Raw genomic sequence first — 56,016 nt, 5'->3', positions numbered from 1 at the left:
AGACGGCCGTCACCTCAGCGCCCAGCAGCAGCGTCGAGCCGAGCACGCCGAGGCTGAAGGGATCGGTGAGGAAGTGCAGGTACTGGCCGAGCCCCCAATGGAGCCCGGCCGTGTCGTTGTGCAGCGAGAGCCAGAACAATTGCAGCAGCGGCGCGACGAAGAAGACCAGGAAGAACAGCGCCAGCGGCGCTGCCAATCCCATTCCGTAGGACGTCACGTCCCGTGCTGCCGGCGCTGCGCCCATGGCTTGAACCTCGAGGTTTTAGATCTTGATCTCGCGGTTGAAGCGTTCGATCCAGGCCGAGCGCTGCTCGTTGATCTTCTTCCAGTCCTGGAACACGAACTTCTTCTTCAGCTCGGCGGTGTCCTTGGCCAGAACGCGCGCGATCTCGCCGCCCATCATCACTTTGGAATTCGTCGGCACGATCAGGTAGGGCGGGTTCATCAGCGTGGTCTGCACCTCCGGCGTCAGGGCCGCCTCGATCAGCTTGAAGGCGAGCTCGCGGTTCGGTGAGTTCTTGACGATGTGAATCGTGGTCTTGAAGGCGATGGCGCCTTCCTTCGGCGCCACGAACTCGACCGGCACGCCACGCGCTTTCAGGATCTGGATGGCGTTGAAATTGCCGGGCGAGATGTCGATCTGGCCCTGCTGGAACAGGGTCGCGAGCGCGCCGGGATTGGCGGCGACCGCGGCGAGATTGGGCTTGAGCTCCTCCAGCGCCTTGAAGCCCGGGTCGACATTGGCCTCCGAGCCGCCGCGCATCTTGGCGATCTCGACCAGCCAGCCGGTGCCGAGTGTCGAGTTGAGGTTGGTGATGCCGACGCGGCCCTTGAATTCCGGCTTCCAGAGATCGGCCCATGACGTTGGCGGCGTCTTGACCGCTTCCGGATTGTAGGTGAGGCCGACGACCTGGAAGAACGGGGCGGGGCCCATCGGTTCCTGTGCCTCGGCGATCAGGTCCTTGTAGTAGGCGCTCTTCTCGACCGGATAAGGCTCGACCAGATCCTGGCCGACGGCGACGAGGGCAGGACCCGGGTCGTGCAGCATGACGTCGATCGGCGGATTTGCTTTCGCCGCGTTGACCTTGGCGATCTGGTCGACAGAGAGCATGGGATCGAGCACCATCGCGGCGTCCGCATTGGCTTTGCGGAACGCCGGCACCAGCACGGCCTTGTGCGCTTCCTCCCAGCTGCCGGTGAAGGTCGCAAACACCAGCGGACGCGCCTGGGCGTAGCTCAGGCCCGGAAACGCCTTCATGGCCCCGAGCGTGAGCGCCGTGGTCAGCAGGCTTCTGCGATTCATGATCATATCAAACTCCCCTCTGGACAAAGACTGGATCTAAAGCGTTGCGGGAAAGGCGTTGGCGAGCGATGGGGCGAGCGGTGCGAGGCGCACCGCAGCGCCGCTCTCCAGGGCGCGCGTCTCGCCGATGCGCGCCTGAGAAACCTTGACGCCGGAGCCGTCGGCGGTGGTGACCTCGTGCACGACGGTGGCGCCCAGCGGCAGCGACATGCCAACGACGCCGGCAAAGCCGGTCTCATCGCCGACGAATTGCAGGTGCTCGGGGCGGATGCAGACGGTGACGCGGCCGCCCTCGCTGAGCGCACCGCCTGCGGGACGCGCGATGATCTCCGCGCCGGCATCGAGGCGCACCTTTGCTGCCGTGCGGTCCGCTGAGACCACGATGCCGGGCATGCGGTTGGTGGAGCCAACGAAGGTGTTGACGAACAGCGTCTGCGGACGGTCATAGACGTCCGATGGCGAGCCGAACTGCTCCAGCTTGCCATGGCTCAGCACGGCGACACGATCGGCCATCGACAGCGCTTCTTCCTGGTCGTGCGTCACGATCAGCGTGGTGATGCCGGAAACGCGCTGCAGCCGCTTGACCTCGATCTGCATGTCCAGCCGCAAATTTTTGTCGAGCGCGGCGAAGGGCTCGTCGAGCAGCAGGATCGATGGCTTGATCGCGAGCGCGCGGGCGAGCGCAACGCGCTGCTGCTGGCCTCCGGAGAGCTGCCGCGGCAGCCGCTCGGCCATAGCAGGCAGCTGCACCAGCTCCAGCAGGCGCTGCGCTTCGCGCTGGCGCGTCGCCTTGGCGATGCCGCGGGCGGCGAGGCCGTAGGCGACGTTCTCGCTGATCGACAGGTGCGGAAACAGCGCGTAGTTCTGGAATACGATGCCGACGGCGCGCTTGTTCGGCGGCAGCGCATCGACGATGTCGTCGCCGATGATAATCCTCCCTTGCGTCTGCGCGATGAAGCCGGCGATGATGCGCAGCAGCGTTGTCTTGCCGCAGCCGGACGGACCCAGCAGCGCAATGATCTCGCCGCCCTTGATGTCGAGATTGATGTTCTCGACCGCAAGCGCGCCACTCGGATACCGGTGGGTGACCGCATCGACGACAAGCGATCGGCCGCTTGGCGCATCAACCATGGTGTTGCCTCCCGTTGCCCCAGAGGAGAAAGCAAGTCTCGTGCCCGCGACTGTCGCTTTTCGCGGAGCGTTTTGGCATGGTGACCCCATGACATCGGATCGATCGATATGCGACCTCACGGCGACAGAGCTCGCGCGCGCCATTGCAAGGCGCGAAGTGTCCTCCCGCCAGGCCGTCGAAGCGCATCTGGCGCGGATGGCGAGCCTCGACAGCCGATTGGCGGCATTCGTGACGGTGGATGCGGATGGTGCCCGCCGTGCAGCGCAGATGTGCGATGCCGTCTCTGCGCCGATGGGCCCGCTGCACGGCGTGCCCATTGCGGTCAAGGACCTCACTGACACTGCGGGACTTGCGACGACTTACGGATCCCTGCTGTTCGGCGATCACGTCCCGGCCGAGGATGATCTCGTCGTGGCGCGGCTGCGGCGTGCCGGCGCGGTCATTCTGGGCAAAACCAACACGCCGGAGTTCGGCTTCGGCGCGGTCTGCACCAACAGATTGCGCGGGCCGACACGCAACCCCTTCGATCCGGCGCTGACCTCCGGCGGTTCGTCCGGCGGCTCTGCCGTCGCGGTCGCATCCGGCATGGTGCCGCTGGCGCAGGGCACCGATTTCGGTGGCTCGGTGCGCACGCCCGCCAGCTTCTGTGGTGTCGCCTCGATCCGGCCGACACCCGGCCGCATCCCGTGGTCGCGCCGGCCGCTCGGCTGGGACATGCTGGCGACGCACGGCTTCCTCGCCCGCGGTGTCGATGATCTCGAACTCGCGTTGTCGGTCTGCGCCGGAGACGATGCGAATGATCCGCTCTCGCTCGGCAGTACCGATGATGATCGACCGGTCCCCGACCGTGCCCGGATTGCGGTCACGCCCGATTTCGGTGTGGCGCCCGTTGCGCGCGAGGCTCGTGCCCGCTTCGCTGCGGCCTGCCAGGCGTTCGCGCGTGTTGCCGATGTCGTGCCGTCCTCGCCGGATTGCGGCGGGGCGATCGAAGCCTTCCGCACCTTGCGCGCCGCGCACATCGCCAACGCTTACGGCGAGTTGCTGAGAACGCGGCGTGCGGAGCTCACGCCGACGGTGATCTGGAATATCGAAGCCGGTGCAAACCTGTCCGTGCAGGACTACCTCGACGCCGAGCGGCGCCGCACCGCGATCTACCGCAGCTTTCGCCAGCTGTTCACTCGCGCCGACTTCCTGGTCGCGCCGGCCGCGTCCATCTTGCCCTGGCCGAATGAAATCGCCGACGTCACGGCCATCGATGGGGCCGCGCTGGAGACGCCGATCGACTATCTCGCCGTGACCTTCATCGTGTCGCTGGTCGGCTTCCCGGTGCTGACGCTGCCGGTGCCGTGCGGGGAGAATGAGCTGCCCTTCGGCATCCAGATCATCGCGCCGCCGGGATGCGAATCCCGCTTGTTTGCCTTCGGCCGCGTGCTCGAGAACGAATTGGGTTTTTCGCATCCCCGGCCGCCTCTCTGATCAGCTGTCGCGATGCTCGAGCCGGGCGGCGAGCGCATCGGCAAGGCCGATGGTCGGCTTGGCGGCGGGGCGGCGGAAGGTGCCCGCAACGGCCTTGCGCAAACGCAGCGCATGCAGCGCCTCGGCTTGCTTCACTGAAGCTATGACCTGATCGACCACGGGGACAGGGATGCGGTCGGCGACGCGCTCGGCAAGACCCGAGAGCGGGGCGCCGGCAAAGATCAGCACATCGGCCTCGTCCTCGACGATGGCGCGCCGGGCGAGCTCGACCAGCATGTCCTCCTTCTCGGTGCCGACCTCGGAGATCGCCTGAAACGGCGTATCCAGCATGCGGATGCCGGCGCAGCGCTCCCACAGCCCGTGGGCGCGGACGCATTCCTCGTACCAGGGCCCCAGCGCCTGCGCGAAGGTAACGATGGCAAAGCGGCGTCCGGCCATGCACGCGGTCAGCATCGCGGCTTCCGCCATGCCGATCACGGGAATGTCGAAGGTCTCGCGCGCCGCGAACAGGCCGGGATCGCCGAAGGCCGCGATGATCGCGGCGTCGACCTTTTTGTGCTGCTCGGCAAGCATCTCCAGCGCGATGGCGCCGCCGATCTGCGCTTCGGTGCGCGTGGCGATATAGGGCACGCCGCGGGCCGCGGTGCAGGGGATCAGCTCGGTGCCTTTTGAGGCGGCGCGCCGCCCGACGCCCAGCATCAGCTGCGTGACCTCGGTGCTGGTATTTGGGTTGAGCAGGAGCAGCTTCATGATCACGCCGCCGGCCGCTTGGCCTGAGAGGCGGCGAGGACTTCCAGCAGCGCCGTGCCGGTCCGCGCGACGTGCGCGCCGAGCAGCCGGCCGGCCGCTTCGCCGTCGCGCGCTTCGAGCGCAGCCAGGATGTCGGCGTGCTCGTCGACCGAATTGCTCCAGCGCCTGTCGGCGCCGAGCGCGAGATAACGCGCGCGTTCGGCACGCGAGATCAGCGTCTCGTGCGCCTCGCGCAGCGGCGTATTGCGCGCCATGCGGACGATGGTGTTGTGGATTTCGCCGTTGATGGCGAAATAATCGTCGAGCTTGCCGCTGCGGTGATGACCCTCCATCCGGGTCTGCAGCGTGCGCAGGCGGGCGAGATCGCGTTCGGTGGCACGCTCCGCGGCGAGCTCGGCGGCGAGCCGCTCGATGCCGGCGAGCGCCTCGAACAATTCCGAGATGCCGTCGACCGCGATATCGGCAATGCGCGGGCTGCGGTTCGGACGCAGCTCGATCAAGCCCTCCGCCGCCAGCACCTTCATCGCCTCGCGCAAGGGCGTGCGCGACACGCCGAGCTCCCTCGACAGCTTGGTCTCCTGAGTCTGCGAGCCCGGCGGCAGCTCGCCGCGAATGATCATCGTCCGCATCCGCGCGGCGGCGCGCTCATGCAGGCCCATCCGCTTGAGCTTGGGCGACTTTCGCGCCGGGTTCGTTTCGGATTTTTGCTGCACGCGAGGCTTCCTGCTTGCAACTCATCCTAGCCATACCGAGCCGAACGCGATGCTCAAATAGGCGACGTATGTGGCGTAAAACAAATGCATATCGAACAAATTGTATGCAGTATGCAAATTGCGGGTTGCGCACAGCGCCGGGGATGCCGATGATCGTTTCGAGGGAGCGTTTGATGCTCCCTGCGGCAACGGAGCGACTGTGATCGATGTCAGCCATGCGCAAGCGCCTCGGCATGATCACGCCGTCCTCCAACTCGGTGCTCGAGCCCGTCACCAGCGCCATGCTGGCGGGCACCCCCGGCGTCACCGCGCATTTCTCTCGCTTCCGCGTCACCCAGATCGCGCTCGATGCCGCCGCGCTGAGCCAGTTCGATGCCTCGGTGATGTTGCCGGCGGCAGATCTGCTGGCCGATGCCAAGGTCGACGCGATCGCCTGGAACGGAACGTCCGCAAGCTGGCTCGGCATCGGCCGCGACCGCAGCCTGTGCGAGGCGATCACGGCCCGCACAAATGTGCCGGCAACGACATCGACCCTGGCCTGCATCGATGCCGCCTGCGCGCTCGGCGCCAGGCGCGTCGGCCTGGTCTCGCCCTATACCGACGACGTGCAGCGGCGCATTGCCGACGTCTGGGCTGAGGAGGGGATCGCCCCGCATGCCGAGCGGCATCTCGGCTTGCGCGACAACTTTTCCTTTGGCGAAGTCGCGCCGTCGACGATCACGGATATGATCCGCGCCGTGGCGGCGGAGGGGACTGACGCGATCGTCATCCTCTGCACCAATCTCGATGGTGCGGCGCTTGCGGCCACGCTGGAGCGGGAGCTGGATATCGCCGTGCTCGATTCGGTCGCGGTGACGCTGTGGCGGACCCTCTGCCTCGCCGGCGGCGATGTGACGGCCCTTGCGCAATGGGGACGGATCTTCCAGACAATGCCAAATATCAGGTGACGGAGACATCAGTGACGCAGCTCGACCTCGCCATCCGCGGCGGCACCATCGTGACGGCCAGCGACGAGTTTCGCGCCGATATCGGAATTCGCGACGGCCGCATCGTCAGCATCGCCGATAGCATCGCGGGCGCAGCGCGCGAGATCGATGCGTCGGGCCTATTGGCGCTGCCGGGCGGCATCGACAGCCACGTCCATATTTCCCAGCCCTCGGGCCCCGACGTGGTGATGGCCGACGATTTTGCCTCGGCGACGCGCGCAGCCGCAGCCGGCGGCAACACCATGGTGCTGCCCTTTGCGCTGCAGGAGAAAGGCACCTCGCTGCGCAGCTGTGTCGAGAACTATCGCAAGCTCGCCGAAGGTGAGTGCTACATCGATACGGCCTTCCATCTCATCATCTCCGATCCGACTGCCGTGGTGCTCGGGCAGGAGCTGCCGGCGCTGGTCAAGGACGGCTACACCTCGTTCAAGGTGTTCATGACCTATGACGACCTCGTGCTCAGCGACAAGCAGCTGCTCGAAGTGTTCGAGGTCGCGCGCCGCGAGGAGGCGCTGGTCATGGTCCATTGCGAGGGCTACGACGCCATCCGTTTCCTGACCAGCAAGCTGGAGCGCGAAGGTCATATCGCGCCGTATTATCACGGCACCTCGCGGCCGCAGGCGGTCGAGCGCGAGGCGACGCACCGGGCCATCAGCCATGCCGAGGTGATCGGCGTTCCCATCATGATCGTGCACGTCTCCGGACGCGAGTCGATGGAGCAGGTACGCTGGGCGCAGCAGCGCGGTCTGCCCGTTCATGCCGAGACCTGCCCGCAATACATCACGCTGACGGCCGACGACATGAAGGGCCTCAACATGGACATTACGGGCGCGAAATACGTCTGCTCGCCGCCGCCGCGCGATGTCGAGAGCCAGAAGGCGATCTGGGAGGGCATTACGTCGGGCGTGTTCCAGACCTTCTCGTCCGATCACTGCCCGTTCCGCTACGATGATCCCAAGGGCAAGCTGACGCCGAACGCCCGTACCTCGTTCCGCTGGGTGCCGAACGGCATCCCCGGCGTCGAGACGCGGCTGCCGATCCTGTTCTCCGAAGGCGTCTCGAAGGGCCGCATCACCCTGCAGAAGTTCGTCGAGCTGACCGCGACCAACCACGCCCGCATCTACGGTCTCTATCCCCGGAAGGGTTCGATCGGCGTCGGCTTCGATGCCGACATCGTTCTCTGGGATCCCAAGTTGAAGAAGCCGATCCGGCAGGCCGATCTGCATCACGGCGCGGATTACACGCCCTGGGAAGGTTTCGAGGTTACGGGATGGCCGGTGACGACGATCGCGAGGGGAGAGGTGGTCTGCAGCGAGGGCCGGATCGTCGGCGCCAAAGGCGCAGGCCAGGTGCTGAGCCGGGGCAAGTCGAGCCTGATCTGATCCGGCTCGACACGCCGCCATCGCGCTTCAGAAGGTCGCGGCCATTGCAGCGAGACGTTGATGGGCCCGTTCGCGGGCGGCATCGATCGGCGCTTGCGGTCCCGTGGTTGGACCGATCAGGACGAAGCGGACATTGCTGATCCCGATGAAGCGCAGGATCTCCCGTAAGTAGGGCGTTGCCATGTCGATGCGGCCGCGGTTCATGCCGGTGGCAAAATCGCTGCCGCTGGCGATGATCACCAGCGTCGGCCGGTCCTTGAGCAGCGGTAGATATCCCTGCGACGGATCGAACCGGAAGGTGAGGCCGGGCTGGACAATGATGTCGAACCACTGCTTGAGCTTGTAGGGAAGGCCGAAGTTCCACATCGGGGTCGAGATCAGCACGCGATCGGCGAGCGAGAAGCGCAACGCCATTCGCTCGGCCTCGGCAAAGCTGTCGCGCTGCGCATCGGTGAAGACCTGAGCCTTCATGCGCGCGTATTTGGCCTCGACGATCGGACCTGTGAATTCCGGCATCCGTTCACGCCAGATGTCCACGACATCAATGTCCCAATCCGGCCGGGCCTGGCGGAAGCCATCGAGAAAGACCCGCGCGCCGGCCGTCGATTCGGCCTCGGCGCGCGGCGAGCAGGACAAGTGCAGGAGCTTTGCCACAGCTCATCCCAGCGCTCGGATCACGGCGTCGGCTCTGGTCACGACCGCGACGTTCTGCATGGCAAAGTTGATCGAGGCGTTGTGCCAGTCGGCATTCATGGTCGAGCAGCAATCCTCGGGCACGATCATGAAATAGCCCTTGTCGGCGCCGGTCCGCGCCGTGTGCTCGATCGACATGTTGGTCCAGGCGCCGGTATTGATGATCATGTCGCGACCGGTCGCTTTCAGGATCGTCTCCAGCCGCGTGCCTTCCCAGGCGCTCATCCGCATCTTCTCGACGACGAAATCGCCGGGCCGGGGCTCGAGGCCTGAAACGGGAGCCGCGCCCCAGCTTCCGCGCACCATCGCCTTGCTGTCGACGAGACCTTCGAACAGCGGAGCGTTCAGTGTGACGCCGGGCGCGCCGGGCTCGACCACGAACCAGACATGGATGATGGTGACGCCGCGGGCGCGTGCGGCTTCCGCCAGGCGCCGCACATTCTCCACGACATGCTGCTGCTTGGCATGACCCGGCGCGCCCGACTCGGCGAAAGCCCCGCCGTCCATGATGACGTCGTTCTGGAGATCCTGGATGATCATGGCGCAGCGTTGCGGATCGAGCCGCATCTCGCCCTCGCTCAGAATAGGCGCGGCTGGCGATGAGCTCGGGCTTGCTCCGCCGCCAGCGCGCCTGCCGCTCATATAGGGCTCATGGCGCGGGCCGACCCGGGTCGGGATCGCATACACCGAATGCGTCGAGGTGAGATAGAGCGTGCGGAAATCCGGCCCGCCCCAGGCGAGGTTGGCGACCAGTTCGGGCACGCGGACCTTGCCGAGCAGTTCGCCGCGCGGCGAATAGACCCAGACGCCGCCGGGGGCGGTGACCCAGACATTGCCGTGCTGATCGCATTTCATGCCGTCGGGCAAGCCAGGCTCGAGCTCGGACTTGATGCCGCTGGCGAACACGCGCGCATTGGACAGCGAGCCGTCGCTGTTGACGTCGAACACGCGGATCAGCGCTTGCACCGTGTCGTTGACATAAAGCAGCCTCTCGTCCGGCGAGAAGCATAGCCCGTTCGGCTGGTCGAACAGGCTGCGCTCGACCACGAGCTTCGGCTCGCCGCCCGGCACCACGCGATAGACGCCCTGGAAGCCGAGCTGGCGCGGCCGTTCGACGCCATAGACCGGCATGCGGCCATACCATGGATCGGAGAAATAGATCGCGCCGGATGAGTGCACGCAGACGTCGTTCGGGCTGTTGAGCTCCTGGCCGCCGAAATGCGAGGCCAGCACCTCGCGCCGTCCGTCCGGGCGTTCGCGGATCAGCGACGAGGTCGCGTGCTCGCAGACGATCAAATTGAGCTCGGCGTCATAGGTCATGCCGTTGCATTTGTTCGACGGGCGTTTGACCTCGACGACCCCGCGCCGCGCATCCCAGCGCCGCCGCACGTCGGCCGGCATGTCCGAGAACAGCAGATAATGATCGACCGGATGCCAGATCGGCCCTTCCGTGAAGTCGAAGCCGGTGCCGATCTGTGCGACCGGCGCATAGGGGTCGATCAGGGTTTCGAACTCGCTTCGCAACGTCACATGCGTCATCGGTCGATCCTCGACAACGTCAAGCCGGGAACCAGTTGCGCTCGGGCAGCGACTGCACGATCGGGCCAGGGACTTGATCGTGCAGACGCCCCACGACATTGCCGCCTTCGATCTTGGCGGGACGGTCGTGGACCGGGAGCAGGTAGCGCGAGCTGCTCAGCAGCTTTTTGATCGCCGCCTTTTCCGCGCGCTTGGTGGTGCCATGGTTGCCGGTGGTACGCGGCTCCCAATCGTGGATCTCATGGAAGGGCGTGACGATCTGGTCGTTGAAGTCGTAGATCACGTCGCCGCAGATGGTGGCGATGCCGTCGGCGGTCTCGACGATGATGTTCATCGAGCCCTCGGTGTGCGCGTTGGCGGCATCGCAATAGACGCCGGGCATCAGCTCGATCGGCCCGGTGATCTCGAGGTCCAGGAAGCGCAGCGCGCTCTTGGTATGCAGCCGGTCGATCAGGTGCTTGATGTCTGGCGCGGGATATTGCGGATGCATCAGGCCGGAGACGGAATATTCGAGCTCCTTGCGGTTGAGCACGACGGTCGTGTTCATCGGAAACAGGTCATCCTTGCCGGCATGGTCGATATGCAAATGCGTGTGGCAGACGAAGCGAACGTCGCCCATGCGAACGCCGTGGCGCGCGAGCTGGTTCTCGATCATGTTCTCATGATACTGGAGCCCGCGCATGCCCAGCGTCTCCATGATCTGGTTGGAGCGATAGCCGGTGTCGACGACAACAGGATATTTGCCGCCGAGGATCAAAAAGCCGAGCGTGAGGACGCGGCGGGTGCGGCCGCAGTCGCGGCCGAGCACCAGGAAGCTCGATTCCAGCTCGATATCGCCGTAGTCCAGGATCTTGATCTCCAGCGCCATTCGTTTCCCTCCCGTCTCGTTTCTTGTCTGTCAAAGCCGATAGACGCGCGTCGCCGTCGTCCTGAAGATCGCATCCTGCTGCTCCGCACTGAACGGGGCGGCGGCGGCGCGAAAGGCTGCGACGAGCTCGCGATAACTGGTCCACAATTTCTCGATCGGAAAATTGGAGCCGAACAGGCAGCGCTCGGCGCCGAAGATCGCGACGGTATCGGTGAGCACGGCGGCGATATGCGCGGGATCGTTGCGATGGATGAAGGTGCCGAGCCCGGACAGTTTCGAGACCACGTTCGGACAACTCGCGAGCCGGGCCATCCCGGCGCGCCAGGCTGCCCGTCCAGCCGGCGAGAGATCCTCGAGCATGCCGGCATGCTGGAGGATGAAGGTCACGCCGGGACAGGATTCGGCCAGCTGCGCAGCATCCGGCATCTGCGGCGTGAACACCTGCAAATCGAAGCTCCAGCCGTAATCGGAAAGACGTGCGACATTGCGACGGATCGTCGGGTCGGTGCAGAGATCCGGACGCGCTGCGAAGCGATAGAGCGGGTTCTCGTGCCAATGCAGCTGCATGCGCACCCCGCGCAGCAGAGGATAGCGCTTGAGGCGGTCGAGCTGCGGGCGGACGTCCTCGGCCGCAAAATTGGCGTAGGCAACGATGGCGTGCGGCCAGCCATGTTCGTCGGAGGTACGCTGTACCCACGCTGCTTCCTCCTCAAAATGCTCGGGCGCCCAATTGGTCTGCACATAGACGGAACGGGTGACGTCGCTGTCCTTGAGATCGTCGAGATATTCCTGGATCGGATAATCGCGCCGGATCGGCTCGTACGGTCCGAAGATGCGGGGCTGCATGGGGCCGGTCAGCCAGGGCAGGTCGGCCTGCCGCCAGATGTGATGATGGCCGTCGACAATATCGTTCACGCAGCTCTCCTTCCCAGTGCCAGGACGTGGGCGACGATCGATGCGCTCGACCCGCCGTCCACGAGATCGTCGACGAAGCGTTCGATCGCGACCAGCGCTTCTGTCTGCGGACGGAACGCGGGGCCTGTCGCGAGCGGCGTCAGCCAGCTCAGGCGCCAGGCCCGCCGCGATAGTTTCGCGACAGCGTCGCGAAGGACGTCCGGCTCTCCACGCTCGAGCCCGTCGGAGATGATGATCACAGCGGCGCCGCGGGCGTAGCCGCCGAACCGCGGGACCGCCAGGAACGCTTGCAGCGCGTCGCCGATCCGGGTGCCGCCGTCCCAGTCGCTGACCAGATGTGCCGCGGCGCTCAGCGCCAGCTCGCGCCGTTTCAGACGCAGTGCACGCGTGACACGGGTCAGCCGCGTGCCGAAGGTGAAGACCTCGACATTGGGCGCGGCCTGCACCAGCGCATGCGCAAGCTTCATATTCTCCTCGGTGCGGCTTTTCATCGAGCCGGAGACGTCGATCAGCAGCAACACCTTGCGCGGCCGTTGCCGCCGCTTCATGTGGCCGAGCCGCAGGATCTCGCCGTCGCTGCGGACAGAGTCGCGTAAGGTGCGGCGGAGGTCGGCAAAGGGGCCGCGGCGCGCCCGCATGCGGCGGTGCCCGCGCCGCCGCGGCAGGCGCCGCGGGGCCTCGCGCGCCAGCCGTCGGAGCGCATCGGTCGTGGAGAGCTGCGCGAAGCGGCGCTCGACCAGCGCCTCGGTGCGCGATGCAGTCAGGCCGGACTCGTTGGCCTCGTCGGAGAGCAGGGGCTCCTCGTCGCCGCGACCTTCCTCCTGCAGACGGACGGTCTCGTCGTCCTCGCCGTCTGCGGCATGCTCGATCGCCTCGCTGCCGCGGAAATGCAGGTCGAACAGCCGATCGAAGGTGGCGCGGCGCTCGGGCGGAGGGGCGAGGGTGGCGAGCGCAGATTGCTTGATGTCCTCAAGCTTGCGCGGTCCGAGCAGCGCAATCGCGGCGAGGAACGCGGTGGTCTGCTCCGGCGCGACGGCGAAGCCGTTGGCGCGCAGCAGGGCGACGAAGGAAACAAAGGTGCGGGCAGCGCGCGGGAGCTGCGGCTCGATGCTCATGCGGTCGCCTCCGCGAGCATGGCATCGAGCCGCGGCGCGATGAAGTGCAGGTCCTCTTCGTCCTTCAGCGCGACGCCGATCGAGCGTTTGAAGGCATCAGGCCAGCGCGCGCCGCCCTTGTTGAGGAGGGTCGCGGCCTCGGCCCAGTCGACGGCTTCGGCGATCCCGGGGGCCTTGCTCAGCGGTTCACGCCGCAATCTCTCGACGGCCGCGACGACGGCGCGGGCCGTGGTTTCGGCGACGCTGGAGGCGCGCATCATGATGATGCGTGCCTCGCGCTCCGCCGTCGGATAATCGATCCAGTGATAGACGCAGCGGCGGCGCAAGGCTTCGTGCAGATCGCGGGTCCGGTTCGAGGTGAGCACGACCACCGGCCGCTCGGCCGCGCGGACCGTGCCGCGCTCGGGAATCGAGATCTGGAAGTCGGAGAGGAATTCGAGCAGGAAGGCCTCGAACTCCTGGTCGGCGCGGTCGATTTCATCGATCAGGAGCACGGTGGAATCAGGTGCGCGCAGCGCCGCCAGCATCGGCCGCTCGATCAAGAACGTCTCGCCATAGATGTCGATGCTCTCGTCGCCGGCCTGACGGATCGCCAGCATCTGGCGTGGATAGTTCCACTCATAGAGCGCGGCAGAGGCGTCGATGCCCTCGTAGCATTGCAGGCGGATCAGGCGGCGGCCGAGCACGGCGGCGATGGCTTTGGCCGCCTCCGTCTTGCCGACGCCGGGCGCGCCTTCGAGCAGCAGCGGCTTGCCGAGCGCGAGGCCGAGATAGGCGGCGGTCGCGAGCCCTTCGTCGGCGAGATAATAGGCCGCCCGCAGCGCCCGCTCCAGCGCCTCCGGGCTGTCGATGCCGACGATGTTGCTGCGAACCGCCACGGCCGATCCTCTAACGCCGCGCCTGCGGCCGCGCGCCGCCCTGCGCCTTGATCGCCCGCAGCACCTTTTCCGGCGTGATCGGCAGGTCGTCGATGCGAACGCCCACCGCGTTGAAGATCGCATTCGCCACCGCGGGCAGCACCGGATTGGCGCACATCTCGCCAGGGCCTTTTCCCCCGAACGGACCGTCAGGGGCGGGGCGCTCCAGCACGGCGATATCATGCGGACAGATGTCGCCGGGACCGGGCATCAGATATTCGACGAAGTCGCGGGGCCCGTGGACAGGATCGGGATAGTACGGCTCCGGCGTCTCGTAGAGGGCGTGGCTGACGCCCATCCAGGCGCCGCCGACCAGCTGCTGCTCGACGAGGCGCGGGTTGAGCGCACGGCCGAGCTCGTAAGCCGAGTCCATCCGGACCATCGCGACCTCGCCGGTCTCATCGTCCACCTCGACCTCCGCGACCAGGCAGGCGTGTGCGTAGCAGGTCGCCGGCGACATCTCGCCGGTTTCAGGATCGACATCCGACAGCGGCACGAGAAAGATGCCGCGGCCCGAGATGGTCTTGCCCTGCTTGAACTGCGCGGCAATGGCCACGTCCTTTGTCGAGATCGAGCGGTGCGGGGCGCCCTTGACGTGGATGTTGCCGCGACCGTCGGTTTCGAGATCGGCGGCGTTGACCTCGAGCTCCTCGGCGGCGGCCTCCATCATCACGCCGCGCGCCTCGCGGGCTGCGGCCATCACGGCATTGCCGACGCGATGGGTGCCGCGCGAGGCGAACGAGCCCATGCAGTGCGGGCCGGTATCGGAATCCGCGGTGTCGACATAGACGTCCTCGACCGGCACGCCAAGCGTCTCCGCGCAGATCTGCCGCGTCACAGATTTCATGCCCTGGCCAAGGTCGATCGACGACAGCGCCACGGTGAACTTGCCGCTCGGGTTGGAATGCACCAGCGCCTGGCTCGGATCGCCGCCGAGATTCATGCCGATGGGGTAGTTGATCGACGCCATGCCGCGTCCACGATGCCGGGTCATCTCAGCGTCTCCTGGTGCCGAACACGGAGGAGAATCGGGTCGCGCCGTGCGATGGCGCGGCCGGGCGGGGCGGGGGAGGTGGCGGCGCCGGCGGAGGTGGTTCGCGCGGCGGCTCTCTTGTCGCCGTCACCGGCGCGCGGTCGTAGGTCGTGCGCTGCTGCGCCGGCGCAGCGGGCCGGCTGCGCGAATCCGTCGGTGTTGGCGGGATCACGGCGCGGCTGCCGCCGCCGTCCTTGCGCGAGGAGGCGCGCCTGAACTCGTCGCGGATCGGCCATTTGGCCTTCTCGGCGGCAACCTGGACGCACTCGATCAGCGCGGTGTTCTTGGCCTCGCGCCGGTGCGCCTTCATGTCGCCGTCGCGATAGGCGTTCAGGATCCGGAACTCCATCGGGTCCATGCCGACGAGGTTTGCGAGCTTGTCCATCTGGCATTCGATGGCAAAGTCCATCGCAGTGACGCCGAAGCCGCGCATGGCGGTCGCCGGCGTGCGGTTCGTGAAGACGCAATAGACGTCGCCATAGACATTCGGGATAGTGTAGGGACCCGGCAGATGCGCGGCGCATTTCACCGCGGCATAGCTCGACAGCCGCGTATAGGCGCCGCTGTCGAAATAGGCGCGGATCTTGCGCGCGACGATGCGGCCGTCGCGCATCACGCCGTCCTTGATGTAGATGCGCTCGGCGCCGCGCGGCGGGCCGTATTGCATCTCCTCCTCGCGGCCGAACACGTAGCGGACGGGGCGCCCCGTCAACATGGCGCCGAGGATCGCGAGCGGCTCGGTCAAGGTGTCGACCTTGCCGCCAAAGCCGCCGCCGACGGTGCCGCCGATGAAGTGGAAGGTGTTGGAGGGCACGTCGAGGATCTTGGCGCAGGTGTCGACCGAGAAGAACAGTGCCTGCGTCGAGGTATAGACGACGTAGCGGCCGTTGGTATCGGGCGCGGCGATCGCGCCGTTGGTCTCGGTCGGCGCGTGCTCGATCGGCGACATCTGGTAGCGCTGCTCGAGCACGTGGTCGGCGGTTGCGAGCGCGGCATCGGCATCGCCAAAGCGCAGGCGCTGGTGGTCGTAGACGTCATGATAGATGAAGGCGTTCTTCGGATAGGTCTCGTTGACGACGGGCGCACCCGGCTTCAGCGCATCCTCGACGTCGAACACGGCCGGCAGCGGCTCGTAATCGATCCTGACTTTTGCGATCGCCTCGAACGCCTCGCGCTCGCTGTCGGCGACGATAGCGAGGATCGGTTCGCCCTTGTAGCGGACCTTGTCGACCGCCAGCGACGGCTCGTCGTCCTTGCCGAAGTTGATCAGGCTGAGCAGCGTGTTGAGGTTGCGTGGCACGTCCGCGCCACGGATGATCCGGCGCACGCCGGCCGAGCGCTCGGCCTCGGTGGTATCGATGCGGCGCAGCCTTGCATGGGCCTGGGTCGAACGAACGACCTTCAGGTGCAGCATGCCCTGCAGCTTGTGGTCGTTGAAATAGCTGGACGTGCCCGTGATGTGGCCGAGCATGTCCTGCCGCTGCGTACCCTTGCCGATTTCCTTCAAATTATCGTCACGCTCGTCGGCGAAGATGTCCTTGCGCAGTTCCAGCATGGTCTGACCTCAGGCGCTGGCCCGGCCGCCTGCGGCGGCGAGGATGGCATTGATGATGGGCTCGTAGCCGGTGCAACGGCAGATATTGCCGGAGATCGCCTCGATGACGTCGGCCCGACTCGGGGCGGGATTGCGGTCGAGCAGCGCCTTTGCAGCCATCAGCATGCCCGGCGTGCAATAGCCGCACTGGGCGGCGAAATTGTCGGCAAAGGCGCGCTGCAGCGGATGCAGGTTCGGGCCTTGCTTCATGCCGTCGAGCGTCTCGACCGAGCGGCCCGCGACGGTCTCGGCGAGCGTCAGGCAGGAGAGGTGAAGCTCGCCATCGATCAGCACGCTGCATGTGCCGCAGCCACCCTGGCCGCAGCCGAATTTCGGCGTCATGTCGCCGATCAGCTCGCGCAGCGCGACGAGCAGGTTGGTGCCGCCGTCGACGAAGATTGCGACGTCGCGGCCGTTGTGGCGAAACTGCAGGGGGATTTTTGTCATGGCGAGCTATTCCTGTCCCGACAGCAGGCGCCGCAAATGCACACCGACGATCTCGCGGCGATACCAGGCGCTGCCGAGCGCGTTGTCTGAGGGCGATGTTCCTTCTGTGGCGGCAGAGGCCGCAGCAGCGATGGTCGCCGCATCCAGCGAGCGGCCCTCCAGCGCGCGCTCGGCGGCGCGAGCGCGGATCTGGGTCGGCGCCATCGAGCCCAGCGCAATCCGCGCACCCGCGATCCGTCCGCCGCTGACCGGCAGATGCGCGGCGAGCGTGATCACCGAGCCGCCCTTCGGCTTGATGCGCGCGATCTTGCGATAACGAAACGCCTCGCTGCTGGCCGGCCGCGTGCACGACACCGACAGCACCAACGTCCCGGCCTGGCGCTCACGCCCCTGCAGAAACTCCTCGATCGGAATATCGCGCGAGCCGAAGCCGCCTTGAACCGCAATGGTGGCGTCGAGCGCCAGCAGCGCCACGGTGAAATCGCCGTAAGGGTTCGGCGCGAACAGATTGCCGCCGACGGTGCCCATGTTGCGCACGGCGGGACCGCCGATCGAGCGGGCAGGGGCATGCAGGAAGGCGAGGTCGCGCTCGGCTAGCACGCGCGCGAAGGTGACGCCGGCGCCCAAGGTGATGCGCGGACCGGAGGCGTCGATCCGGGTCAGCGCCTGGTCCTGAGCCCGCACGATCGTCGAGATCGAGACGTCGCCTTCGTTCAGCGCGCGCATCACCAGCGTGCCGCCGCCGAGATAGCGCGCGCTCCGGTCCGACGACAGCGCGCCAGCCGCCTCGCTCGCATTCGTAAAGGTCTTTACCGTCACGGCCATGGCTTAAGCGGCCTCCTTCAGATGGCGGCGGATCGCTTCGAATCCGGCCTGATAGATGTCTTCGGCCACCATGTGGCTGACGCGGTCCTTGTCCTCCGGCTTCGTCGTGAACCGCGACTCCCAGTGCCAGAAGGTGCGGTCGCCGTCGGTGACCGGCAGCAGCCGGACATGGGCGACGTAGTTGAACATCGGGACCGGCGTATCGAGCAGGCAATAGCTGAAGGTCTGCTCGAGGTCGGACAGCGCCAGCAGCTGCTCGCGCAGCTCCGAGCCGTCCTTCAGCTTGAACCGCCTGACGCAGCCGATCTTGTCGGCGGTCTGCGCGCGTTCGATGGAGGAGGTCGCAACTGCCGGGTGCCAGCGGTCGTGCCCGTTGAAATCGCGCAGCACGTCCCACACCGCGTCCGTCGGTGCGTTCAGGATCGTGCTCTTGACGATATGCGGCACGGCTAGCCTCCGAACACGCGCTTCAGGGCGTCGAAGCCGCCCTGGAACACGCCGCCGCCGATGTTGTTGACGAGCTCGGTCTCCCGTTCCGGCGCGCAGTCGAATTCCGCGGTCCATTCCATGAACGTCTGGTCGCCGTCGGTGACGGGCGTCAGGCGCAGGGTGGCGACGTAGTTCTCGACGCCCATCGGCGATTCCAGGATCGAGTAGGTGCAGAACATGTCGTAATCGGAGAGGCCGAGCAGCTTCTCGCGGATGCGGTCGCCATTGCGCAGGCGGAAATCCCTGACACAGCCGATCTTGTCGGAGGGCTCGCCGCCCTCGATCCGGCTTTCGGCGATGGCCGGATGCCAGTTCGGCAGGCCATTGAAATCGCGCACCCGCGCCCAGACGCGGTCGTTGCGGGCGTTGACGACGGTGGAGACGTAGACGCGGGCCATCGCTCAAACCTCAGCTCTTCTTCCGCGGCCCGCGCTCGGCCGGCGGCTCGCCGCCCTCGGTCGCAGGCGGAGCGGCCGCCGGCTTGTCGCCGCCGCCACCACCTCCGCCGCCACCCTTGCGCGCGGCCTCCTTGATGCCCTGCATGTCGCGGGCCTCGCGGATCAGCCCCGGCATCTTGGCCAGGCTGCCGCCTTCGACGCCGATGTCCGACAGTATCGAGTCGATCAGCGGCGCCTGGACTCGGTAGCGTAGCGCCGAGTCGATCACCTCGTCGGTGGCGCTGCGGCCGCCATTGCCGTTGCCGTGGCCGTTGCCGTTGAGGCCGTCGACCTGGAGGATGCGGATGCCTTCGATCTTCTCCATCGGCTTGACGCTCTCGCGCACGATGCCCTCGATGCGGTCGAGCAGCTTTCTGCGGAACAGCGAATAGCGTGCCTGGTCGGTCAGCACGTTCTCGGCTTCGTTCAGCATGCGTTGCGCTTCGGCTTCGACCGCGGCGCGCACGCGCTCGGCTTCGGCGGCGATGCGGGTCTCTTCGGCCTGCTTCTCCGCCAGCAGAACCTCGACGGTCTTGCGCCGTTTGGCGATCTCGCTCTCGCGGGCGGTGACGACGCGCTCGGCGGCTTCGGTCGCCCGGATCCGCGCCTCCTCGGCGGCTGCGCGCGCGGCCGACTCCTCCAGCGACTTCTGATGGATCGCGATCGCCTTCTCCATCAGCACCGTCTCGACGTCCTTCTCACGATTGACCTCGAGCTTGCGCAGCTCGCGCTCGCGGCCGATGCGGGCCTCGTCGAGGCCGCGGTCGGAGGCGATGCGGGCACGCTCGACTTCCTCGCGCGCAGCAATCTCGGCCTCCTGGAGCGACTGGACGCGGGCGACCTCGAGCTGCTCGATCGCGCGGCGCCGCTCGATGCGCGCGGCCTCCAGCGCCTGCTCGCGCGAAACGTCGGTGGTCTCGACCTCCTTGCGCGCCACGATCTCGGCCTGCCGGACCTGGCGGTCGGCGTCGATCCGCTCGGACTTCTTGGTCGACAGCGCGATGACGCGGTCCTCGTCCGCGATCTCGATCGCCTTCTTCTGCTCGATGTTGAGCACTTCGCGCTTCTTGGAGGAATTGATGCGCTCGGCTTCGAGCGCCAGGTCGACCGTGATGCGCTGCCGCTCGATGGCGTCGCGCCGCTTCAGCTCGGCCGCCTCGAGGACGCCGGTCCGCTCGATTTCGAGCGCGCGCGTCTCCCGTTCGGCCTGGATGCGCTCGGCCGCAACCGCCTTTTCCTGGGCGATGCGGGCCGCCTCGATCGCCTCGCGCGAGGCGATGTCAGCTTCCTCGACGGCGCGGTTGCGGGCGATCTCCAGGGAGCGCACGCGCTCCTCCTGCGCGATGCGCGAGGCTTCCGTGGTCTCGCGCGCCGCAATGCCGGCGACATCGAGCGCCTGGTTGCGCTCGATCTCCAGCTGCCGCGTGCTCTGCTCGGCGGTGATGCGCTCGGCGGCGAGCGTCCGCTCTCGGGCGATGCGGGCGGCCTCGACCGCGCGCTGTGCCTCGATCTCGGCCTCCTGGATGGTCCGCACCTGCTGGATCTCCAGCGCGCGGGTGCGCTCGTCGGACGAGATGCGCTCGACATTGACGATCAGCGTCTGGGCGATGCGCGCCTTTTCGGTGGCCTCGCGTGCGGCAATCTCGGCCTCGTCGACCGCGCGCGTCCGCTCGATCTCGCGGCGCCGCGTCTCTTCCTCGTTCGCGATGCGGGCGTCGGTGACGACGCGGTCCTGCTGGATGCGGGCCTTTTCGATGGCCTCGCGAGCGGCGATCTCGGCTTCCTCGACCGTGCGCATCCGCTCGATCTCGCGCTGGCGCACTTCGCGTTCGGAGGCGATGCGGGTGGTGTCGATCGAGCGCTGGTTGGCGATCCGGGTCTTCTCGATCTCCTCGCGCGCCAGCAGCTCCTTTTCCTCGATGGTGCGGGTTCGCTCGATCTCTTTCTGGCGGGTCTCGCGCTCGGAGGCGATGCGGGCCTCGGCGATCGCCTGCTCATTGGCGATGCGGGCGCGCTCGATGGCCTCGCGGGCGGAAATCTGCGCCTGTTCGGCCTCGGTCTCGCGCAGGGCCCGCTCTCGCGCGACTTCGGTGCGCTGAAGCGCGCGGCGCATCTCGATGTCGCGTTCCTGCTCCAGGCGCGCGGTCTCGCTCTCGCGCTCGATCTCGAGCGCCTGCCGCTCGGCTTCGAGGTTGCGGGAGCGGATCTTGATCATCGAATCTTGCTCGATGTCGTTGCGCAGCTTCCGCCTGGCCTCGATGTCCTCCATCAAGCGGGTCAGGCCTTCGGCGTCGAACCGGTTCGAGGGGTTGAAGAATTCGAGGTCAGTCTGGTCAAGATCGGTGATCGCGACCGATTCCAGCTCGAGGCCGTTCTGGGCGAGGGCTTCCGCCGCTTCGGTCTTGACCCGCGCGACGTAGTCGCCGCGACGCTCGTGCATTTCCTCCATGGTCATCTCGGAGGCGACCGAGCGGATCGCGGAGATGAACTTGCCGGCCAGCAGTGCGTGGAGCTGCCCGGGTTCCAGGGTGCGGCGGCCGAGTGTCGCCGCGGCAATCGAGACGGCCTCCCGGGTCGGCTGCACGCGGACGTAGAAGTCGGCCTCGATGTCGACGCGCATGCGGTCGCGGGTGATCACGGCATCCTGCTTCGAACGCACGATGCCCATCGGCAGCACGTTCATGTTGACGGGCGTGTAGTCGTGGATGAACGGCAGCACGAAGGCGCCGCCATTGATCACCACGCGTTCGCCGAGGAAGCCGGTGCGGACGAACGAGGTCTCCTTGGAGGAGCGGTGGTAGAGCCAGTTCACGATATAGACGCCAACCACGATCACGATGATCGCGACGATCAGCCAGAGGATCAATTCACCGACCAACATCCCTGACATCTTTCCCTCCCTCGAACCTATCAGGCGTTATCGCGCGCCGATCGCCTTGAATTGCCGCACCTGTTCCGTCAGCGCCCGCTCCACCGGCAGCCGCTCCATCGAGGACGCCCCGTAGAAGCCGTGGCAATGACGGGTGTTCTTCATGATGAAATCGGCGTCGGCGGGATCGGCGATCGGGCCGCCATGCGCCAGCACCAGGATGTCCGGATTGACGCTGAGCGCGGCGCTGGCCCAGGTGTCGATCCGCGCCGGGCAGTCCTTGAGCCTCAAGGCGGTTTGCGCACCGATCGTGCCGCCGGTCGTCAGGCCCATGTGGCAGACGATGATGTCAGCGCCGGCGATCGCCATCGCCGCCGCTTCCTTCTCGCTGAACACGTAGGGCGTGGTCAGCATGTCCTTGTCGTGCGCCTTGGCGATCATGTCGATCTCGAGCGCGTAGGACATGCCGGTCTCTTCGAGATTGGCGCGGAAGGTACCGTCGATCAGGCCGACCGTCGGAAAGTTCTGGACGCCGGCAAACCCGAGTGCCTTCAGCTGGTCCAGAAATACGTCCATGTCGCGGAAGGGATCGGTGCCGTTGACGCCCGCCAGCACCGGGGTCTGGTCGACCACGGGGAGCACCTCGCTCGCCATTTCCAGCACGATGGCGTTGGCATCGCCATACGCCATCAGGCCCGCGAGCGAGCCACGCCCGGCCATGCGGTAGCGGCCGGAATTGTAGATGACGATGAGGTCGACGCCGCCGGCTTCCTCGCATTTGGCTGACAGCCCCGTGCCGGCGCCGCCGCCGACGATCGGCTCGCCGCGCCTTGCCATGTCGCGAAACCTCTTCAGCAGCGCCGCGCGTTCAAACCTGGCCATCGGTCACCTCGCGAGTCTCCGCCGCACACCGGTCCGCCCGAACAGGTTTCGGAACGCACTGACGATGGCGGCGGCGAAATCGGGATCGTTGATGTTCTTGGGGATGCGAATGAGCTGGCGGTTGCCGGTCTGGCGCACGGTCCGCTCCAATGTGCGGAACAGCGCGGCGTCGGCATCCGGATCCCAGAACGGCTGACCTCGCGCGTCGAGGGCCGAGACGCCGCCCTCGGGCAGGAAGAAACGCACCGGGCCATCCATCTGGTTGAGCCGCTCGCCGATCCAGCGGCCCATGCGCTCGTTCTCTTCCGCCGTCGTCCGCATCAACGTCACCTGTGGATTGTGGACGTGGAATTTGCGGCCGCGATAGCGCTCGGGAATGGTGTCAGGCGCGCCGAAATTGACCATGTCGAGCGCGCCCACCGAGCCGACATAGGGCAGGCGGCTGCGGATGATCGCGCCAAAGCGGTCCTCGGTCGCGGGAAACACGCCGCCCATCAGGAGGTCGCAGACTTCTGTCGTGGTGAGGTCGATCACGCCGGCGAGCTGGCCGGACTCCACGAGCTTCTCCATCGAGCGTCCGCCGACGCCAGTGGCATGAAAGACCAGGCATTCGAAATCGCCGCGCAAGTCGGCGGCGATCTTCTGCACGGCCGGCGTGGTGACGCCGAACATGGTGATTCCGATTGCGGGCAGTCCGCCGGCCTCGCGCGCCGTTGCGGCACGCGTGTCGAGCCGCGCCTTGACCATGCCGGCGAGCGCATTGGCGCCGTTGGCGAGCACTGCGCGCGAGATCGAGTTCAGCCCCTGCACGTCGGTGACCGAGTACATCATCGTGATGTCTGCCGGGCCGACATAGGGCCCGACATCGCCGGAGGCGACGGAAGAGATGATCAACTTGGGCACGCCTACTGGGAGCGCGCGCATGCCTGGGGCGACCAGCGAGGCCGCGCCGGACCCGCCGGCGGAGATCACGCCGGCGACATTGCCCTGACGCCGCAACCAGTTGGCAAACGCATCCGCCATTGCTGTCACGGCGGCACCACGGTCGGTGCCGAACACGGCGGAGCCGCCGCGGCCGTGGTTCAGGGCGATCTCCTGCGCAGAGACGTCGCAGGATGAATGCTTGCCGCTGGTCGAGACGTCGACCAACCGCGTGCGCAGGCCGCTTTCGGCTATGATGTCGCGGATGTAGCGCAGCTCCTGGCCCTTGGTATCGAGCGTGCCGACGACCAGCACCACCGGCGGGCCCGAAGCCTGCGCCGCCACCGGTTCGTGCTTGCGCCGCGCCGTCTCGTCGAGCCGGGCGACCTGCGTCGAGAGCGTCCGCGCCGCGGCCTCGATGCGGGCGATCGGCACCGGTTGCGACCATCGCGTCGGCAGCGTCGGATTGGAGATGTAGATGCGCACCGGCCCGTCGCGCCGTGGCGCCGGCGCCGGCTTCGTTTCGGCGCCGGATGCGGCGATTTCGATATCCGGTTCGAGCTCCGCATGAAGCCCGACGCCGAGCAGGCGCTGCTGTAGCTCGCGGTCCGCGGCAAGGCGCGCGGAGTCGATGATGCGGTTGATGCGGCCGTTGACCATGATCGCGACGTTGCGCGAGATCGCGGTGGCGACGCCGATGTTCTGCTCGATCACGAGCACGGACATGTCGCCGTCGTCGCCCAGCCGCAGCAGCATCTCCTCGACCTGCGCGACGATGACGGGTGCGAGGCCTTCGGTCGGCTCGTCCATGATGAGCAAATGCGGATTGGTGAGCAGCGCGCGCGAGATCGCCAGCATCTGCTGCTCGCCGCCGGAGAGCTGGCCGCCGCCGTGGCCCTTGCGCTCGGCGAGCCGCGGGAATGTGTCGTAGATCCGCTCGACGGTCCAGGCGCCCGAACGCAGACCGCCGGCGAGCTGCAGATGCTCGTCGACGCTGAGCGAGCGCCAGAGGCGGCGTCCTTGCGGCACGTAGCCGACGCCGAGCCGGGCGATCTGGGCCGGCGGCCGCCGCGTGACATCCTCGCCGCGCACGCGGATCGAGCCGCCGCTCACGCCGACGAGCCCCATGATCGCCTTGCACAGCGTGGTCTTGCCCATGCCGTTGCGGCCGACGACGGAGAACACGCCGCTATCAAGCACGAGATCGACGCCTTGCAGCGCATGCGAGTGGCCGTAATAGACGTCGAGGCCGCGAACCTCGAGCGCCGGATTGCTGCGGCGGATCTCATTCATGGCCGCCTCCGAGATAGAGCTCCTGCACTTCAGGGTCGGACTGGATCTCTTCCGGCAGGCCTTCCTTGAAGACGCGGCCGTTGTGCATCATCGTGACGCTCTCGACGACGCGCAGCGCAACGTCCATGTCGTGCTCTATGATGATGTAGCCGATGTGCGCGGGCAGGGAGGTCAGGATCTCGATCAGCTCGGCCCGTTCCGTCGGCGACAGGCCGGCGGCCGGCTCGTCGAACAGCACGAAGCGCGGCGCACCGGCGAGCGCCAGCGCGATCTCGAGCTGGCGCTGCTGGCCGTGCGCGAGCTCGGCCACGCGCTGGTCCTTCACGGCGGACAGATGCACGGCCTGGATCAGGTTGTCGGCCGCATGCATCAATGCATCATTCTGTCCCGGACGCAGAAACGAGAAGCGTCCGCGCGAGACGCCGCGGCAGGCGAGATAGACGTTGTCCTGCACGGTGAGGCCGGGGAACAGCGCCGAAATCTGGTAGGTGCGGCGCAACCCGCGGCGGATACGCTCATAGGGCGGGAAATGCGTCACGTCCTCGCCGAAGAAGCGGATGGTGCCGGAGGAGGGCGGGAAGTCGCCCGTGATGCAGTTGAACAGCGTGGTCTTGCCGGCACCGTTCGAGCCGAGCACGGCGCGCCGCTCGCCCGGTCGCACGGTGATGGTGACGTCGGTCAGCGCGGCGAGCGCGCCGAACAGCCGCGTCACGCCGCGCAGCTCCAGCGCGGCGCCGGCACCGACGGCGGAGAGGCGTTGGGCGACGCTATCCATGGCCGCGCCCTCCACTGGTGCGGCTCACCTCGCGCCGTTGATGCTGACGCCAGCGCTGCCAGAGGCCGATGACGCCGTCCGAGGACCAGAACACGATGGCGAGGAAGCCGAGCCCGATCAGCAGGCGGAAGCGGTTGCCGTCGAGTCCGAGTCGGACCAGGAAGTCGAGCGCGAAGGTGCGCAGCAGCACGAAGATCAACGCGCCGATGAAGGGCCCGATCGGGCGGGTGATGCCGCCGACGACGGAGATGATCAGCACGTCGATGCAGGCGCCGACGCTGACCGAACCCGGCGAGATCTGGCGATAGTTCCAGACCTGGAGCACGCCGGCCAGCGCGGCGACGAAAGACGCGAAAGCATAGGCCGCGACGCGGTGCGCATTGACGTTGAAGCCGAGCGCCGCCATGCGCCGCGGATTGTCGCGCACACCCTGGAGCGCCAGGCCGAACGGCGCGCGCGAGAGATACTCGACCGCGAAATAGCAGAGCGCGGCGACCGCGAGCACGATGTAATAGAAGGGAATGTCGGCGCGCCAGTTCACGCCCCAGAAGTGTGGCGTGGCCACGGTGTTGATGCCGGTATGACCGTTGAAGATCGCCCAGTTCTGGTTGGTGAAATAGTAGAAGGCCGCTCCGATCGCGAGCGTGATCATGATGGTGTAGATGCCTTCGGTGCGCACCGCGAGCGCTCCGCCGAGCGTGCCGAAGGCGGTCGCCAGCGCCAGCGCCATCGGCACCGCGAGCCACCACGGCCAGCCCAGGCTGATATTGGGGTTGCCGCTGACGCCGAACACCGCGACCATGTAGGCTGAGAAGCCCGCGATGGTGAGCTGCATCAGGCTGACCATGCCGCCATAGCCGGCAAGAAACATGAGGCTCAGCGCCACGGTGCCGAGGATCAGCGTGGTCGCGAAGATCTCGATCAGAAAAAAGCTGCTCGCGATCAGCGGCATGATCAGGAGAATGGCCGCGACGGCCCAGGCAGCGGGGTTGTTGATCTCCGGCCATGTCCGGGCGGGGGGCTGCGCCTTGGTGGCGCGGCCTACGGCAACTGGGGCATCGTGGGCGAGCGACATCTCAGCGCCTCGCCAACAGGCCTTGCGGCCGGATAGCCAGCACCAGCACCATGATCAGGAAGGTCACGACGATGGCGTAGGTCGGGATGTAGACCGAGCCGAGCTGCTCGGCGAGGCCGATGATCAGCGCGCCGAGCGCAGCGCCCGGGATCGAGCCCATGCCGCCCACGATCACGACGACGAGGGACGCCAGCAGGAAACGGATGTCTTCGCCGGGCGACAATGACTGGAAGGTGCCGCCGACGACGCCAGCGATGCCGGCAAGCCCCGCGCCGAAGGCGAACACCCCGACGAAGACGAGCTGGATGCGCACGCCCGTCGCGGCGAGAATATCGCGGTCGTCGACGCCGGCGCGGATGATCATGCCGATCCGGGTGCGGTTGAGCGCGAGCCACATCGCGACGCCGATCACCACGGAGGCCACGAAGATCACGAGCCTGACGAGTGGATATCTGAGGTAGACCGGATCGCCCGAGGATTTGATCGCAGTCACCAGCGGCAGCTCGATGGGACCGATCAGCCATTTCGGGGTCTGGATCTGGTAGAAGTCGCCGCCGCAGGCCCACAGCATGAGATCGGCAAACACGATCGAGAGCCCGATCGTCACCATTGTTTGCCTGAGATCCTGGCCCTCCATCCGGCGGAACACGATCACCTGCAGCAGCACGCCGACAAAGGCGGTCAGGACAAAGGCGACGATGAAGCCGAGGATCCACGAGCCGGACGATGTGCTGATGGCATAACCGATATAGCCGCCGAACAGATAGAGCGAACCGTGCGCGAGGTTGACGTTGCGCATCAGGCCGAAGATCAGCGTGAAGCCGCTGGCGACCAGAAAATAGAGGCCCCCGAGCGTGATGCCGTTGAACACCGCGTTGAGGAAGACGCGCTTGCGGCCGATCGCCTCTTCCAGCCCCGGCGGCCAGACTGCGAAGATCAGCCAGAGCGCGACCGCAATCGCGATGATCGTAATCAGCGCCCAAGCCGGATGGCGTTCGACGAAGCGGCTCATGGCTTCACCTCGCCCCGCTTGCGGGGAGAGGTCGACGCGTAGCGCCGGGTGAGGGGGACTCTCCGCAAGCCAAACTGCCGCCGCACTTGCGGAGACTCCTCCTCACCCAGACCCTCTCCCCGCAAGCGGGGCGAGGGGGCATGCAAGCCGTTGCCGGCTGCTGGCCCTGCCATGAGCGAACTTCCTCCCGTCACGCGCGATCCTCTTTTCCGGGATCGCGTTGCCGGCATCCTAGCCAAGCGGCGAGGGCGACATTTGATCGTGAGTATCTTTTCGTGGCCTGCGCTCAGGCGCGCAAAACCTTGGCGGCGCGACGATAATCGGTCGGGGCCATCCCGACATTGGCGGCAAAAAAGCGCGTGAAACCGCTCTGTGAGGAGAAGCCGAGATCGAAGCCGATGTCGGCGATCGGTGTCTCGCTCGCCACCAGCGCTTCGAGCGCCTGTTCCATGATCAGCGTGTTGAGATAGAGGTTCGGCGTGACGCCGGTCTGCACGCGGAACAGCCGGTAGAAATGCGGTCGCGACAGGCCGGATTCGCGCGCGATGGTGTCGAGCTCGATTTCAGCGCCGGGGCTCTCCGACATCATCTTGATGCACTTGCGGACGCGAAAGTCGGTGACGGCGCCGCCTGCGCGCGGATCGCGCGCGATCTCGGCCTGCTGCCAGCTTTCGTCGTAGCAGATGTCGATCAGCCGCCTCAGCTCGGAATCGAGACTGGAGAGCGATGGTGCGCCGCACACGAGCGCGGCGGTCCGCCTGATGTGCTTGTCGAGTGCTGGCGTGCGCTTGAACTGGGTGCGGCCGAAGCGCAACCGGTCGGAGCCGGAGGCATCCGGCGCAAACCATTCGGCGTTGACGTAGAGCACGAAGAAGATGGCGCCGCCCTCAAGATCGGTCGGCAGGAAGTTGTGCGGTTCCCAGGGATTGACGGCGACGACCGACGTCTCGGTGAGATCGTAATGCCCGTCGGAGACATCGATGCATGCCGACATGCCGCCGACATGGAAGATCAGATGACCTTCGCGATGGGCGTGGATATTGAAAGGCCGGTTCAACTGATAAACCGTCGCCCGGCCGAAGCGGCCATGGAAGACGGCGAGCGCACGGCTCATGCCTTCCCCTCCCGAATGTTCTTGTCTTTTCGGCCAGCCTTCAACAACACCGCCGAGATTGCAAGAGCGGAGAGCGACCGCGTCAGCGAGTCGCTCCCCGGTTGCGTCTGCCTGACGTGATGCGTCAGTACTTCTTACATTCCGGCACGGTGCGGCTCGGCAGCCCGATCTTGGAGAACACGGCCGGGTCGTAGCCGAGCGTCTGGTTCACGTTCGGGATCACCTTCACGACCTTGCTGAACAGCGCGCCCTTGCCGTCGTCGACGACTTCGGTGACGAAGTTGGTGCCGATCGCCTGGCGGTTGGAGTCGAGCTTGATCTTGCCGTTCGGTGCGTCGAGCTCGATCTTTGCCAGTGCTTCCTTGTACTTGGCCTGGTTGTTGGAGAGATCGCCGTTGACCTGACGCAGTGCGAGGATCAGCGCCATGGTTGAATTATAGTAGTTGGTGGCGAGCAGCGACGGGCTCGGGAAGCGCTTGTTGGGCGGGAAGGCGTCTTGATAGGCCTTCACGAATTTCTGCCAGCCCGGATCCTCCCAGGTGTCGGCCTGTCCGCTCGCCGCGATGGTTCCGATCAGCGCGTTCTTGGCGTTGCCCTTCGACGACAGGATGGTCTGGTCGATCATGATGGAACCGCCCATCAGATGCGCCTTGCCGCCGGCCTGCTGATACTGGTTGAGGAAGTTGACGGCGTCGGCGCCGCCAAGCCCGAGATAGATGGCATCGACGTCGTCGGGCAGGGCAGCGATGACGGAGGCGAAGTCCTTCGTTCCCAGCGGCACCCATTGCCGGTTGGTGACCTGTCCGCCCATGCCGCAGAACTCGAGCACCAGCCCGAACACCTGGGTATAGATGAAGGAATAGTCCTCGCCGACGGTCGCGATCTTGCGATACTTCTTCTCTTCATAGGCGTATTTGCCGAGGCCGATCTGCCACTGCGCGCCGTCCATGTTGTAGCGGAAGAAGTTCGGTGCCGGGTCGACATAGGTCGTTTCCTGCGCACCGGATGCGGCATTGATGAACGTCAGCCCGGGATGGCTCTTGGCAAAATTCTTGACCGCGATGCCTTCGTCGCCGGAGAGCGGCGACAGCAGGATCTGCACCTTGTCCTGCTCGATCAGCTTGCGCACGGCGCGCACGGCGGAGTCCGGCGTTGCATCGGTCGAAGCGACGATGAATTCGAGTTCCTTGTCGCCGACCTTCTTGCCGAGCACGTTAAGCGCGGTCTGGTGGCCGCGCATGCCGTCCTCGCCGAGCACCGTGTAGGTGCCCTCGAGCGTTGCGGTCACGCCCACCTTGATCTTTTCCTGGGCGATCGCCGCGCCCGAAAGAAACAGGCTGCTCAACGCGAGCAGTCCGATGCTGCATTTCGACATGTGCTCCTCCCTGTGTCATCGCTTGTTGCCGCGACGAACCGTATGGTGCCCGTGGCTCTCGAAGCCCGCGGCTTTGGAGGAAAGCTAACCGAAGTCGGATGCGCTGCACCCATCGCGGCCTCGTTCGGCTTGACTGGCAGTCTCATTTTTGAATGTTGCGGCGCGAGTGATTTTCGCGGTGCAGCAGGACGCCGCGCTAGCTGTAATCTTCGCCGAGAAACTGGTTGATCGCATCGAACGCCTGCAGACGGTTTTTCTCCAGCAGAACCATGTGCGTGCCTTCGCCAATCTCGACCCATCGCCGGTATGGCGCATGCTTCAACGAAAGGAAGAAGTTCTGCGCCGAGACGATAGGAACGTCCTGGTCCCATTCCGCGTGGACCAGGAGCACGGGCACGCGAATGTCGGCGGCGTCATAGAGCCTCTTGCCCGCGGCCCAGTATTCGCGGATGTCCAGGATCGGGCCGTTGACTGCACGCATGACGGCAGGCGTTTGCGCGCAACCTAGCGGGTCGGTTGCGAGGGATATATTGGCCCAGAGCTCGAAGCCGCCCGCCGGGATCAAGCTCGATCGTGCCGCTTCCGGCGCAGCCGAGAGCCAGCGCGTCCTGAAGTCCAGCACGCGAACGTTGCGATAGCCGCCGAGGCGCCCGCCTGCATCGATCGGAGCTGGGCCCTGCAGCACCCAAAGCGGCGCGACCAGCGCGAGCTTGACGACCTTGTCGTTGTGGCCTGCAGTGTAAGCGCCGGCCACCGAGCCGCCCCAGGACATGGCAACCAGATTGAGGCGCGCGATCCTGCGCTGCTTCAGGATGTGTGCGACGGCGCTGGCGAGGTCACGCACGCCGGCTTCGGTGCGCACGAGCGGTGCGGACTGCTCCGGCGGCGCGTCCATCTCGGACGGGCGGGTCGATTGGCCATAGCCGCGCACGTCGAGCGCGAAGACGTCGTAGCCATGGCCGGCGAGATGATCCATGAACGAGAGGCCACCGAGCGGCGTATCGAAAAGGCTTCCCGATGAATAGGTCGCGCCGTGCATCATCAGGATGGTTCGCTCGGCGGAGAAGGTCTCGAGCGCCGCGGGGCGCTTGTTGCGCAAGTGAAGCGAAATTCCCGCCGTGTCGCTCGGGATCATGAGATCCTCGACCACGATCTTGGGCCTGTCGACGCGCGCGCTGGCGTGCTGGTTCATGATCGTTCTCCGTTCAGACGAATTGCCAGGTGAAGCGTCCTCCGGTGCGGCTGACGCGGCCGACCGATGACTGTGCGAAATGGGTGGTGAAGATGGTTGAGCCCCGCTCGGCAGCGCCCTCCAGCACGAAGGCGCGCGAGCGCAACGCGGCTTCCGGGAATTCGCAGAAGCAGGAATTGAGCGAAGGCTCATAGACCTGGAGCGGATGGTGCATCACGTCTCCGGCGAACAGCGCCTCCTCTCCACGCGAGACGAGGCGGATGGAGGCGTGATCGACGCTGTGGCCGGGCGTCGGGACGAACGAGATGCCCTCGATGGCCTCGCTCCCGTCCACTGCGATGAGTCTGGCAAGTCCGGCCTCGATCACCGGCCGGACGCTGTCGTCATAGACATGGTCGGCCGGCTTGCGCAGCGCGGGGCCGAGGGACGGGGCAGGGCGGGCCGTTCCGGTCGGCTCTGTGCCCGTCGCGAGGCTCTCGCCATAGGCCTGCTCGATCGCGGAGAAGACGTAGGTCGCATTCGGGAAGGTCGGGACCCAGCGTCCGTCGACGAGACGGGTGTTCCAGCCGACGTGATCCGCGTGCACGTGGGTGAGCAGCACGTAGTCGACCTGCTCCGGCGTGACGCCCGCTGCGGCCAGCCGCGCCAGGAACGGTTCGTTGAGCCGGTGAAGCGGCGGAATCTCCGGCCGGTTCTTGTCGTTGCCGGTGGCCGTGTCGATCAGGATCGTGTGGTGCGGTGTCCTGACCAGCCAGCTGTGAATGCTCTGGATGAAGGTGCCGGTCGCAGCATCGAACGAGCCCGCTTCCAACTCGTCGCGATTGCGCTCCAGCGCCTCTGGCTCGCCTCCCGGATAGAGCGCGTCGAACTTGAATGCGGCAAGCCGCAACTCGTCGATCCGCGTGACGGATGCTTCGCCGACCTGATAGGTCTTGGCCGCGTGAATCATCAAGATGTCCTCCACTGGACCGCGGCGTAGGGCTGGTTGCCCGGGCCGCGGTGACGGTGAGGTACGAAGCGCGCCAGGCCTTGGGGAGAGTCGCGGGCTCGATAGGTCCCATCGACATTGTCGATATCGGAAAGGACGCTGGCCCAGCTTTTCACGCCGCCGTTTTGGCCCTAACCCTCGTATCGCGGCTCGTCGCGGTCGCGACATGCCCCAGACGGAGGTGCCACCGATGCAGGATGCGGAACACGGCCGGGGTCGGCCGGCCGATGATAACGATCTCGCCGAGATCGACCTCGGTCTGTTGCTGGCTCTGGAGGCTCTCCTGCGCGAGCGGAACGTGACGCGCGCGGCCTCCCGGCTCAATATCGGGCAGCCTGCGCTCTCGGCGCGGCTGAACCGGTTGCGGCAGATCTTTGCCGATCCGCTGTTCGTGCCCGCGGCGAGCGGGCGCGGCGTCGTGCCGACGACGAGGGCGGTGGAGCTGCAGACGGCGCTTGCGGACGTGCTCGGCAAGCTTCGTCGCATGGTGGAGGGGCCGGCTGAGTTCGACCCCGCCAAGAGCCAGCGTACCTTCGTCGTTGCCATCCACGAGAATCCGGCCGTGACGCTGGCGCCCGGCCTGGTCGCGCGCTTGACCGCGATGGCTGGGCGGGCGCGGCTCGCCCTCGTTCACCCCGCGCGCGATGTCGTGGATCAGCTCGAAAGGGGAGAGATCGACATCCTGGTGACGGGCGCCGACCGCGCACATGGCGAGCTGATGCAGCGGCCGCTGTTCGAAGACGGCTTCCTGTCCGCACAGCGCAAGGGTCATCCCCGCGGCATCGGTCCGCTCGATCTCGACAGCTTTTGCGCGCTCGACCATCTGCTGATCTCCGCCGATGGCGGCGGTTTCTCGGGCCTGGTCGACGACGCGCTGGCGGTGCTCGGCCGCTCCCGGCGCGTCGCCGTCTCGATTCAGACCTATGCGCTGGCGCCGGTCATCCTTGCGCACAGCGACTGCATCTGCACCCTTCCGCGGCGCTTCCTGATCCGCTTCGCCCACGAGCTCGATCTCACGCCACCGCCGCTCGATCTGCCGCCCGCTCGCATCGTCGCGCTGTGGCATCCGCGCAATCAGGAGGACAAAGGCCACGCCTGGCTTCGCGAGTGCCTATACCAGGCGGCTGCCGCTTGATCGCGACGTGCCCTCACGTGGGGAGGAGCGGCGCTGTCAGGTTGTAAGTTCTGATTTCTGGAATGAAGTCGGCCAGCTTGCATTCGTTGCGTCCGGTATGCCGCCTGCCGCCTTCCTGAGCTGCGTGCCGAGATGGGCAGGTGCCTCGAAGTATCACCGGATCGCCATTACCGCCGGCTTTCGCCCCTTGTATCCTTGCTCGATGCCGAGCGCAGGAGAGCGCATGATGCGCCGGGCCTGACGACCGGCGGCAAGCCGGTAGCGAGCCCCCGGCTGGCCACTGACGTTGCCGGCGGGCGATCGCCCGAGAAGCCAGCTGGCAATCCATTGATTGCACATCCAGACCTACCCCCCACGCTGACGATTGACAGCGAATTATTACATGTCTAAAAATATGCAAATTCATATAATCCGTGAGATGCCTGAATGGACGTGCATCCGCTCAAGCTCAAGGTCAGGTCGTATGTCGCGGAGACGCCGTTCATACGGAGCCTTGTGTTTGGTGTGGAGGACGGCGTCGTGCCGCAATGGCAGGCAGGCGCGCATCTCCGCGTCGCGCTCCCGAATGGCGGAGACCGGCCGTACTCGCTGATGGCGTTGCCGGGACTTCCTGAAGATGCGCTGGCGCTTGGTGTCCTGCGCGAGGAGGCTTCGAGCGGCGGCTCGCAGTTCATGCACGCGCTCAAGGTCGGCGACATCGTGAAAGCGAGCGCGCCGGTCAACAATTTTCGCCTGCACGAGGGAGCAGCGCCGGCGCTGCTGTTCGCCGGCGGCATCGGCATCACGCCCGTTCTGTCGATGGCGGCGGAACTGGCGGCGCGGGGAAGCTCATATCGCCTGCACTATGCCGGGCGCACGCAAGGATTGCTGGCGTTCCTGCCGCAATTGCAGGAGATCTGCGCCGGAGGGCTGTCCGTCCACTACGACAGCGATGAATCCCGCCTCGACATTGCCGCGGCGCTCGGCGATGCCGCAGCAAACGCCCACGTCTATGTCTGTGGCCCTTCGGGCATGATCGACGCGGTGAAGGCCGCTGCGGCCGCCGCCGGCGTGTCAACCGATCGCGTTCATTACGAGCTCTTCAAGTCCGAGCAGCCGTCATCGCCTGACCAGCCGTTCGAGGTCGAGATCAAGTCGACCGGGCAGGTTGTCGGCGTTGCTGCCGGGCAGACCATCATCGAGGCGCTGGAGGCGGCTGGTTTCGACGTGCTCTACGACTGCCGGCGCGGCGATTGCGGCATCTGCCAGTGCGGCGTGATCGCGGGACTCCCCGATCATCGCGACGTCATCCTCAGCGACGAGGAGAGGGCGTCCAACAAGGTCATGCAGATCTGCGTGTCACGCGCGAAGTCGGAACGACTGGTGCTGGATCTCTAGGGGAGACGAGGGACGCCATGAAAAGATACGGCGGGAATGCCCACGCGATTGCGGCGCTGGTGCGCGAGGCCGAGGTGCATCGCGACGTCTATGTCGACCCCGAGATCTTCGATCTCGAGATGGAGCATCTGTTTCCCAACAGCTGGGTCTATGTCGGCCACGCCAGTCAACTTGCAAAACCCGGCGATTTCATCACCGCCAATATCGGCCGGCAGCCGGTCATGGCCAGCCGCCATACCGACGGCTCCATCCATGTGTTCTACAATCGCTGCCCACACAAAGGCGTGAAGATCGCGTCCGAACCCTGCGGCAACACCGGAAAGTTCTTCCGCTGCCCTTATCACGCATGGTCTTTCAAGACCGACGGCTCGCTGCTCGCGATCCCGCTGAAGAAGGGCTACGAGGGCACCGGCTTCGGCGACACTCAGGCGAATGAGGGGTTGTCGAAGGTCAGGAACGTCGTCATCTACCGCGATTTCATCTTCGCTCGCCTGAGCGTTTCAGGCGTCTCCTTCGAGGATTATTTCGGCGAAAGTCTTTCGACCATCGACAACATGGTCGACCGATCGCCGGAGGGGAAGCTCGCAGTCCAGGCGACGCCGATCCGCTACATGCACACGTGCAATTGGAAGATGCTGGTCGAGAACCAGACCGACACCTGCCATCCGATGGTGGCGCATGAGAGCTCGGCCGGCACCGCGGTCAAGGTCTGGAAGCGCGAGCAGGGCGATTCCACGGAAACACCGATGGCGGTACAGCTCTACGGTCCCTTCATGAGCCCGTACGAGTTCTACGAGCAGAGCGGCATCCGGATCTGGCCGAACGGCCACGGCCACACCGGCGTCGCCAACTCCATCCATTCGAACTACTCTGATATCCCGGGCTATCTCGACCAGATGGTCGCAGCCTATGGCGAGCAGCGCGCGCATGAGATCCTTGGCGAGGTCAGGCACAACACCGTCTACTTCCCGAACATCATGGTGAAGGGCGCTGTCCAGATCCTGCGCAATTTCATCCCGATCGCGGTCGACAAGACGCTGGTCGAGAGCTGGGTCTATCGCCTGGTCGGCGCGCCCGACAAGCTCTACGAGCGCGCATTGATGTACAACCGCTTCATCAACGCGCCGACCTCGATCGTCGGCCACGACGACCTCGAAATGTACGAGCGGGCGCAGGAAGGACTGAAGTCCAACGGCAATCGATGGGTCAATCTGCGACGGCTCTACGACGGCCATGAAGAGCAGGACGTCACGGCGGTGATCAACGGCACGTCCGAGCGGCAGATGCGCAACCAGTTTCACGCCTGGGCGAAATTCATCACCATGGACATGGACAAGCGCATCGAGGCTGCGGAATGATCGGCGAGAAGACCATCACGGACTTCATCTATCGCGAGGCGGAGCTGCTCGACACCATGGAGTGGCAGGCCTGGCTCGATCTGTTTCACCCCGAAGGGCGTTATTGGATGCCGCTGGAATGGCAGCAGCAGGATCCGGTGCTGCAGCCGTCCCTGATGTACGAGGATCTGCTGCTCCTGAAGGTGCGGGTCGAGCGGCTCGCCGGCGAGCGCACCTTCAGCCAGAAGCCGAAGAGCCGTTGCCATCATCTGCTCCAGGCACCGCGGATCGTCGCGTGCGATCCTGCTGCCGGAATGTTCAAGGCCCGGACCTCCTACATCTACACCGAGACGCGCGGCGATATGCTGGAGCGCTATTCGGGATGGGCCTCGCACGAGCTCGTGCAGGTCGGCGATGCCCTGAAAATCAAGCTCAAGCGCGTCGATCTCGTCAATTTCGATGCGCCGTTCGGCAACATCCAGCTTTTCATGTGAGACTGCCTTGACCGCTGCGACCACTGTCCATGCCCGTTTTCAAGAGACCGCGCTCCGCCGCGGCGAGGCGGGTTTCCTCAACGTGCTGCCGGAGACCGCAGGCATCTACGGCATCGCGGCGGGCGAGATTTCCTACCGCGCGATGCTCGACCGGGTCGAGCGCCGTCGCGTAGCGTTTGCGAGCCGCGGCTACGGCGATGGCCACCGGGTCGGGCTGCTGCTCCAGAACAGGCCCGTCTTCATCGAACTGTGGTTCGCGCTCAATGCGCTCGGCGTCTCGGTGGTGCCGATCAATCCGGACCTCCGTCTCAGCGAGCTCGAATACATCATCGGGCATTCCGAGATGAATGCTGCGTTCGTCCTCACCGAACGGCGCGAGGAGGTGGAGCTGGCCGCGCGTCAGGCCGGCCGGCCAATCCCTGTCGTGGACGATCAGGACGACGTTCCCGCTCCCTTCGGCGGTGCGCGGTCCTCGACCTCAGCTAGCGAGGGGAGCGAATGCGCGCTGCTCTATACATCGGGGACGACGGGCCAGCCCAAAGGCTGCGTGCTCACCAACACCTATTTCCTGCATTGCGGAAACTGGTATCGGGACGTCGGCGGGCTGATCGACCTCAAGCCAAACGGCGAGCGGATGATCACGCCGCTGCCGCTGTTCCACATGAACGCGATGGCGGTGTCTCTGATGGCGATGCTGTCGGTCGGCGGCTGCCTGACCATGCTCGATCGCTTCCACCCGCGCAGCTGGTGGGCCTCGGTGCGCGACAGCCGTGCCACCTGCCTGCATTATCTCGGCGTGATGCCCTCGATGCTGATGAGCGCGCCGCCATCGGAGCTGGACCGCGCGCACAGCGTACGCTTCGGCTTCGGCGCCGGCGTCGACAAGCTGTTGCATGCGACGTTCGAGCAGCGCTTCGGCTTTCCGCTGCTGGAGGCCTGGGCCATGACCGAGACCGGCAGCGGCGGCGTCATCGCCGCCAATGTCGAGCCGCGCAAGGTCGGCACCAGCTGTTTTGGCCGCCCGGCCCCCGAGATCGAGGTTCGGATCGTCGATGACAGCGGCAATGATGCCCCCCTCGATGTGCCCGGCGAGCTGTTGGTGCGGCGCGCCGGCGCTGATCCGCGCTACGGCTTCTTCCGCGAATATCTCAAGAACGAGGCTGCCACCATCGAGGCGTGGGCCGGCGGCTGGCTGCACACTGGCGATATCGTGTCGCGCGATGCGGACGGCGACCTGCACTTCGTCGATCGCAAGAAGAACGTGATCCGTCGCTCCGGCGAGAACATTGCAGCGGTCGAGGTCGAATCCGTCCTCAACCGGCATCCCGCGATCCGGCAAGCCGCGGTTGCGGCGACGCCGGACCAGGTGCGCGGCGACGAGGTTGCGGCGGTCATCATCACTGAGAAGGCCGGCGCGGACCGCGCGCTCGCCGAAGAGATCGTACGCTGGAGCCTTGAGCAGATGGCCTATTACAAGGCGCCGGGCTGGATCTGCTTCGCCGACAGCCTGCCGCTGACCGCGACCGAGAAGATCCAGCGCGGCGGGTTGAAGGATTTCGTCGGGAAGCTGATGGGCGAGGGCGCGTTCTTCGATCTGCGTGCCCTCAAGAAGCGGCAAGTCTGATCAAAGAAGGTCTGATCAAAGAAGGTCTGATCATGAGCGAGATCCGCACCACCCTCATCACCGGCGGCAATTCGGGGATCGGCGAGGCCCTGGCGAAGAAGCTCGTCGCGCGCGGGCAGCGCGTGGTCTCGGTCGGGCTGGAGCAGCCCGGCTGGACACATGATCTGCTCGCGGCCTATCGCGCCGACCTCACCAATATCGAAGCGACGCGTGCGATCGCACAGGAGATCTGCCGGGATCACGCCGTCGACAGCCTGGTCCACAATGCCGGGGTCATCCTGCCGAACCTGCTGCCCGACGCCAGGCCGGAAGACATATTGATGCTGGCGCAGTTGCATCTGGGCGCGCCGATGCTCCTGACCCAGGCGGCGCTGGAAGGGATGCGTGCGCGCCGCTTCGGGCGCATCGTGTTCGTCTCTTCGCGCGCCGCGATGGGGGCAGTGACGCGCTCGGCCTATTCGGCCACCAAGGCCGGCGTGCACGGCATGGCAAGGACCTGGGCGCTGGAGCTTGCCGCGAGCGGCATCACCGTGAATGTCGTCGCGCCGGGACCGATCCTGACCGATAATTTCTGGGGTATCATCCCGAAGGGCTCCGAGCAGCAGGAGCGGATGGCGCGCAACGTTCCGGTCGGGCGGCTCGGCTCGCGCGAGGACGTCGCGCACGCAATCTCGTTCTTCCTCGACGAGCACTCCGATTTCGTCACCGGCCAGGTGCTCTATGTCTGCGGCGGTACCAGCCTCGTTGGGCTCGGTCCTTGACGCGCGCGCTCTAGATCTGGTTCTGGCGGATATTCTCGACCATCTTGGCCAGCACGCGCGCGCAGACCTCGATGTCGTCGGGCTCGATGCCCTCGACCAGCTTGTCGTAATTGCTCGCCATGATCGGCCAGATCTTGCGCAGCAGCGCTTCGCCTTCCGGCGTCAGGCCGACGACGCGGCGGCGCTGGTCCTCCTCGGCGATCTCGCGCTTGACGAGGCCCGACGACACCATGGACTCGACCATGCGGCTCGCCGTCGACTGCTCGGTCACCGCGAGGACGGCGACCTCGTTGACGGTGAGAGTCTTGTAGATGAACAGCACCGACAGCGTCCGGAACACGACATTGTTGATGCCGTGCTCGCTCAAATCGCGGTTCTGATCCAGGTTCCAGCGATTGGCGAGCCGGTTGAAGAGATACGGAATATAGGTTTGCAGCTGGTCCCTCGTCCTCGGCGGACCCGACTTCCATCTGCTCTTGGATTCTCTGGCCATTATCTCTTGCGACTTTGCTTCTTGCTCTCGGTATGAAGTTTCGAGGAAAGCGATTTCAGCACGGACAGCGCGGTGTCCAGCTCCCGGGCCGGGACGTTCTCGAGCCGTCTGGCGAGATGCTTCTTGTGGATTTCGGCGGCCTGCCGGAACAGCGCTTCGCCTTTCGGCGTCAGGCGCACGATGAAGGACCGCCGGTCCTCGCTCGACATCTCCCTGCTGATGAGGTCGTCGGCGAGAAGACGTTGCACCAGCCCCGAGACATTGCCGCCGGTCACCTTCAGATTTTGCGACAATTGCCCGAGCGCGAGGCCCTCCTGGTAACGATCGAGCTGGGCCAGCACGTCGAATTTTGCCAGCGACAGGCCGAACTCCGAACTCAGCATCGAATTGAGCGAGGCGAACAGCTCACCATGCAGCGACAGCAATTGGAGCCAGAGCCGGGTTTCGATCTGCCCAGGGACGGGAACAACGTTCTCCTTGAGTGCTGCCGGCATCGCATGACCATCGAGTACAGAATGTCTCGTCGAGTGAAGGGAATTACCGCGGGTCGTTCGCTCCGATTAACAACCTGAGAATCGTAGTCAAGCGGTCTGATCCTGACCTCCTGCGGAGCGAACGGCAATCCAATCCTGCGTCCGGCGCCCGTGGAATCATGCGAAAGTCTTTATGGTCTGGATCACGCCGTCGAGCGCCGTTCCGGCGCTGTCCTTCAGCGCGGCCTCGCGCAGGCGGCGCGCCCAGTCGGCGGCATCCTCGCGGCGCTCCACCAGCTTGATCGCCGCGAGCGTCCTGTCGAATTTCGACAGCCCCCGGCTGTGGGTGTCTGAATAGCCTTTGACGAGGCGTCGGCATTGCAGGATCTCGACACCGAGCTGGTAATTGGTGCCGACCGCCTCGGTCGCGGCCTTGAGCCATGAATCCCGGTGCGCCGTCTCGATGGCGTGACGCAGCGAGCGGCGGCGCAGGCCGCGCATCCCGCCGACGACATAGAGGGCCAGGAACCAGGGCAGCGAGTAGGTTCGCACCCGACGTCCCCGGTTGACGCGGCGATCGAGCCAGCCGAGCAGGCGCGGGCGCGCGCCGAGCCAGCGGCCGAAGCCTGCCGGCAGCATGCCCATCACTTCCTCCATGCGGGGATGCATGAACTCGGTGGTCTGAAGTACCTGTCCGTTCGACATCTCGAGTTCGCTCTCGATGCGCGCGCGGCGGCCGGCGCGCGTCTTGAGGTCGGCGACGCGGATGACGTCGTCATAGGTCATGGCGTTGGCGAGGTACTTTGCCGCGGCTTCCGTGAAGGCATAGGCATGTGCGTCACCGCCGGCGTTTCGGTCGGCTGCGTGCAACCTCTTGAGGATGTCGAGATATTCGCCGCCATAGGCGAGGTCCTGGAAGTCGATGACCTTCCGCAAGCCTGCACGACCCATGCCGAGTGCAGGCTGGGGCAGCTCCCCATTCAATCTTGCGACGAGCTCGCCAAGCTGCGGATCGGGCGCCGCGGAAGAGGGGGTATCGTCGGCCGGTTTGGTTGGCGCGGGGGCCGCAACTTCGGTCGGGCCGGTCTTGACCCGCTCGAAGGCGGCCTCGAACGTCTCGACGCTGGCCTTGGCGCCTTTGCCGCCGGTGCGGATGACGTCGAGATAGCTGTCGCGGCTGAACGGCAGCACGCCTGCGCCTGCGAGCGCGCCGAACATCGCGGCCGAGATGACGCTGCCATGCGCGATCGCCAGCGCGTTCAGATCGAAGATGATCTCGGTCTTCGCCGCAATTCCGATGGCGCCGGTCACGGCGCCGCCGTCGGCAATGCCGTTGCCCGGCGCGATCTTCTCGCCGATCGCGAACGACCGGTGGTTGGACGCGATCAACGTGGTGCGATCCGGCGTCACGAGGCCGCGCAGGATCGATCGCCCGGCCTCCATGAATTCGGCCGCCATCACCACGTCGACGTCGCCCGGGGTGGGCATCAGTGACAGGATCGGCTTGCGGCCGTCGAGCGGCGGCATCGCCTCGATATAGTAGATGGTGGCGCCGGTGCGCTGGGCGACGCCGGGCACGGAGGTGGACTGCGCGACCCAGCCATGGTTCTCGGCGAGCTGAACGATCCAGTCGGTCAGGACGCCGCCGCCCTGGCCGCCCATCGCGACAATCGCGATCGAGATCGGCCGCTCCGTCGCTTCGCCTGCGGCGGGGAGGGCCAGCCGGACCGTCTCGTCCCTCATGCCAGTGCCTCGAGCGCCGGCCGACGGCGGTCGCGCCGACGCTGCAGCCAGCCGATCACGCTCATGGCGACCCTGGATTTGAACATGTCCCAGCGAGTCGGATTGTGGATGACGTCGGCTCGATAGAACGAGGGGCAGAGCACGGCGGCCTCGGAGACCTCGCCGCAATTGCCGCAGCCGACGCAGGAATTGTCGATCGCCGCGACCGGATCGTCGCGCAAGGGGTCATCGAGCTGCTTCACCGACAGTGACGGGCAGCCGGAGAGGCGGATGCAGGCATGGTCGCCGGTGCAGACGTCTTCGTCGACGCCAAAGCGCTCCTTGACGATGCGCGTCCCGTCCTTGATCGCCTTGTTGATCTGCGGCTTCACGCGCCGCTGCTTGTTCAGCATGCATTCGGAGGAAGCGACGATGACCTTCGGGCCTTCCTCTTTCGTCGTCAGCGCTTCCTTCAGCGTGTCGCGCATCTTGCCGACGTCGTAGGTGCGGTCGAGCTGGCGCACCCACTGGCCGCCGATGCCCTTCACCGCCTGCACGATCGAATTGTTTGTCTTGCGGCGCTTGTTGACCGCGCGCGAGGACAGGATGTCCTGACCGCCCGTGGCAGAAGTGTAGTAATTGTCGACGATGACGAACACGCCGTCATGCTTGTTGAACACGGCATTGCCGATGCCGCTGGTCAGTCCGTTGTGCCAGAAGCCGCCGTCGCCCATCACCGCGATCGACCGCTTGTCCGCCTTGACGTTGAAGGCCGAGGTCGAGGCCGGGCCGAGGCCGAAGCCCATCGTGGTCGCGCCGATGTTGAAGGGCGGCAGGATCGAGAACAGATGGCAGCCGATGTCTGCGGAGACGTGGTGCTGGCCGAGCTCTTCCTCGACCAGCTTCATGGCGGCGAAGATCGGCCGTTCCGGGCAGCCGGTGCAAAGCCCGGGCGGGCGCGCCGGCACCACCTGCTTGAGCTTCTCGACCGCGGGGTGATTGAGCACGGGCGCTGCGTCCGGCGCCGGCGGCCGGTTGCCCAGCAGCCGCGGCTCGGTCTTCTCCAGGAATTCCCTGACGCCGCCGAGCAGCACCTGAGCGGTGTAGTCGCCGCCCATCGGCAGCACGTCCTTGCCATGGACGCGCGCCTGGATGTCCTTGCGGCGCAAGACCGTATTGATCGCCTGCTCCAGATATTCCGGCTGGCCTTCCTCGACGATGAGAATGGCCTCCTTATCGATGCAGAATTCAGCGACCTCGGTGTCGATCACGGGGTAGGTGACGTTCATGATGTAGAGCGGGATCTGCGTGTTGCCATAGGCATCCGACAGCCCGAGATATTGCAGCGCGCGGATGACGTTGTTGTACATGCCGCCCTGCATGATGATGCCGACCTTGCCCTGCTTCGGCCCCATCCACTCATTCAGCTTGTTGTCCCGAATGAATCCGATGGCCGCGGGCATCCGCGTCTTGATCTTCTCCTGCTCGTGCTCATAGGCCGCCGGCGGCAGCACGATGCGGTTGACGTCACGCTTGGGATTGTTGAGCGCGTCCTTGATGGTGTGCGCCGGCCTGACATTGTCCTTGCAGGCGAAGCTGCCGTGCATGTGGCAGGCGCGCACGCGCACCTCCAGCATGACCGGCGTGTTGGAGAACTCGGAGAGCTCGAAGCCTTTCTCGATCAGATTGACGATGCATTCATGCTCTGGGCGAGGATCGAGCAGCCACATCTGCGACTTCATCGCGAAGGCGTGGGTACGCTCCTGCATGATGGAGGAGCCTTCGCCATAGTCCTCGCCGACAATGACCATGGTGCCGCCGGTGACACCGCCCGAGGCGAGGTTGGCAAGAGCGTCGGAGGCGACGTTGGTCCCGACGGTCGACTTCCACGCGACCGCGCCGCGCAGGGGATACATCACCGATGCCGACAGCATCGCCGCGGCGGCGGCTTCGTTGGCCGAGCTCTGGAATACGACGCCGAGATCGTCGAGCACGTCCTTGGCGTCGGCCAGCACGTCCATCAGGTGTGAGATCGGCGAGCCCTGATAGCCGCCGACATAGGCGACCCCCGATTGCAGCAGCGCCTTGGTGATGGCGAGGATGCCTTCGCCGCGGAACGTGTCGCCATCGCCGAGCCTGAGATCCTCGACCTCGCGAGCAAAAGACCGTTCAGCCATTGCACCCTCCAGAAATATGCGATAGCATACGTTTACATGTGAAGTAAGTCAACGCCGCGCCATGCTATCACGCTTGCGGATGCTCTCTCCGACAAGGCGGTCATGAGCCAGCGACAGGGTAGGGCCGATGCTGAAGCTGCCTCGCTTTAAAGCTGCCGCCGTCCAGGCTTCACCAGTCTATCTCAACGCAAGCGCGACCGCGGAGAAGGCGGCTTCACTGGTCCGTGAGGCCGCAGCCAACGGGGCGAAGCTCGTCGCGTTCCCCGAAGTGTTCGTTCCCGGATATCCCTATTGGAACTGGATCACCGATCCCGTCACGGGTGGTGCGTGGTTCGAGAAGCTCGCCAAGGCGTCGGTGCTGGTGTCGGGGCCGGAGGTCGAAATCGTCCGCAAGGCCGCGCGCGATACGGGATGCCACGTCGTGCTCGGCGTGAACGAGCGCAGCCCGGTCTCGCTCGGCGCGATCTACAATACGCTGGTTTTCATCGGTCCTGACGGCGCCTTGCTCGGCAAGCATCGCAAGCTGGTGCCGACCTGGGCAGAGAAGCTGACCTGGACCGGCGGTGACGGGTCGAGCCTGCGCGTCTATGATACCGAGATCGGGCGTCTCGGAGGCCTGGCCTGCGGCGAGAACACCAACACGCTCGCGCGCTTTGCGCTGCTCGGGCAGGGCGAGCTCGTGCACGTCGCCAGCTACATCTCGCTTCCCGTCGCGCCCCCCGACTATGACATGGCGGAGGCGATCAAATTGCGCGCGATTGCCCACTCCTTCGAAGGCAAGATCTTCACGATCGTCTCCTGCTCGACCGTATCGGAGGAGATCATCGCGGCGATGGAGACCGTCGTTCCCGACGCTCGCGCACGTCTGCAACGGAAGTCGAGCGCATTCTCCGGTATCATCGGGCCGGACGGGCGCGTGGTCGGCGATCCCTTGATCGACGACGAAGGCATCGTCTATGCCGACATCGATCTCGAGCGCTGCATCCAGCCGAAGCAGATGCACGACATCGTCGGGCACTATAACCGGTTCGACATTTTCGATCTGCGGGTCAACCGTCGTCCGCAGACGCCGCTCGGTCTGACAGAGGCGGAAGCCGTCGCCGGCCAAGAGCAGGCGGGCTTCTCGTCGATTCCAGGTCGATCGGAATGACGGGCCGGTTCGCTTGAGGGTGCGGGATCATAAGACAGGACTTGGAGGATAGGATGCGCGAGAACGTGATCGGCCGGGCCAATGTCGAGGACACCCCCGAGCTCGAGGCCTATTACAAGGATCTCGAAAGGTACGAAGCCGGAGCGCTCTGGACCGTCGCCAACAAGATCGAGCCGTGGGCGCCGCAATCGGCCTCGGTTCCCGTGCTCTGGCGCTACAAGGATCTGCGCGAGCACGTGCTGCGCTCGGTCGAGCTGGTCTCGCCCGAGAAAGCCGGCCGGCGCGTGATCTATCTCAACAATCCCGGGCGGCGCGACGTGTCGGCCGCGGTCGGCTGGCTCTATTCCGGATTGCAGGTGATGCATCCCGGCGAGGTCGCCACGGCCCATGCCCACTCGGCCTCGGCGCTGCGCTTCATCATGGAGGGCGCGGGCGCCTACACCATCGTCGACGGCCACAAGATGACGCTGGGCGCGCGGGATTTCGTGCTGACGCCGAACGGCACCTGGCATGAGCATGGCGTCGAAGGCGACGGCTCGGTCTGCATCTGGCAGGACGGCTTGGACATCCCGCTCGTCAACGCGCTGGAAGCCAATTTCTTCGTCGTGCATCCCAAGATCCAGCAGGAGCCGTCCGGCTATCCCGTGGACGACATGACCCGGACCTGGGGCAATCCCGGTCTTCGGCCGGCGGATTCGCGCTGGTCGAAGGGTTATTCGCCGATGTTCAAATATGAGTGGGAGCCGACCTACGAGTCCTTGCAGGAATATGCGGCCGCGACCGATGGCTCGCCCTATGACGGCATCCTCATGAACTACGTCAACCCGGTCACCGGCGGGCACGTGATGCAGACGATCGGTGCGAGCATGCAGCTGCTGCGCCCCGGCGAGAAGACCAAGTCGCACCGGCACACCGGCAGCTTCATCTACCAGGTGGCCAAGGGACGCGGCTATTCGATCATCGGCGGCAAGCGGCTCGAATGGGAAGAGCGCGACATCTTCTGCGTTCCCTCCTGGGCCTGGCACGAGCACGGCAACGCCTCTGCGAGCGAGGATGCCTGCCTGTTCTGCTTCAACGACCTGCCCGTCATCGAAGGCCTCGGGCTCTATCGGGAAGAGGCCTATGGCGACAATGGCGGTTACCAGTCGGTTTCCGCCTGATAGGCCCTTGCAGAATTCAACCAGCACAGCCGGATAGAAGCTTTCATGCGTCTCGTCACCTACACCTTGGGCTCCAGCGGTGCCCGTCTTGGAGCCCTGGTCAATGGGCTGGTTGTCGATGTCGAGCACCTTGGTGCGTCCAGCGGCGTGACATGGCCGAGTGACATGCTGTCGTTCATCGACAACAGCGTGACCCTGCTGCCTGCGCTCGGGGATGCTCTGGCGGACGCCAGCGGCCGTTTCCCGGCCGGCTCGGCGGTTGCGGTCGAGGATGTCAAGCTGCTGGCGCCGATCCCGCGGCCGCGCAAGAACATCTTCGGCATCGGGCTGAACTACCGGGCGCATGTGGCGGAATCCGCCAAGAGCCTGGATACGGACAAGGACCTGCCGAAGCAGCCGGTCGTCTTCTCCAAGCCGCCGACCGCCGTGATCGGCCCGGGCGCGGCGATCCAGCACAATGCAAAGATGACGCAGCAGCTCGACTGGGAGGTCGAGCTCGCCGTCATCATCGGCAAGACCGCAACGCGCATCGCGGCCGACAAGGCGATGGACCACGTCTTCGGCTATTCGGTGATGATCGACATTTCCGCGCGCGACAATCGCCGCGCCGGACAGTGGATTTTCTCCAAGGGCATGGACACTTATGCGCCGTTCGGCCCCTGCATCGTGACCGCGGAAGAGATTGCTGATCCACACGATCTGCGGCTGTGGCTGACCAAGAACGGGGTCATGAAGCAGGACTCCAACACCAAATACATGATCTTCGACATCCCGGTGCTGATATCGGACATTTCGTCGGGCATGACGCTCGAGCCGGGCGACATCATCGCCACGGGTACGCCTGAAGGCGTCGGCGCCGGCATGAGGCCGCAGGAATGGCTTTGGCCGGGCGACGTGGTCGAGGCCGGCGTCGACGGCGTCGGAGTCATCCGCCACCCCGTCGTTGCGATCTGATGACGAATTTCTCGTTCGATCGCGTGCTCAGGTTCGGAGACTGCGATCCCTCGGGGATCGCGTACTTCCCGTCCTATTTGAACATCCTCAACGGCGTCGTCGAAGATTTCTGGGCTGGAATCGGTTTTCCATGGCCGGAGCTGATCACGGTCCGGAAGATCGGAACGCCCACGGTGCACCTTGATTGCGATTTTTCCCGGCCCTCGATGTTCGGCGATCTCCTGACGTTCAACCTGCGCATCATCAGGGTCGGTGGGTCATCTCTCCATCTCGAGCATATCATCTCCGGCGCGAATGGCCCGCGCTGGCGCGCGCGGCAGATCCTTGCTGCGACCTCGCTGATCGATCACCATGCGATCCCATGGCCCGATGACATTCGCTTCGCACTGATAACGCATGTGAGCGCGGGCGAGGGGACCGAGGCTATGCCCGCATGATCTCGCTGTTCATGGCATTCTCCGATTCCACAGGCGAACGGCGAGTTCGTCCTGATGAGGTTGCCACTGTGGCGGAGCTCGTCGGATCGATCCCCGGCATGACCGAGGCCCTGCTGTTCACGCCGCTCGAACAGTCGGTCGACCATCCCTACAAGGCCGACGGCGCCGGCCCCGCCTTTGCGCTGCAACTCCGGTTTCCCGACCTGTTCGCCTGCGAGGCGGCGATGGACCGCGGCGGCGTCCTTGCCGGCCTCGCAACAGGGGCCGGTCTCTCCGGCCTCACCGGACTCGCTATCACACACCAGGTGATGCTGACGCGCCCGTTTCCGGTCGATGTCGCAGAGCATCCGGCGGGAACGACGACCCCCTGCAGTTACCTCGTGCACTATCCCGGCCCGGCCGAGGATATGAACGCCTGGAACCTGCATTATCTGGAGCACCACCCGTCGATCATGCGGACCTTCCCGAACGTCCGCCAGATCGAGATCTACACCCGCATCGACTGGGTCGACCGGCTGCCGTCGCAGCGCGTCGAGCATATGCAGCGCAACAAGCTGGTGTTCGACAGCCCGCAAGCCCTCGCGCACGCACTCGGCTCCGACGTGATCAAGCACATGCGTGCCGACTTCGCGAAATTCCCGCCATTCGCAGGCGGCAACAGGCATTTTCCGATGCTGACCAGAGTGGTGGGGGCGAGGCCCTAGGCGGTGTACCGATAAAATCCGGCGGCGTGATGCGGCCAAAAGCCATGTCTGCTTTGCTCCTATAGCGACCGAGTTCGTGCGGCGGCGCAGTATGTCGCGATGGGCCATTAACGGAAGAGTAGCGCTCCAGCGATTTGAAAGGAGTTTTGGTCCAAAAGCGGGTATGCTGCCGTTTGCAAGGCAGGCCCCTTCCTGCGAGATGGTTCTATGGACGCGAAATCGGCTGCACAATTGAAACAGCACGTAGAGCGGGCAATTGAGGAATTATCGCTGGCGCTCATGCTCGCCAAAGAAGCCTCTCCAGCAGATGAGTTTCTGAAATTGAGGAGATCGGTCGGCGATATCATCGCTCGGATGGACACCATGCTTCACGACGAAATTAACAAAGATCATCCAGGTGTGGATGGCATGAAAGACTGACCGCTAACGTCTGCCTCGGGTCAAAAGCCGCCGATTTGCCCAGTGGTCGGGCGCTTCCAGTCTACCCCCGTTTCCGGACAACTCCTCGCTACGCCTAACGAAAGCGATGGGCCAACAACGGACGTGGTAAACTGCAGTTACTCCCATTTGACGGGACCCCACGGCTGGGCGTCCGCCCAGGCTTTAGCCTCAGCCAGGGAGAGGTGTTCCCCCGAGTTAGTGAGCAGACAATAGTACAAGAACCCGTCCTTCGTTTCCGGTATCGGTCGGGTCTCATCTGTCGACGGCTCTTCGTCAGTGTCGCGCTTAAATCTCGACGACGCGAGACGTGCTTCTTTTCTATAAACGGCAATGCGCCGCGGAACATTGCCGTCGTAATACCAGGTACCTTCCGCGACCTTTTGGTTCATAGCGACGCTCACACGCTAAACACGAAGCTGTTGTAACCGGCGACACCGAATGTCTGCAACGGGTCAAAAGTTGCCGTGGCGCCCCATGCTGCGGCAGCCCGCTAAGGGCCAACAGGTGAGTCGCCTATCACTTTCCTAGCGTAGCGACGAACTGGCGATGTCGCTCAAGCCACTCCGGCTTTTGCAAACCGATGACCTGTACACAAAGCTCAACGCATTCATTGCAAATAGCACCGGCGGTCTGCTGACCTTGTACGCTCACGGATACGGCGTTGACCACGGAAACAACTTCTCTCGGCTCCTTTCCACAAAAGGAGCAAATTAAGTCCGAGGCCGTCATCCTCTGATCCTTCCAGTCGAGTTCGATCATCCAAAGGTTCGCGGCTTGCCGTGATCTTAATCTCGCGGCTTCTTGAAAATGAAATCTAATGTTGACGAAGGGTCTTGCTTGCTCTTCCAGTCAGCAAGTTTTTCCTCTTCCGCGTGCAACTGACGATACAGTTCTGACATCCTGCCAAATATCGAGCGAAGTGTCGTGTCGCTCGTGGTCTGGGAAATTTCAGCACACCGCTCGGCCATGTCAAGATTTTCGTTCATGAACACTCTACGCTTCCGCTAGAGCCGACAGATTGATACAGTTAGAAATGACCAACCTTGATCTGCCTGTCGAGAGCTTTATCATCGAGCGTCTGGTCGAGGGCGGCTAGCGGATCAGTGAGCGTCGCCCCGATCGCGAGGACATTCCTGTTGCGGACTTCGTGTCCCTCCGTGACGCCGAAGAATGGGTGAAGTGGAAGCAGGGCCTTCCGAAGCTCAACCCTTATGCCGTTGAATAGGCCAAGAGGGGCGACTTCCGTTTTGGGTCAAGGCTGCCCTCGGCAGCTCCACGGCAGCGTTCCGCTCAGCTCTTGGAAGCCGACCGTGCGCGGTCAAAAGGGGAAGTCAGCAACGGGCCAAAAGCGCAAAGCGCGTTCGGTGTTTGTTGCTGGAACGGGAGCGCCTATGTCGCAGAGCAACGGCAGGCACGAATGGCCCGCAGCGGGCTCTGGCCGGAGCTTTTATCGCATCATGGAATTAAAGGCATCGACCATTTTGGGGGCCTTGTCCGTTTCGATCGATGCGCTTCCGACAAAATGGGGGGCGGCGTCGAACTGAATTCGTCGGCTCGTGAATGGCAGAAGAGGGCTGGCAACACGCGACAATTATAGTAGCGTTGTTGCAAGAAGAAGCGCACGGCGGCTGAAACCGGGCGCAACAATAAAACAGGGAGGACTTTCGATGCAGTTTCTCAAGGCTGCGGTTGCGGCCGGGCTTATAGTTGCGAGCTTTACGGGCCCCTCGCTTGCGCAGAACAAGCCGTCGGAGCTCAAAATCGGCATCACGACGTTCCTGTCGGGCCCTGCGTCAGTCTTCGGTGTGCCGGCGAAGGCCGCGGCGGAGATGATCGCGGAGGACCTCAACAAGAAGGGCGGCATCGGCGGCGTGCCGGTCAAGCTCTCCTTCATCGACGAAGGCGCGGGAGGCGAAGCGCTCGTCTCGAACTACCGACGCGTTGTGCAGGACGAAAAGGTCGATGCCACGTTTGCTTCGATCTCGTCGGGCAGCTGCACCCAGTTGGTGCCGGTCGCCGAAGACCTCAAAGTCATGAATTTCATGTGGGACTGCGGTGCGGCCTCCATCCTCGAAACCAAGAAGTACCGCTACAATTTCCGGACTCAGGCGAACGGCACGCCGGAAATGCTGGCCGTGCTCCTTTACCTGCTCAAGACCAAACCCGACTTCAAGACGATCGCGGTGGTCAATCAGGATTATGCATGGGGTCGGGAGAGCTGGGAGATCTTTTCGACCGCGCTCAAGGCGATGAAGCCGGACGTGCAAGTCGTCGCGGAGCTCTTCCCGAAGTTCGGCGCACCGGACTATTCCACTGAGGTTTCCCGTCTGTTGGCGCTGCGGCCGGATGTGGTCCTGACCACGTCCTGGGGTGGAGATCTCGACACGCTGGTCCGCCAGGCCGGTCAGCGCGGCCTGTTGCAGCAGTCGACCTTCGTGCTCGGGATCGGCGAATCATCGATCCAGCGGTTGGGCAAAGACCTGCCTGAAGGACTGATCGTCGGCGCACGCGGAGACCACTGGTTCCTGCATCCCGAGAAGAAGAACGACGCGGCCTTCAAGGCGTTCAATGAAGCCTTCAAGGCGAAGACCGGTGCCTGGCCGATCTACCCGGTCTATCACATGGCGCAGGCGTTCAAGGCCCTGCAGACCGCCTACGACAAGGCGATCAAGTCCAACAGCGGCAAATGGCCCACGCGCGAACAGGTCGTCGACGCGACGGCGGGCATCGAGTTCGCCACCGGCTTCGGCCGTCCGATTACGCTGCGGCCCGAGGACAACCAGGGTCTCGAAGCTCAGCTGGTCGGCGTCACCAAGTCCGTTCCGGGGTACGACTTCAAGCTGCTCGACAACATGATGATCTTCGATCCGAAGATGATCACCAACCCGGCGGGCGTACGGTCGGTTGAGTGGCTCAAGACGCTCAAGCCGGACTTCGTCAAGATGGACGTGCCGATCTTCAAAGCTCAGTAAGGGCACGCTGGACTTTTGATCCCGTCCTCCGAGCCGCGTCCCGGAGGACGGACCTTTTCCGAAGGCCATCATGAACTCGACACTTGCTATCTTGGCGATCCTCGATGGGATCAGCTACGCCGCACTGGTGTTCCTGGTCTCGGTCGGGCTCAGCCTGATTTTCGGCGTGCTGCGCGTGGTCAACGTCGCGCACGGGTCGCTGTACGCGTTCGGCGCCTACCTGGCTGCGACGTTCAGCCTTGCAGTGGCGCCGATATCGCCTTGGCTCACCTATCCCGCGCTGCTGGCCGCCTCCATCGTGATCGGCCTCGTATGCGGCGGTTTCATCGAACGGTTTCTGCTGCGACCGCTCTCCGGACAGGAGGACGTCCTCCAGCTTCTGATCACTTTCGCCGCCTTCATGATCATGGACAACCTGCAGCGTCTGATCTGGGGCGTGCAGCCCATCTTCGCCGCGGAGCCGTTGAGACTACTTCCCAACATCGTCGTGTTCGGCGTCAGCTACACGTCATACCAGGTCATTCTGCTGCCCGGCGTCGCCCTGGCGACGCTGTTCGGGCTCCGCTACTTCCTGCGCAGGACGCTGTCGGGAGCGGTGATCCTCGCGGTCACGGAGGACCGCGAAGCTTCGACGGCCATCGGGATTGACGCAAAACGCGTATATTTCGTCACCTTCGTCATCGGCGCGAGTCTGGCCGCGTTGGGAGGAGCGCTGGCCTCGCCGACCACCTCGCTGGTCCCCGGTATGGGCGCCGACATGATCGTGCTTTCCTTTGCCGTCGCTGCGACCGCGGGTCTCGGCCAGATCGAGGGCACCGCGCTCACCGCGCTGATGATCGGCCTGACCCGTGCCTTCGTGATCTATCTCCAGCCGGAATTCGAAGTTCTCGTTCCCTATCTGCTGATGGTGCTGGTGCTTCTGGTGCGTCCGTTCGGCCTGTTCGGCGCGGTGCAGGTCAGGAAAATATGATGAGCGGTCGCATCAAGCCGGTCACGACGATCGCGATCATCTTCTTTCTGGTCAGCGCCGTCGCGCCCTTTTTGGTATCGAGCTGGGCGACCTTGTTCGCGTTGATCCTCGCGAAGGGCATCGTCGTTCTCGGTATCATTCTTCTCCTGCAGGCGGGGCAGGTGTCGTTCGGACATGCAATGTTCTTCGCCACCGGGGCGTATACCGCGGCGTTCTGGGGCAAGTACGTCGGTGGCGGCGACATCGTGCTCTTCATCGCGCTGGGCGGCATAACCTCCGCCGTCTTCGGCCTCATCGTCGGGCTCTTCGTCGTGCGCTACCGGGAGATCTTTTTCGGAATGCTGAATCTGGCGTTTTCGATGGTGCTGTGGTCGCTGCTGGAGAAGATGTTTCATTACACCAACGGCGCCGACGGCATCCGGGTCCCTCGTCCGGCCCTGTTGGGGCTGTCGTTTACGCCCGAAACCTTCCAGTACGTCATTCTTTACGTGAGCCTCTTGATCGCGGTCGTCGCCTTCTACGGCGTGCAACGCTATCTCGATAGCCCGCTCGGACACATGCTGCGTGCCATCAAGTCGAACGAGACCCGGCTCGAGTACCTCGGGATGTCCGCACGGCGCGTGCTTCTGATAGGCTACGTGATCTCGGCTTTTCTCGGCGGCATCGGCGGCACGCTGGTGGCGATCATCCAGCAGATCGCCACGCCCGAGTTCGGGTTCTGGACGAAGTCGGGCGAGTTCGTCTTTATCGCGATCCTCGGCGGCAGCGCCCACTCTTTCGGAGCATTCGCCGGCGCGGCGATGTTCGAGTGCGTGCGCTTCTATGCTGCGGCCCACCTGGCCGACACCTGGCAGCTGATCCTCGGCGTGGTCTTGATCGTCATCATTCTCTATGCGCCTAACGGACTGATAGGTCTCAGGCAGCGCTACGGCCAGGCGAAGCAGGGAGGACATTGATGACCAACGTCCTCCTTTCCGCGAAGGGCATCAAGATTCGGTTCGGTGGCGTCGTCGCCGCCGACGGTATCGATCTGGACGTGCTCCAAGGCGAGAACCTCGCGATCATCGGACCGAACGGCGCCGGAAAGACCACCTTCCTCAACATCTCGACGGGCTATCTGCGGCCGCAGGCCGGAAGCATCACCTTCCTGGGGCAGGAAATCACTGCGCAGCTCCCGCGCACGATCACCAAGCTCGGCATCGCGCGGGCCTTTCAGATACCGCAGCTTTTTCTTGATCAGACTGTGATGGAGAACATGCTGATCGCCGCGGCCTCGCGGCTGGGAAGCCCTTCCGGCTTCACGGCTCTTTCCGCCCTGCCTGAGCTGCCTGAAATGGGGCGCCTTCTGGATCTCGTCGGCGTCAAGTCGTACGCGTCTCGCAAGGCGAGGGAGCTTCCCGAGGGACAACGCAAGCTGGTCGACATCGCTCTGGCGCTCGCGCTGAAGCCCAGACTGCTGCTGATGGACGAGCCCACCTCGGGCGTCGCCTCCGCAGAGAAGCTGGAGATCATGGACATCCTGACGTCCGCGCTCGCCAAGGAGAAGGTGACCTCGGTCTTCGTCGAGCACGACATGGACATGGTGGAGCGCTATGCCCACCGAGTCGCGGTGTGGAATGTCGGGAAGATCCAAAAGGTCGGCACGCCCGCGGAGGTTCTGGCCGATCCCAAGGTCCGCGAACAGGTGATCGGCATATGACGGCGATGCTGGACTTCGAGAACGTCAACGTCGCGATCGCCGATGCGCCGGTGCTGCGCAGCGTCAGTTTCTCGCTGCCGCCGGGCGCGACCGCCGCGCTCATCGGGCGAAACGGCGCCGGCAAGACCACGACGGTACGGACCATCATGGGCTTCACGAAGGCGAGCGGCACCGTGCGCCTGGGCGGTCAGGACCTGGGGCATGTTCCTCCGCACCGCAGGCCCTTCCTAGGCATCGGCTACGCTCCCGAGGACCGTCGTCTCTTCTCGGCCTTTACGGTGGAAGAAAACATTCTTTTGCCCGCTCGCGTCGCGAAACTTAGCGCGAACGAGGCGCGACGGCGGCTGGAGCGAGCTTACTCCGTCCTGCCGGAGCTCAAGGAACTGGCGGGTCGCCCGGCGGGCTCCGTCTCGGGGGGCCAAGGCAAGATGGTCGCTCTCGGGCGCGCCCTGATGCTAGGCACCCGCCTCGTCATTCTGGACGAGCCGTTCCAGGGCCTCGCCCCTGTGCTGGCGCAGAGATACGCCGAGGCGCTGCGTCGGCTTCGTTCGCAGGACCGGGACATTACCCTGCTGATCACAGAGTCGAACCCAAAGCTGCTCGAGACCTTCGCCGACGTGACGCTGACGATCGAGCGCGGCGAAATCGAAAGCCGGGTCCTTGCGTAGCGCCGTGCGGCCGCCACGGAGTTATTGCCCGAAGAGAAAGGGCCAGCGTGTAGCTGACCCCTTCAGCAGCACTTGAGCGATCAAAAAACACGCTTACTTCTTGCACTTCTTGGCCGACTCTTTGTCCGCATACGGACCACAGTTGTAGGCGTTGTTCAGTTCGTCCATCGTCTGCGGCCAGCTATCCATGGAGCCCGCCCGGGCACCACTCTGGCTACTTCCCACGTTTTTCACTTGCTGGGAACGAGTTGGTTCTGCTTCTGCATCAACTGCGAAGGATGCAGAGAGAAATCCGGCTGTAAGAAATCCGACGAACAGCGTCTTGGTAATCATGGTTTCCTCCCTATGGAGTTCGAGTTCAGAGTAGCCGTTGGTGGCCACGCAAAGCGGGGGAGTTCAAAATCAGCGCGACGTGCGGCGCAGGATCGGAGGGGGTTACTTGAATAAGGTGATGTAAGTCACTCTAGACGCACTTGCTGCTGCCGATGATGCCGCTGTCCAGAGATCGACACCTCGATTGTCCGCGTCCATCAGCATGGCGCCTGTATCACTGGGAATTGGCACCAATCGATGGGAAGATCGCGCGGCGGCTTGACGCGTAAAATCCACGCGGTGGGCGATAGCAATGGTTTGCCGGTACGCACGGATTCAGACTGTCGGCGCGCCTTGCAGTGTACCTATGAAAACGGAAGTCCAGGTTGGCGGTTGAAGCCGTCGGCATCCGGAGCGGCGATGATGGCATTATGCCCCTGTTTTGCCCGACGGAGAAAGCGGTTTTCGTAAAATCCGCAAAGATCGCCGCCAAGTCATTGAAATCGCTGTCGCCGGCTACTGTGCATGGGGTTGTTTTCGACCTTTCTGTTTTTCCAGCGACCCTGCCTGTCCAGATCAGCGCTAGTGTCCGCCGAGATAGGCTGTGATCAGCCGGGGATCGTGGATGAGATCCTTGGCGGGGCCCGACTGCACGATCTCGCCGGTCTCGAGCACATAGCCGTAATCGGCCGTCTCCAGCGCGGCGCGGGCGTTCTGCTCGACCAGCAGGATCGAGACGCCGAGGTCGCGCAGCGAGGCGATGGTGCGGAAGATCTCGCGCACGATCAGCGGTGCGAGGCCGAGGCTCGGCTCGTCGAGCATGAGCAGCTTCGGCTTGGCCATCAG

Annotated in this window: 55 protein-coding genes and 1 pseudogene (2 of these 56 running past the window's edge); 21 read left to right on the top strand and 35 right to left on the bottom strand. The window is 64.9% G+C overall.

The genetic code is table 11. The annotated features are described in order from the left end of the window. The 3 genes in view from I6F16_RS04540 to I6F16_RS04530 are tightly spaced (at most 30 nt apart) and all read right to left on the bottom strand, a layout consistent with a single transcriptional unit that may run on beyond the window. Nucleotides 1-244, bottom strand: partial view of an ABC transporter permease gene (locus tag I6F16_RS04540; RefSeq protein WP_225114765.1) — the start only. Its footprint begins 620 nt before the window's first position; 244 of the gene's 864 nt are visible here — the first part of the coding sequence; its start codon is at nt 242-244; its stop codon lies beyond the left edge, outside the window. Between the two features lie 18 nt (nt 245-262). Beyond that, the gene (locus I6F16_RS04535) at nt 263-1,309 is read right to left on the bottom strand and encodes an ABC transporter substrate-binding protein (protein WP_036023723.1); all 1,047 of its coding nucleotides are present in this window, start codon (nt 1,307-1,309) and stop codon (nt 263-265) included. A gap of 30 nt (nt 1,310-1,339) precedes the next feature. Further along, a complete protein-coding gene (locus tag I6F16_RS04530; RefSeq protein ID WP_225114766.1) occupies nt 1,340-2,434 on the bottom strand; it encodes an ABC transporter ATP-binding protein in 1,095 nt (364 codons plus the stop codon). Between the two features lie 88 nt (nt 2,435-2,522). On the opposite strand from I6F16_RS04530, the gene I6F16_RS04525 reads away from it, so the two are divergent. Continuing rightward, nucleotides 2,523-3,911, top strand: coding sequence for an amidase family protein (locus tag I6F16_RS04525; protein WP_225114767.1), 1,389 nt, complete (start codon nt 2,523-2,525; stop codon nt 3,909-3,911). On the opposite strand, the gene I6F16_RS04520 is transcribed toward I6F16_RS04525, so the two are convergent. Together I6F16_RS04520 and I6F16_RS04515 are read right to left on the bottom strand one after the other, a co-directional pair. Further along, on the bottom strand, nt 3,912-4,661 hold the full coding sequence (locus tag I6F16_RS04520; protein WP_225114768.1) for an aspartate/glutamate racemase family protein: 750 nt from the start codon (nt 4,659-4,661) through the stop codon (nt 3,912-3,914). It abuts the gene before it with no gap. 2 nt (nt 4,662-4,663) lie between these two features. Continuing rightward, the gene (locus I6F16_RS04515) at nt 4,664-5,374 is read right to left on the bottom strand and encodes a GntR family transcriptional regulator (protein WP_225114769.1); all 711 of its coding nucleotides are present in this window, start codon (nt 5,372-5,374) and stop codon (nt 4,664-4,666) included. 206 nt (nt 5,375-5,580) lie between these two features. On the opposite strand from I6F16_RS04515, the gene I6F16_RS04510 reads away from it, so the two are divergent. Beyond that, on the top strand, nt 5,581-6,321 hold the full coding sequence (locus I6F16_RS04510) for an aspartate/glutamate racemase family protein (RefSeq protein WP_036023749.1): 741 nt from the start codon (nt 5,581-5,583) through the stop codon (nt 6,319-6,321). Beyond that, a complete protein-coding gene (gene hydA / locus I6F16_RS04505) occupies nt 6,282-7,742 on the top strand; it encodes a dihydropyrimidinase (RefSeq protein WP_225114770.1) in 1,461 nt (486 codons plus the stop codon). Before I6F16_RS04510 ends, hydA begins: the two co-directional genes overlap by 40 nt. Before the next feature lie 27 nt (nt 7,743-7,769). Here hydA and I6F16_RS04500 read toward each other — a convergent pair whose 3' ends face one another. The 22 genes from I6F16_RS04500 to I6F16_RS04395 all read right to left on the bottom strand — a co-directional run bounded on the left by I6F16_RS04500 (nt 7,770) and on the right by I6F16_RS04395 (nt 32,071). Further along, nucleotides 7,770-8,396: an NAD(P)H-dependent oxidoreductase gene (locus tag I6F16_RS04500; RefSeq protein ID WP_036023751.1), complete on the bottom strand. Its 627-nt coding sequence runs from the start codon at nt 8,394-8,396 to the stop codon at nt 7,770-7,772. Nucleotides 8,397-8,399: 3 nt separating this feature from the next. Beyond that, nucleotides 8,400-9,974: an isochorismatase family protein gene (locus I6F16_RS04495; RefSeq protein WP_225114771.1), complete on the bottom strand. Its 1,575-nt coding sequence runs from the start codon at nt 9,972-9,974 to the stop codon at nt 8,400-8,402. Nucleotides 9,975-9,993: 19 nt separating this feature from the next. After that, a complete protein-coding gene (locus I6F16_RS04490; protein WP_036023756.1) occupies nt 9,994-10,842 on the bottom strand; it encodes an MBL fold metallo-hydrolase in 849 nt (282 codons plus the stop codon). 30 nt (nt 10,843-10,872) lie between these two features. Continuing rightward, nucleotides 10,873-11,757: an amidohydrolase family protein gene (locus I6F16_RS04485; RefSeq protein ID WP_225114772.1), complete on the bottom strand. Its 885-nt coding sequence runs from the start codon at nt 11,755-11,757 to the stop codon at nt 10,873-10,875. Then, nucleotides 11,754-12,872: a VWA domain-containing protein gene (locus I6F16_RS04480; protein WP_225114773.1), complete on the bottom strand. Its 1,119-nt coding sequence runs from the start codon at nt 12,870-12,872 to the stop codon at nt 11,754-11,756. Before I6F16_RS04480 ends, I6F16_RS04485 begins: the two co-directional genes overlap by 4 nt. Then, nucleotides 12,869-13,750, bottom strand: coding sequence for a MoxR family ATPase (locus tag I6F16_RS04475; protein ID WP_109144209.1), 882 nt, complete (start codon nt 13,748-13,750; stop codon nt 12,869-12,871). Before I6F16_RS04475 ends, I6F16_RS04480 begins: the two co-directional genes overlap by 4 nt. A 10-nt stretch (nt 13,751-13,760) precedes the next feature. Then, nucleotides 13,761-14,783, bottom strand: coding sequence for a molybdopterin cofactor-binding domain-containing protein (locus I6F16_RS04470; RefSeq protein WP_036023767.1), 1,023 nt, complete (start codon nt 14,781-14,783; stop codon nt 13,761-13,763). Between the two features lies 1 nt (nt 14,784). Then, on the bottom strand, nt 14,785-16,377 hold the full coding sequence (locus I6F16_RS04465; protein WP_109144207.1) for a molybdopterin cofactor-binding domain-containing protein: 1,593 nt from the start codon (nt 16,375-16,377) through the stop codon (nt 14,785-14,787). Between the two features lie 9 nt (nt 16,378-16,386). Then, nucleotides 16,387-16,863, bottom strand: a complete 477-nt coding sequence (locus I6F16_RS04460; RefSeq protein WP_036023772.1) for a (2Fe-2S)-binding protein — start codon at nt 16,861-16,863, stop codon at nt 16,387-16,389. Nucleotides 16,864-16,869: 6 nt separating this feature from the next. Continuing rightward, nucleotides 16,870-17,688, bottom strand: a complete 819-nt coding sequence (locus I6F16_RS04455; RefSeq protein ID WP_025035418.1) for an FAD binding domain-containing protein — start codon at nt 17,686-17,688, stop codon at nt 16,870-16,872. Nucleotides 17,689-17,691: 3 nt separating this feature from the next. After that, nucleotides 17,692-18,135, bottom strand: coding sequence for an SRPBCC family protein (locus I6F16_RS04450; RefSeq protein WP_225115173.1), 444 nt, complete (start codon nt 18,133-18,135; stop codon nt 17,692-17,694). Between the two features lie 2 nt (nt 18,136-18,137). Continuing rightward, a complete protein-coding gene (locus I6F16_RS04445) occupies nt 18,138-18,575 on the bottom strand; it encodes an SRPBCC family protein (protein WP_011086163.1) in 438 nt (145 codons plus the stop codon). Between the two features lie 10 nt (nt 18,576-18,585). Beyond that, on the bottom strand, nt 18,586-21,504 hold the full coding sequence (locus I6F16_RS04440; protein ID WP_225173462.1) for a flotillin family protein: 2,919 nt from the start codon (nt 21,502-21,504) through the stop codon (nt 18,586-18,588). 27 nt (nt 21,505-21,531) lie between these two features. Further along, nucleotides 21,532-22,365, bottom strand: coding sequence for a phosphoenolpyruvate hydrolase family protein (locus I6F16_RS04435; protein ID WP_225112742.1), 834 nt, complete (start codon nt 22,363-22,365; stop codon nt 21,532-21,534). 3 nt (nt 22,366-22,368) lie between these two features. Beyond that, nucleotides 22,369-24,579 carry an ABC transporter permease gene (locus tag I6F16_RS04430; protein ID WP_225112743.1) on the bottom strand — a complete coding sequence of 737 codons (2,211 nt, stop codon included), beginning with the start codon at nt 24,577-24,579 and terminating at the stop codon, nt 22,369-22,371. Next, nucleotides 24,572-25,354 carry an ABC transporter ATP-binding protein gene (locus I6F16_RS04425; protein ID WP_057030084.1) on the bottom strand — a complete coding sequence of 261 codons (783 nt, stop codon included), beginning with the start codon at nt 25,352-25,354 and terminating at the stop codon, nt 24,572-24,574. The genes I6F16_RS04430 and I6F16_RS04425 overlap by 8 nt, the downstream gene beginning before the upstream one ends. After that, nucleotides 25,347-26,429, bottom strand: a complete 1,083-nt coding sequence (locus I6F16_RS04420) for a branched-chain amino acid ABC transporter permease (protein WP_225112744.1) — start codon at nt 26,427-26,429, stop codon at nt 25,347-25,349. Before I6F16_RS04420 ends, I6F16_RS04425 begins: the two co-directional genes overlap by 8 nt. Before the next feature lies 1 nt (nt 26,430). After that, nucleotides 26,431-27,441 (bottom strand): branched-chain amino acid ABC transporter permease, encoded by a 1,011-nt coding sequence (locus tag I6F16_RS04415; RefSeq protein WP_225112745.1) that lies wholly within the window; start codon nt 27,439-27,441, stop codon nt 26,431-26,433. Between the two features lie 286 nt (nt 27,442-27,727). After that, nucleotides 27,728-28,555, bottom strand: a complete 828-nt coding sequence (locus I6F16_RS04410) for an AraC family transcriptional regulator (RefSeq protein WP_036013364.1) — start codon at nt 28,553-28,555, stop codon at nt 27,728-27,730. Between the two features lie 124 nt (nt 28,556-28,679). Next, entirely contained in the window at nt 28,680-29,930 is a 1,251-nt protein-coding gene (locus I6F16_RS04405; protein WP_036013367.1) for an ABC transporter substrate-binding protein, read from the bottom strand. A 196-nt stretch (nt 29,931-30,126) separates the two neighbouring features. Continuing rightward, the gene (locus I6F16_RS04400; RefSeq protein WP_225112746.1) at nt 30,127-31,122 is read right to left on the bottom strand and encodes an alpha/beta hydrolase; all 996 of its coding nucleotides are present in this window, start codon (nt 31,120-31,122) and stop codon (nt 30,127-30,129) included. Nucleotides 31,123-31,135: 13 nt separating this feature from the next. Beyond that, nucleotides 31,136-32,071, bottom strand: a complete 936-nt coding sequence (locus tag I6F16_RS04395) for an MBL fold metallo-hydrolase (protein WP_225112811.1) — start codon at nt 32,069-32,071, stop codon at nt 31,136-31,138. Between the two features lie 229 nt (nt 32,072-32,300). Between I6F16_RS04395 and I6F16_RS04390 the strand changes: the two genes are divergently transcribed. The 6 genes from I6F16_RS04390 to I6F16_RS04365 all read left to right on the top strand — a co-directional run bounded on the left by I6F16_RS04390 (nt 32,301) and on the right by I6F16_RS04365 (nt 38,838). Next, the gene (locus I6F16_RS04390) at nt 32,301-33,245 is read left to right on the top strand and encodes a LysR family transcriptional regulator (RefSeq protein ID WP_225112747.1); all 945 of its coding nucleotides are present in this window, start codon (nt 32,301-32,303) and stop codon (nt 33,243-33,245) included. 426 nt (nt 33,246-33,671) lie between these two features. Continuing rightward, entirely contained in the window at nt 33,672-34,622 is a 951-nt protein-coding gene (locus I6F16_RS04385; protein ID WP_225112748.1) for a PDR/VanB family oxidoreductase, read from the top strand. A gap of 17 nt (nt 34,623-34,639) precedes the next feature. Beyond that, nucleotides 34,640-35,980 carry a Rieske 2Fe-2S domain-containing protein gene (locus I6F16_RS04380; RefSeq protein WP_225173461.1) on the top strand — a complete coding sequence of 447 codons (1,341 nt, stop codon included), beginning with the start codon at nt 34,640-34,642 and terminating at the stop codon, nt 35,978-35,980. Then, entirely contained in the window at nt 35,977-36,453 is a 477-nt protein-coding gene (locus tag I6F16_RS04375) for an aromatic-ring-hydroxylating dioxygenase subunit beta (RefSeq protein WP_128262357.1), read from the top strand. Before I6F16_RS04380 ends, I6F16_RS04375 begins: the two co-directional genes overlap by 4 nt. 7 nt (nt 36,454-36,460) lie before the next feature. Beyond that, nucleotides 36,461-38,077, top strand: a complete 1,617-nt coding sequence (locus tag I6F16_RS04370) for an ATP-dependent acyl-CoA ligase (RefSeq protein ID WP_225112750.1) — start codon at nt 36,461-36,463, stop codon at nt 38,075-38,077. Nucleotides 38,078-38,109: 32 nt separating this feature from the next. Continuing rightward, nucleotides 38,110-38,838, top strand: coding sequence for an SDR family oxidoreductase (locus I6F16_RS04365; RefSeq protein WP_225112751.1), 729 nt, complete (start codon nt 38,110-38,112; stop codon nt 38,836-38,838). 10 nt (nt 38,839-38,848) lie between these two features. Here the strand turns inward: I6F16_RS04365 and I6F16_RS04360 are convergent, their stop codons facing one another. From I6F16_RS04360 to I6F16_RS04345, 4 genes are all read right to left on the bottom strand, one after another. Further along, complete coding sequence (locus I6F16_RS04360) at nt 38,849-39,331, bottom strand: MarR family winged helix-turn-helix transcriptional regulator (protein WP_225112752.1); 483 nt, start codon at nt 39,329-39,331, stop codon at nt 38,849-38,851. Beyond that, nucleotides 39,331-39,825, bottom strand: a complete 495-nt coding sequence (locus tag I6F16_RS04355) for a MarR family transcriptional regulator (RefSeq protein WP_036023818.1) — start codon at nt 39,823-39,825, stop codon at nt 39,331-39,333. Before I6F16_RS04355 ends, I6F16_RS04360 begins: the two co-directional genes overlap by 1 nt. Nucleotides 39,826-39,981: 156 nt before the next feature. Continuing rightward, nucleotides 39,982-41,547 carry an indolepyruvate oxidoreductase subunit beta family protein gene (locus I6F16_RS04350; protein WP_225112753.1) on the bottom strand — a complete coding sequence of 522 codons (1,566 nt, stop codon included), beginning with the start codon at nt 41,545-41,547 and terminating at the stop codon, nt 39,982-39,984. Continuing rightward, a complete protein-coding gene (locus I6F16_RS04345; protein ID WP_225112754.1) occupies nt 41,544-43,703 on the bottom strand; it encodes an indolepyruvate ferredoxin oxidoreductase subunit alpha in 2,160 nt (719 codons plus the stop codon). Before I6F16_RS04345 ends, I6F16_RS04350 begins: the two co-directional genes overlap by 4 nt. A gap of 127 nt (nt 43,704-43,830) precedes the next feature. Between I6F16_RS04345 and I6F16_RS04340 the strand changes: the two genes are divergently transcribed. The 6 genes from I6F16_RS04340 to I6F16_RS04315 all read left to right on the top strand — a co-directional run bounded on the left by I6F16_RS04340 (nt 43,831) and on the right by I6F16_RS04315 (nt 48,528). Then, the gene (locus I6F16_RS04340; protein WP_225112755.1) at nt 43,831-44,853 is read left to right on the top strand and encodes a carbon-nitrogen hydrolase family protein; all 1,023 of its coding nucleotides are present in this window, start codon (nt 43,831-43,833) and stop codon (nt 44,851-44,853) included. A 53-nt stretch (nt 44,854-44,906) separates the two neighbouring features. After that, a complete protein-coding gene (locus tag I6F16_RS04335) occupies nt 44,907-46,013 on the top strand; it encodes a cupin domain-containing protein (protein WP_225173460.1) in 1,107 nt (368 codons plus the stop codon). A 45-nt stretch (nt 46,014-46,058) separates the two neighbouring features. Further along, nucleotides 46,059-46,967: a fumarylacetoacetate hydrolase family protein gene (locus I6F16_RS04330; protein WP_225173459.1), complete on the top strand. Its 909-nt coding sequence runs from the start codon at nt 46,059-46,061 to the stop codon at nt 46,965-46,967. Further along, the gene (locus tag I6F16_RS04325) at nt 46,967-47,404 is read left to right on the top strand and encodes a thioesterase family protein (RefSeq protein ID WP_225173458.1); all 438 of its coding nucleotides are present in this window, start codon (nt 46,967-46,969) and stop codon (nt 47,402-47,404) included. The genes I6F16_RS04330 and I6F16_RS04325 overlap by 1 nt, the downstream gene beginning before the upstream one ends. After that, complete coding sequence (locus I6F16_RS04320; RefSeq protein ID WP_225125913.1) at nt 47,401-48,108, top strand: hypothetical protein; 708 nt, start codon at nt 47,401-47,403, stop codon at nt 48,106-48,108. Before I6F16_RS04325 ends, I6F16_RS04320 begins: the two co-directional genes overlap by 4 nt. Before the next feature lie 207 nt (nt 48,109-48,315). Further along, complete coding sequence (locus tag I6F16_RS04315) at nt 48,316-48,528, top strand: hypothetical protein (RefSeq protein ID WP_225125912.1); 213 nt, start codon at nt 48,316-48,318, stop codon at nt 48,526-48,528. A gap of 537 nt (nt 48,529-49,065) precedes the next feature. Here the strand turns inward: I6F16_RS04315 and I6F16_RS04310 are convergent. Together I6F16_RS04310 and I6F16_RS04305 are read right to left on the bottom strand one after the other, a co-directional pair. Beyond that, nucleotides 49,066-49,308, bottom strand: coding sequence for a ClpX C4-type zinc finger protein (locus I6F16_RS04310; protein WP_036013407.1), 243 nt, complete (start codon nt 49,306-49,308; stop codon nt 49,066-49,068). A 26-nt stretch (nt 49,309-49,334) separates the two neighbouring features. Then, nucleotides 49,335-49,535: a hypothetical protein gene (locus I6F16_RS04305; protein ID WP_036013408.1), complete on the bottom strand. Its 201-nt coding sequence runs from the start codon at nt 49,533-49,535 to the stop codon at nt 49,335-49,337. Nucleotides 49,536-50,216: 681 nt separating this feature from the next. On the opposite strand from I6F16_RS04305, the gene I6F16_RS04300 reads away from it, so the two are divergent. From I6F16_RS04300 to I6F16_RS04280, 5 genes are all read left to right on the top strand, one after another. Next, nucleotides 50,217-51,521: an ABC transporter substrate-binding protein gene (locus I6F16_RS04300; RefSeq protein WP_225173457.1), complete on the top strand. Its 1,305-nt coding sequence runs from the start codon at nt 50,217-50,219 to the stop codon at nt 51,519-51,521. 70 nt (nt 51,522-51,591) lie between these two features. Continuing rightward, nucleotides 51,592-52,491, top strand: a complete 900-nt coding sequence (locus tag I6F16_RS04295; protein ID WP_225112761.1) for a branched-chain amino acid ABC transporter permease — start codon at nt 51,592-51,594, stop codon at nt 52,489-52,491. Further along, nucleotides 52,491-53,447: a branched-chain amino acid ABC transporter permease gene (locus I6F16_RS04290; protein WP_225112762.1), complete on the top strand. Its 957-nt coding sequence runs from the start codon at nt 52,491-52,493 to the stop codon at nt 53,445-53,447. The genes I6F16_RS04295 and I6F16_RS04290 overlap by 1 nt, the downstream gene beginning before the upstream one ends. Continuing rightward, entirely contained in the window at nt 53,447-54,190 is a 744-nt protein-coding gene (locus tag I6F16_RS04285) for an ABC transporter ATP-binding protein (protein WP_225173456.1), read from the top strand. Before I6F16_RS04290 ends, I6F16_RS04285 begins: the two co-directional genes overlap by 1 nt. Further along, on the top strand, nt 54,187-54,858 hold the full coding sequence (locus tag I6F16_RS04280; RefSeq protein ID WP_225173455.1) for an ATP-binding cassette domain-containing protein: 672 nt from the start codon (nt 54,187-54,189) through the stop codon (nt 54,856-54,858). The genes I6F16_RS04285 and I6F16_RS04280 overlap by 4 nt, the downstream gene beginning before the upstream one ends. A gap of 93 nt (nt 54,859-54,951) precedes the next feature. On the opposite strand, the gene I6F16_RS04275 is transcribed toward I6F16_RS04280, so the two are convergent. Then, entirely contained in the window at nt 54,952-55,191 is a 240-nt protein-coding gene (locus I6F16_RS04275; RefSeq protein WP_225173454.1) for a hypothetical protein, read from the bottom strand. A gap of 130 nt (nt 55,192-55,321) precedes the next feature. Here I6F16_RS04275 and I6F16_RS04270 point away from each other — a divergent pair. Then, nucleotides 55,322-55,500: pseudogene (locus tag I6F16_RS04270) on the top strand (IS5/IS1182 family transposase); the annotation flags it as partial. Nucleotides 55,501-55,752: 252 nt separating this feature from the next. Here I6F16_RS04270 and I6F16_RS04265 read toward each other — a convergent pair. Next, nucleotides 55,753-56,016, bottom strand: partial view of an ABC transporter ATP-binding protein gene (locus tag I6F16_RS04265; protein ID WP_109144179.1) — the final stretch only. Its footprint extends 450 nt past the window's final position; 264 of the gene's 714 nt are visible here — the last part of the coding sequence; the start codon falls outside the window, past its right edge; its stop codon occupies nt 55,753-55,755.

This window comes from Bradyrhizobium sp. IC4060, assembly GCF_020193715.1.
Taxonomy (GTDB): Bacteria; Pseudomonadota; Alphaproteobacteria; order Rhizobiales; family Xanthobacteraceae; genus Bradyrhizobium; species Bradyrhizobium yuanmingense.
The sequence above is the reverse complement of the archived record's forward strand: the minus strand, read 5'-3'. Positions and strand labels throughout refer to the sequence as shown.

Excerpts from the sequence above, each read along its gene's own strand:
- I6F16_RS04325 (WP_225173458.1), top strand. The coding sequence starts at position 46,967 with ATGACGAATTTCTCGTTCGATCGCGTGCTCAGGTTCGGAGACTGCGAT.
- I6F16_RS04535 (WP_036023723.1), bottom strand. The coding sequence starts at position 1,309 with ATGATCATGAATCGCAGAAGCCTGCTGACCACGGCGCTCACGCTCGGG.
- I6F16_RS04290 (WP_225112762.1), top strand. The coding sequence starts at position 52,491 with ATGAGCGGTCGCATCAAGCCGGTCACGACGATCGCGATCATCTTCTTT.
- I6F16_RS04425 (WP_057030084.1), bottom strand. The coding sequence starts at position 25,354 with ATGGATAGCGTCGCCCAACGCCTCTCCGCCGTCGGTGCCGGCGCCGCG.
- I6F16_RS04340 (WP_225112755.1), top strand. The coding sequence starts at position 43,831 with ATGCTGAAGCTGCCTCGCTTTAAAGCTGCCGCCGTCCAGGCTTCACCA.
- I6F16_RS04455 (WP_025035418.1), bottom strand. The coding sequence starts at position 17,688 with ATGGCCGTGACGGTAAAGACCTTTACGAATGCGAGCGAGGCGGCTGGC.
- I6F16_RS04355 (WP_036023818.1), bottom strand. The coding sequence starts at position 39,825 with ATGCCGGCAGCACTCAAGGAGAACGTTGTTCCCGTCCCTGGGCAGATC.
- I6F16_RS04380 (WP_225173461.1), top strand. The coding sequence starts at position 34,640 with ATGAAAAGATACGGCGGGAATGCCCACGCGATTGCGGCGCTGGTGCGC.
- I6F16_RS04510 (WP_036023749.1), top strand. The coding sequence starts at position 5,581 with ATGTCAGCCATGCGCAAGCGCCTCGGCATGATCACGCCGTCCTCCAAC.
- I6F16_RS04280 (WP_225173455.1), top strand. The coding sequence starts at position 54,187 with ATGACGGCGATGCTGGACTTCGAGAACGTCAACGTCGCGATCGCCGAT.
- I6F16_RS04295 (WP_225112761.1), top strand. The coding sequence starts at position 51,592 with ATGAACTCGACACTTGCTATCTTGGCGATCCTCGATGGGATCAGCTAC.
- I6F16_RS04490 (WP_036023756.1), bottom strand. The coding sequence starts at position 10,842 with ATGGCGCTGGAGATCAAGATCCTGGACTACGGCGATATCGAGCTGGAA.
- I6F16_RS04310 (WP_036013407.1), bottom strand. The coding sequence starts at position 49,308 with ATGATCGAACTCGACTGGAAGGATCAGAGGATGACGGCCTCGGACTTA.
- I6F16_RS04420 (WP_225112744.1), bottom strand. The coding sequence starts at position 26,429 with ATGTCGCTCGCCCACGATGCCCCAGTTGCCGTAGGCCGCGCCACCAAG.
- I6F16_RS04390 (WP_225112747.1), top strand. The coding sequence starts at position 32,301 with ATGCAGGATGCGGAACACGGCCGGGGTCGGCCGGCCGATGATAACGAT.
- I6F16_RS04495 (WP_225114771.1), bottom strand. The coding sequence starts at position 9,974 with ATGACGCATGTGACGTTGCGAAGCGAGTTCGAAACCCTGATCGACCCC.
- I6F16_RS04315 (WP_225125912.1), top strand. The coding sequence starts at position 48,316 with ATGGACGCGAAATCGGCTGCACAATTGAAACAGCACGTAGAGCGGGCA.
- I6F16_RS04525 (WP_225114767.1), top strand. The coding sequence starts at position 2,523 with ATGACATCGGATCGATCGATATGCGACCTCACGGCGACAGAGCTCGCG.
- I6F16_RS04520 (WP_225114768.1), bottom strand. The coding sequence starts at position 4,661 with ATGAAGCTGCTCCTGCTCAACCCAAATACCAGCACCGAGGTCACGCAG.
- I6F16_RS04430 (WP_225112743.1), bottom strand. The coding sequence starts at position 24,579 with ATGAATGAGATCCGCCGCAGCAATCCGGCGCTCGAGGTTCGCGGCCTC.
- I6F16_RS04375 (WP_128262357.1), top strand. The coding sequence starts at position 35,977 with ATGATCGGCGAGAAGACCATCACGGACTTCATCTATCGCGAGGCGGAG.
- I6F16_RS04275 (WP_225173454.1), bottom strand. The coding sequence starts at position 55,191 with ATGATTACCAAGACGCTGTTCGTCGGATTTCTTACAGCCGGATTTCTC.
- I6F16_RS04440 (WP_225173462.1), bottom strand. The coding sequence starts at position 21,504 with ATGTCAGGGATGTTGGTCGGTGAATTGATCCTCTGGCTGATCGTCGCG.
- hydA (WP_225114770.1), top strand. The coding sequence starts at position 6,282 with ATGGGGACGGATCTTCCAGACAATGCCAAATATCAGGTGACGGAGACA.
- I6F16_RS04400 (WP_225112746.1), bottom strand. The coding sequence starts at position 31,122 with ATGAACCAGCACGCCAGCGCGCGCGTCGACAGGCCCAAGATCGTGGTC.
- I6F16_RS04395 (WP_225112811.1), bottom strand. The coding sequence starts at position 32,071 with ATGATTCACGCGGCCAAGACCTATCAGGTCGGCGAAGCATCCGTCACG.
- I6F16_RS04460 (WP_036023772.1), bottom strand. The coding sequence starts at position 16,863 with ATGACAAAAATCCCCCTGCAGTTTCGCCACAACGGCCGCGACGTCGCA.
- I6F16_RS04300 (WP_225173457.1), top strand. The coding sequence starts at position 50,217 with ATGCAGTTTCTCAAGGCTGCGGTTGCGGCCGGGCTTATAGTTGCGAGC.
- I6F16_RS04470 (WP_036023767.1), bottom strand. The coding sequence starts at position 14,783 with ATGACCCGGCATCGTGGACGCGGCATGGCGTCGATCAACTACCCCATC.
- I6F16_RS04345 (WP_225112754.1), bottom strand. The coding sequence starts at position 43,703 with ATGGCTGAACGGTCTTTTGCTCGCGAGGTCGAGGATCTCAGGCTCGGC.
- I6F16_RS04405 (WP_036013367.1), bottom strand. The coding sequence starts at position 29,930 with ATGTCGAAATGCAGCATCGGACTGCTCGCGTTGAGCAGCCTGTTTCTT.
- I6F16_RS04530 (WP_225114766.1), bottom strand. The coding sequence starts at position 2,434 with ATGGTTGATGCGCCAAGCGGCCGATCGCTTGTCGTCGATGCGGTCACC.
- I6F16_RS04365 (WP_225112751.1), top strand. The coding sequence starts at position 38,110 with ATGAGCGAGATCCGCACCACCCTCATCACCGGCGGCAATTCGGGGATC.
- I6F16_RS04415 (WP_225112745.1), bottom strand. The coding sequence starts at position 27,441 with ATGAGCCGCTTCGTCGAACGCCATCCGGCTTGGGCGCTGATTACGATC.
- I6F16_RS04410 (WP_036013364.1), bottom strand. The coding sequence starts at position 28,555 with ATGAGCCGTGCGCTCGCCGTCTTCCATGGCCGCTTCGGCCGGGCGACG.
- I6F16_RS04350 (WP_225112753.1), bottom strand. The coding sequence starts at position 41,547 with ATGAGGGACGAGACGGTCCGGCTGGCCCTCCCCGCCGCAGGCGAAGCG.
- I6F16_RS04445 (WP_011086163.1), bottom strand. The coding sequence starts at position 18,575 with ATGGCCCGCGTCTACGTCTCCACCGTCGTCAACGCCCGCAACGACCGC.
- I6F16_RS04480 (WP_225114773.1), bottom strand. The coding sequence starts at position 12,872 with ATGAGCATCGAGCCGCAGCTCCCGCGCGCTGCCCGCACCTTTGTTTCC.
- I6F16_RS04335 (WP_225173460.1), top strand. The coding sequence starts at position 44,907 with ATGCGCGAGAACGTGATCGGCCGGGCCAATGTCGAGGACACCCCCGAG.
- I6F16_RS04330 (WP_225173459.1), top strand. The coding sequence starts at position 46,059 with ATGCGTCTCGTCACCTACACCTTGGGCTCCAGCGGTGCCCGTCTTGGA.
- I6F16_RS04320 (WP_225125913.1), top strand. The coding sequence starts at position 47,401 with ATGATCTCGCTGTTCATGGCATTCTCCGATTCCACAGGCGAACGGCGA.
- I6F16_RS04360 (WP_225112752.1), bottom strand. The coding sequence starts at position 39,331 with ATGGCCAGAGAATCCAAGAGCAGATGGAAGTCGGGTCCGCCGAGGACG.
- I6F16_RS04305 (WP_036013408.1), bottom strand. The coding sequence starts at position 49,535 with ATGAACGAAAATCTTGACATGGCCGAGCGGTGTGCTGAAATTTCCCAG.
- I6F16_RS04285 (WP_225173456.1), top strand. The coding sequence starts at position 53,447 with ATGACCAACGTCCTCCTTTCCGCGAAGGGCATCAAGATTCGGTTCGGT.
- I6F16_RS04385 (WP_225112748.1), top strand. The coding sequence starts at position 33,672 with ATGGACGTGCATCCGCTCAAGCTCAAGGTCAGGTCGTATGTCGCGGAG.
- I6F16_RS04465 (WP_109144207.1), bottom strand. The coding sequence starts at position 16,377 with ATGCTGGAACTGCGCAAGGACATCTTCGCCGACGAGCGTGACGATAAT.
- I6F16_RS04435 (WP_225112742.1), bottom strand. The coding sequence starts at position 22,365 with ATGGCCAGGTTTGAACGCGCGGCGCTGCTGAAGAGGTTTCGCGACATG.